The organism is Larkinella terrae, from assembly GCF_009668025.1.
Classification (GTDB): Bacteria; Bacteroidota; Bacteroidia; order Cytophagales; family Spirosomataceae; genus Larkinella; species Larkinella terrae.
Genome location: NZ_WJXZ01000014.1, coordinates 845,161 through 902,831 on the forward strand (window position 1 = coordinate 845,161; position 57,671 = coordinate 902,831).

The following is a 57,671-nucleotide window of genomic DNA, read 5'->3' on the forward strand; positions in this document are numbered from 1 at the left end:
TGGCCCGCGCTGGTCATTGCGATTGCGGTAGCCGTAGCCGGAGCCATTGTCGATGGCGCGCTGGCTCCTTCGGAAGCCGTCATTGAAGAGCGCCATGAACAGGCCGCTTTGCCAGCTCCGGGCACCGTAGTTGCTTTCCGCGCTTAAGAAACCGGAAATTCGACCAGACTAAAAAAGCCGCCGGGAATTGATTCCCGGCGGCTTTTTACGATCATTTCGGTTGATTTAATCGATAATTTTCAGCTCTACCTGAATGTTGCCCCGGGTTGCGTTGGAATAGGGGCAAACCTGATGGGCTTTCTCGGCCAGTTCCTGCGCTTTGGCGCGATCGACACCCGGAATCTGAATTTCCAGCTCCACGGCCAGGCCAAAACCACCCTCATCATTCTTGCCGATGCTCACATCCGCCGTTACGCTCGTCTGACCGGCTTCCACTTTTTGCGTGCGAATGATTAAACTCAGGGCACTATCGAAACAGGCTGCATAACCAGCGGCAAACAACGTTTCGGGGTTGAGGTAGGTGCCACTGGGGCCGCCCATTTCTTTCGGTACGCGCACTTCGATATCCAATGCGCCATCGTGTGATGTAACATGGCCGTTGCGGCCTCCGGTTGCGGTGGCTTTCGCCGTATACAATTTGTTCATTTCAGAACAACCGGCACCGAATGGAAATGGTTGCGGAAACCGGGTTATTTCGCCTTGCGGATATAGATATTGCCGTTCATATTTTTCATCATCACCTCGCGGCCACCGCCGTTGACCTTGCCCTGGACCCAATCGTCGATGCTGACTTTGTACATGCCGTCCTGGCTGCTGCGGGTTGCTTTCGGCTGGGTTTTGTCCACGTCCACGTCGAAATCACTGTAGATTTCACCCCGGTCGGATTTGAGCTTGACGTTGAACTTGGCCGTGGCCGGAAACGTGACGTCAACATTTCCGTTGAGGGTTGAAAAAGCCATTGGCGCGTCCGAATTGACACTTTTGAAATTGGCTTTCAGCTGTCCGTTGACGGTATTGGCCACCGCAGAACCGGCAATGTTGGTGAGTTGAATCGGGCCGTTGACGTTATTGACCTCAAATTCACCGGTTACATTTTCAATCGAAATCTCGCCGTGATTCACCGTGCTGACCTTGAGCGAAAATTGCTGCGGCACTTTGATCGTCAGGTTGACGGTCCGGCGCATCGAATTGGAATTCACCTTGACGTTGTTGTTTTTCTCCTCGGCACTAATGTCGAAGTCGCCCCGGGTCGAAATCTTTTTCATGCCGCTCGCCAGCTCGTCGGGTTTGCTTTCCCGTTTCTTATTGGGACTGTTGTAGTTGGAATTGAGTTCCGCAACGGCGTCGATGACGACTTCTTTTCCGGCATACCCAACCACGTGGATGGAGCCGTTGATCAGGCCGACGTGCAGCTTCCCCGGTTTGTTCGGATCGCTCAGCGGAACGGTCAGTTGTTCCTTCACCGAATCGGTTTGGGCGATCAGTGGCTGGGCTCCGGCGAGTGAAATGAGCATCAGAATGGCGGTGGCTATGTGCGTTTTTTTCATTTTTTTCAGATTGTTTTTTACTGTTAGATTCAAGATGATTGACCATTGACCGCTGACGATTGACCATGGACAATAGACGGTAGGCAGTTACGGATTGACGATGGTCAATGGTCAATGGTCAATCGTCGATGGTCAAATACCTACGATTGCTTTTTGATGTATACGTTGCCGTTGAACGTTTCGAACCGCAACGTTTGCCCGCCTTTTCCGATGCGAATGGCTGCGTCTTTGCTGAGTTTGTAAACCGTGCCGCTGTTGGTTTTTTCCTCGGTTTTGGTCACTTTGACCGGCAACACTTCGGCATCCGGGAAATCGGTGTAGAACTCACCCTGGAAACTCTTGAAGCTCAAATCGGCGGATAAATTGGCCGGGTAACTGATTTTGATGTCGCCGTTCAGGGTGTAATACTTCGATTTTTCGGGCGGGATAGACAGGTAATTGGCTTCCACGTTGCCGTTAATTGTGTGGGCGTTGGTTGCTCCCTTGATGTTGGTCAATTTGATGGCTCCGTTTACATTATTCGCATGTAAAGAACCGGTGACGTCTTTAACGGTTACATCTCCGGCGTTCACGGTCGATATATGCAAATTCATCGAATAGGGTACTTTGACCGTAAAATCAAGGTGGTATTTGTAATCGATCCGCCGGTGGTTGGTGCCGTTGTTCCGCCAGTTGTTTTGATTGGGCCGCGAGTCGTAGGGCTGGGCGATGTAGGCCATGATCGTGTCGGCGTCCTGGTCAAACTGAAGCAGAAATTCCTTCTTGCCCTGTTCCAATAACTCAGCGGTTTTGGCGGTAATGCTCCGGTCAATTTCCAGCACTACTTTCGTGCCCGAATAGCCTTCGACCTTGATAAAACCGCTGATGTTGTAGATGGCCAGCGTGCTGGCAGCAGCGTCTTTCGATAGTGTGAATTCCTTGCTGATATGGTCCTTAAATTCCTGGTTCTGAGCCGATACGGGAATGCAATAAGCTACCAGCCCCACCAGAAAGAGGGTAATGAACGGTTTCATAGTTGTTGTTTATGTTAGAGTAAAGAAGTTGGAGAAACGACGATAGACGATTGTTTTTTGACCATTGACCATTGACCATAGACCATTGACCATTGTTTTGACCATCGTCAATGGTCGATGGTCCATCACGCTACGTCAAATCCTTGATCGACTGTTCGATTTTGACCTTCACAAAATCATTGATGCCTTCCTGCCGGAGCAGTTCCCGGAACGGTTTTACCGACCGTTTTTCCTGCAATTTGACCATCACATCCGCCAGCGCCGACTGCACGAGAGGAGAGTCCTGTTTGACGATGGAATGCACCAGTCCTTCCCGCACTTTCGGGTCGGCGGCCAGTTCGGCCAGCGCTTCCAATGTTACCAGTCGGACGTTCACGTTCGAATCGTTGTTGAGCGTACTCAGGAGCGCTTCAACTACCTGTTCATCAGCGTGTTCGATGTCTTTCGTGTATTCCACCGCCCGCAGCCGCTCGGTGGCCGACTGGTTTTCGAGCAGCGACAGCAAAACCGTCTGCCGCATTTCTTTCACCTGCGTATCGAGCGCGCTGATCTGCTCTTCGTAAACCGGGGCTTTTTGGGCACTGAGCCAGTAACCACCCGCCAGACCGATCAGCACCAGCGCCAGGCTGTAAGCCACCCGAACGGCGAGTTCCGGCGTCAAAAGCCGTTTCATCCGGCGCAGGATACTTTTCCAGGAACGACGGCGCTTTTTGGCCTCTTCGATCTGAACCGATTCCAGCATCGCGTAAAACCGGGTCCGGACTTTCTCGCCGGGTTCGGGCACGGGCACGTTGCCCATCATGCCCCAGAGTTGCCGGGTGGCTTCCAGTTCGGCCTGACAATCCGGGCAATTCGTTAGATGGGCTTCCAGAATGGCCCGCTCGGTCACCGAAACCTGATTGCTCAGCAAATCGATCAATTGTCCTTTTGCGCTTTCACAGTTCATGGTTGTATGATTATGTACCCACGGACCGCTGGTCCGTGTTTTTAAAATTTTGGCGAACTAAGAATCTCAAAACACGGACCACCGGTCCGTGGGTACGTATTTATGCTTTTAAAAACACCCGTTTCAATTCAGTCATCGCCCGGTGGACGCGTACCTTTACGGCTCCTTCCGTGGTGTCCAGAATCCGGGCAATTTCTTCGTATTTCAGTTCCTGAAACCGGCTCAGAATCAAAATTTCCCGATTGTCGGGACTCATTTTCCGCAGGGCGTCGTGCAATGAAGCCAACTCCTGTTCTTTCTGCATCTGCTCGTCGGCCGTCGTTCCTCCCCCGATTCGCTCGACAAAATCCGCCACATCGTAATGATGAACCGAATGCTTGTTTTTCCGAACGTGATCGGCCAAAACGTTGCGGGCCAGGTGATACATCCACGTCCGAAACTCGCCCTCGCCGGTAAACGTGTGCCGGTATTTCAACATCCGGTAAAACACGTTCTGCACCAGGTCTTCACTCGCGTCGCTTTGCCCCGTCATGTGGTACAGAAAACCGAACAGGGCGCGGTGATACCGCTCGAAGAGCAGGCCCATCTTTTCCAGATTGCCGTCCTTCACCTGAAGCATGAGTGAGTTGTCTGTCAGCGATTTCAACCGGGTACGAGTTGCGGGTTTGTCGAATCTGGCTGTGGAAACCGAGCCGGAAAAAGAAGGTTACAGAAAAAAATAAAATTTTTTTGACGAAGCTGAAACCGGCTCAATCAGGCGGTTTTCAGTCTTTTCTCACCGACGCAGTTCAAAACCGGTCAGGCGTTGGCCGACGGAATGGCGCGCAGTTCCGACAAGGACGAAAGCACGTAATCCGGTTTTGTCTTTTCGCCACCTGATAAGGGTTGTTTACAGGTGTTAAGTTAAGCAAACCGTACGGCATCCGGGCAACGATGAAATTATTTCGTCCTGATTTTTGTAACTTGCTTACGATGATTTTCGATAACCACAATCGCCCCATTACATACCTTCGGCTGGCCGTTACCGACCGCTGCAATTTGCGGTGTTTCTACTGCATGCCGGAAGAGGGGATCAAATACCTGCCCAAGCACCAGTTGCTGACCTACGAGGAGATGGAACGCCTGGTGCGCGTGCTGGCCCGGCTGGGCGTGTCGAAAATCCGGATTACGGGCGGAGAACCCTTTGTCCGGAACGGATTGATGGATTTTCTCTGGCGACTGAAAGCCACCGAAGGTGTTGAGGAACTGCACATTACGACTAACGGCGTGTTGACCGAACCACTCGTGCCGGAACTGGTGCGCATAGGCATTGGCTCGGTGAATCTCAGCATCGATACCCTCGACCGTGAGCGGTTTCGGCAAATCACCCGGCGCGACGAGCTGCCCGCCGTGCGGGGAACGCTGGATGCGTTGCTCGAAAACCGGGTGCCGGTTAAACTGAATGCGGTGGTGATGGAAGGCAAAAATATTGAAGATCTTCCGCTGCTGGCCGAACTGACCCGCGACCATCCCGTTGAGGTGCGGTTTATCGAAGAAATGCCCTTCAATGGTGAAGGCAGTCACTACCCGGTTTTGAACTGGACGCACCGGCGCATTTTGCAGGAACTGCAAACCCTGTATCCCGGTTTGAAGAGGCAACAAGATTCGCCATTCGCTACAGCAACCACCTACCAGATTCCTGGTTATCAGGGGACTATCGGCATCATTGCGGCTTTCACGCGCACCTTCTGCGGCACCTGCAACCGCATCCGCCTGACGGCGCAGGGAACGCTTAAAACCTGCCTTTATGACAACGGTGTGCTCGATGTCCGGGCTTTACTGAGATCGGGCGCAACCGACGCCGACCTGACAGCCGCTTTTCTGAAAGCCTTCGCGCACCGCCCCAAAAACGGTTTTGAAGCTGAGCAGGAACGCGGCCCCGTTACCGAATCGATGTCGACTATTGGCGGTTGACAAAATTCGTTTCAGCCATTTTCCCTAAAACCGTTCCTGGTAACCGTAGACGGTTTTCAGATTTTCCATAGTCGAATTCAATATCATGTTCAACCATTCGGCGTCGAAAAAGTCGCGTAGCGACGCAATGTTTGTAGCCCAACAACCCCATCATTTGTTCCCGGTCGCGTAGCGATCGAACCATTCTGAGGCTTTGTTCGGTCGCTACGCGATCACATGATTTGATGAAAACCGGATGATGCTACAAACTTTGCGTCGCTACGCGACCAGGGAAGTCTTTACAAAACCATTCATCGGATTATATTACCTTTGATGTATTATGTATTACATAGTACCTGTTATTGCCTATAAATTTGGTGTATTCGATATGAATCAATGATTTAAATGATTTGCCTGATAATCGCATGAGAAAATTTTTGTCGGTGGTATTTCTGGGACTGTTTTTGGGGTTACCCGGTTTTGGTCAGACGCTGGACACCAAAAAACTGGACAGCCTGTTCGATGCGCTCAACAGCCGGAATCTCGCGTTGGGAAATATTGCCATTTCCAGCAATGGGAAGGTAGCGTATCGCCGGGCGGTGGGCTTTGCGGCACTGGAGGGCGATCAAACACGCAAAGCGACGACGGAGACCAGATACCGGATCGGTTCGGTGTCGAAGCTGTTTACGGCGGTTATGATTTTTCAGTTGATCGACGAGGGTAAATTGAGTCTGGAGCAGAAATTGGCCGCGTTTTTCCCGGAACTGCCGAATGCGTCGAAAATCACGATCGGCCAGTTGCTCAGCCACCGGAGCGGTTTGCACAATTATACGGCCGACGACACCGGTTTTCCGGACTGGATGGACAAGCCGAAGTCGCACGAAGAAATGCTCCATGTGATTGCGGCCAAAACGCCCGATTTTGAACCCGGCGCCCGGTCCGAGTACTGCAACACCAATTACCTGCTGCTGAGTTACATTCTCGAAAAAACCGGTAAAATGCCGTACGCCCGTGCGTTGGAGCAGCGGATCACGTCGAAGATTAGCTTGAAAGATACGTATTACGGACAGAAAATTTCGCCGGAAAACCACGAAAGCCGGTCTTATAAATACGCCGAAGGTAGCTGGAAAAGCCAGAAGGAAACCGACCTGAGCATTCACAGCGGGGCGGGGGCCATCGTGTCGACGCCAACCGATCTGGTGAAATTCATCGAGGCTTTGTTCGCGCATAGACTGGTAAAACCGGCGAGTCTGGAACGGATGAAAACGATGGTGGATGGCTACGGCATGGGCCTGTTCCCGTACGATTTTGGGGCCAAAACCGGGTACGGCCACAATGGTCGCATCGAGGAGTTTTACTCGGCGCTGCGGTATTTTCCCGAAACCAAACTGGCGATTGCCTACTGCACCAACGGCATTCTGTACCCGCGGACGGATATTCTGGATGCGGTTTTGAAAATCAGCTTCCGAAAACCGGATACGATTCCTTTCTCGCAACCCAACCTCCTAAAAAGCAAAGATCTGGACGCGTACCTCGGGAGTTATTCGTCGACGCAACTGCCGATCGTGGTGACTTGTACAAAAGCCGGTTCGCAGCTCGTGCTGGAAACGAAAGGCAAATCGTTTGAAGTGGTTCCGATCAACTCGAATTACTTCATGCACGCACCGACGGGGACGTTCTTTGAGTTTCATCCCGACAAGGGTGAATTGTTGATCAAGGAAACCGATAACGTCTACGAACTGCGCCGAAAGTAAGTCCGAAACCACTGTCCGGTACGGGACGCCGGTACTGTCCGCAAAGGGACAGATGTTCACCAAGCCCATTCCGAAATATTGCCTGATTTGCTGGAAACGGCTTTTTTGACGAAATGGCATCAGATTTGACCCTCTTATTCTGTTCATCGTTCAGCCCTCGTTTTTCACTCCTGTTATGCTACGGAACTACATCAAAATTGCCTGGCGGAATCTGGTCCGGAACCGGATGTTTTCGGCCATCAACATCGTCGGTCTGGCCATTGGGCTGGCCACCTGCCTGCTGATCAGCCTGTTTGTGCTCAATGAACTGAGCTACGACCGGTTTCACGAAAAAGCGAACCAAATCGTTCGGGTCGTGTTCCGGGGTACGGTTCAGGGTGGTGTAATGAACGAAGCGCACGTGATGCCGGCGGTGGCCCGGACGCTCAAGGCCGATTACCCCGAAGTGGAGGAAGCCACGCGTCTGCGCGTCGGCGGCATGCCCAGGTATGTGGTTGGAGAAAAGATGTTTAACGAAGAGAGAATGGCGTTTGTCGATTCCAATTTCTTCCGGGTTTTCAGCTTTCCGCTGCTACAGGGCGATCCGAAAACCGCTTTAACGCAGCCCAATACCGTGGTGCTGACCAAACCGACGGCGCTGAAACTGTTCGGTCGGGAGGATATCGTGGGAAAAATGATCCAGGTGAAAGGGGTCGATAAAGCCATGACCGTCACCGGCGTGATGGAAGAAATTCCAACGAACGCCCACTTCCATTTTGATGTGTTTACCTCGATGGCAAGCTTGCCGGAAGGGCAGTCCACCTCCTGGATGACGTCGGAATTTTTCACGTATCTGGTTTTGACCAAAGGCTACGATTACAAACAACTGGAAGCCAAACTGCCGCAGGTAGTCGAAAAATACATGGGGCCGCAAATTGAAAAGGCGTTCGGAATGACTTATGCGCTGTTTCGGCGGAAGGGCAACGACCTGGGATTGTTTCTGCAACCGCTGACGGACATTCACCTGCATTCGGATTCAGCGTACCAGCTGGAGCCAACCGGTAACATCCAGTATGTGTATTTATTTGGGGCCGTGGCGGTTTTTGTTCTGCTGATTGCCAGCATTAATTTCATGAACCTGTCGACCGCCGGAGCCTCGAAACGGGCGAAAGAAGTGGGCATTCGGAAAGTCATGGGCTCGATCCGGCTGGAACTGGCGGGGCAATTCCTGATCGAATCCGTTCTGCTGACGGCGGTTTCGCTGGTGGTGGCGTTGGCGCTGGTTTACCTGGCGTTACCGGTTTTTAATAGTTTGTCGGGTAAGGAATTGACTTTCAGTTTTATCGATGCTCCGTGGTTGTTACCAGGTCTGTTGTTGTTCGGGTTATTCGTCGGCATTCTGGCGGGCAGTTATCCGGCGTTTTTCCTGGCGTCGTTCAAGCCGGTGACGGTTTTGAAAGGGCGGTTTAGTGCCGGGAAAAGCGGCATCGGTTTGCGCAGCGGGCTGGTGGTTTTTCAGTTCTTTATTGCGATTCTGCTGATGGTCGGAACGACGGTTGTGTACCGTCAGCTCGATTATATTCAGCACAAAAAACTGGGTTATGACAAGGATCAGGTGCTGGTATTCGACACCTGGGCGCTGGGCCCGAAAGAGGAATTATTCCGCGATCTGCTCCTGCAGGACGCGCGCGTGCTGAACGTCAGCCGTTCGGGCTACATCCCGGCCGGTCCGAGCAACAACAACAATTTTATCGTCTATGGTGATAACAATTCGACCCAGTTGGTCAAGACGTTGCGTTACGATATCGACTACAATTACATTTCGACGCTGGGCATGAAAATGGTTGCCGGACGGAATTTTTCCAGGGAATACGGAACCGATTCGACGGGAATTATTCTCAACGAGACAGCCGCGAAACTTTTCGGATGGAACAATAAATCAGTGGGGCATACCATTACGCGTCAGGATCGGGAGGGGGTAAGTTCGACGTACCGGGTGGTCGGCGTGGTGCAGGATTTCCACTTCCGGTCGTTGCACGAAAAAATTACCCCCCTCGTCATGGTCCTGGCGAAAGCACCCGGTACGATGATCGTGAAAGTGAAAACCCGCGACATCAGCGGTTTGCTGGCGTCCGTCAAACAGCAGTGGGCGTCTTTCAAAACCGACCAGCCGTTTTCGTACTCGTTTCTGGATGAGCGGTTTATGAAAACGTACGAAGCCGAACAGAAGATCGGCACGATTCTCGGCATCTTCTCCGGCCTGACCATTTTCGTGGCCTGTCTGGGTCTGCTGGGGCTGGCGGTTTTCACTGCCGAACAACGTACCAAAGAGATTGGCGTTCGGAAAGTGCTGGGCGCGTCGATCGGGAGTATCGTGGGATTGCTTTCCCGGGAGTTTGTCAAGCTGGTTTTGATCGCCATCGTGCTGGCGTCGCCCGTGGCCTGGTACGCGATGGATAAATGGCTTCAGGCGTTTGAATACAAGATTGCGGTTGAATGGTGGATGTTCGCCCTGGCCGGTTTGCTGGCGATTGCCGTTGCCTTGCTGACGATCAGCTTCCAGTCGATCAAAGCCGCCCTGTTGAATCCCGTGAAGAGTTTGCGGGCGGAGTAGGAGATTGGAGCGTCAAGGGATGAGAAGTGAGACAGGAGACCGGTAAAAGGAAGTCTCTTGTCTCATTTTTTTACTTGATTACTTTGTAATACAAAGTTCTTTTTTAGATTTGCGTTTACTATTTTTCTGCCGAACATTCAATCATTTTTCAACCTCTTTATTATGATCAATCGCTATGGAACAAAACCGGTTATTTCGCAACAAAGCGGTGGAATTACGCTTTCTGTGTTTACTTAATGTGGCTAAAAGACCGTTCGCTACCACGCTGATGCTGGTGTGGCTGAACCAGGTGTATGCTCAGCCACTGGACAAGGCAAAACTGGATCAATTCTTTGACCGACTCGCCGGGAAAAACAAGGCGATGGGCAGTCTGGTCATTGCCAAAGAAGGCGAGGTGGTTTACAGTCGATCCATTGGCTACAGCCAGATCAACGGTGCTGAGAAAAAACCGCTGACCGCAGCGAGCCGGTTTCGGATTGGTTCGATCACCAAAATGTTCACGGCTGCGATGATTCTACAACTCGTTGAAGAAGGCAAATTGAAGCTGACCGATACGCTCGACACATTTTTCCCGCAGGTTCCGAACGCCAGCAAAATTACGATCGCGCAAATCCTCTGGCATCGCAGCGGCATTCCGAACGTCAGGCGCGAGCAGAACGCTCAGGGAAACGTCAACACGATTCCGGTAACGAAAGACGAAATGCTCGCCCTGATCGTCAAGGCGAAGCCCGAATTCGAGCCCGACACCCGGCATTCCTACAGCAACTCCGGCTACCAGCTTCTCGGCCTGATCCTGGAAAAGATAACCGGTAAATCTTATGCGGAAGTCCTCGGGGAACGAATTACTTCAAAAATCGGACTTTCGAATACGTATCTGGCGACCGGAACGATTGATCCGGGCAGGAACGAAGCGCTTACCTATATGAACTTCGGCGACGGCTGGAAACCGGTTCCCGAAACCCATCCCAGCATTCTCTTCAGCGCGGGCGCGATTGTTTCGACGCCGAGCGACCTGGCCAGATTCATTCAGGCGCTGTTCGATGGGAAGGTCGTGTCGAAGGCCAGTCTCGATCAGATGAAAACGATCAAAGATGGCGAAGGGTCGGGAATGGAGCCGTTCACGTTCGCTGGCAGGACCTTCTACGGACATACGGGCGGTGCCGACAACTACGGTGCGTGGCTGGCTTACCTGCCGGAAGAAAAACTGGCCGTCGCTTACACCACGAACGCAAAGGTTTACCCGGTGGGCAACATCGTGCGGGGCGTTGTCGACATTTATTACAACAAACCGTTCGAGATTCCGGCGCTGGAATCAGTCGCCGTCAGTCCGGATGTGCTGGACAGATACGTTGGTGTGTATTCGAACCCAGACGCACCCGTGAAGCTGACGATTACCCGCGACGGTTCGACACTTTTCTTTAAACCGCCGGGGGAGCAATCGGCGGCCCCACTCGAAGCAACGGCCGAAAATCGATTCCAGATTGAAGGTGCGGTCGTTATTGAATTCGACGCTGCGAAAAACCAGATGACGGTCAAACGGCGCGGGGGAGAACGGGTTTTTACGAAGGAAAAAAATTAACACTAATGGCCCGATCTGAAACCGGCAGAAGCAGAAACACCCGTCAGGTTTTCAAAACCTGACGGGTGTTTCTGCTTCTCGCATCTACTTTACGCGTGCTGTCCCTGGTGGGCGCCTTCGCGAATTTCCTCGATCATTTTTTTATTGAACGCCGGAATATCGTCCGGTTTTCGGCTGGTGACTAATCCCTGATCGGTGACTACTTCCTGATCGACCCAATTGGCTCCGGCATTGCGGAGGTCGGTTTGAATCGACGGGTACGACGTCAGCGTACGGCCCTGTACCACATCGGCTTCGATCAGCATGATCGGCGCGTGGCAGATGGCCGCTACCGGTTTGTGATCTTCAAAGAAATGCCGGATAAACTCGACGGCTTTTTTCTCCAGCCGTAGGTTGTCGGGATTCATGACGCCCCCCGGCAACAGCAACGCATCGTAACTGTACGCGTCGGCATCGTCCAGAATCACATCGACCGCGAACGAATCGCCCCACTCTTTTTCATTCCAACCCTTGACGGCACCACTTTTGGGCGCAATCAGGTGTGTTTCGGCACCGGCTTCCTGCAGTGCCTTCCTCGGTTCCGTCATTTCGACCTGCTCAAATCCGTCGGTCAGCAGAATCGCCACTTTCTTTCCCTTCAATCTTTGCTGATTTTCCATTTTTACGTTGAGATTTGGTTACCAATAAATAACCACGCAAACCGGAGAAGGTTATCGGAATTGAGCCAGCGGGAAATCCAAATCGGGCTAAATGGCCGTATCATTCGCTTTTCAAACTCTTTACCGGATTCAGCAAAGCGGCTTTGATGGCCTGGTAACTCACCGTCAATAAGGTAATTAGCAACGCCAGAAACACCACCACCACAAAGACGCCGATACCAATACTAATTTTGTATGTGTAGCTTTCCAGCCATTGATTCATGACGTACCAGGCGAGGGGTGAGGCAATCAAACAGGAAATAATAACGAGCTGAACAAAGTCTTTCGAAAGCAGGCCACAGACATTCGATACGCTGGCACCCAGCACTTTACGTATCCCGATTTCCTTGATCCGCTGCTCGGCCATGAAGGAGGCCAGCCCGAATAAACCCAGGCACGAAATGAAAATGGCCAGCACGCAGACAATGGCCGAAAGATTCCCGATCAATTCCTCGTAGCGGAATTTTTTGGCGTATTCGGTATCGGCAAATTGGTAATCGAACGGGTAAGCCGGGTTGTACTTCGTAAAAATGGGCCGGATTTTGTCGATCGCAACCGAAGGCGACACCGCCGGATTGATGCGTACGTTGATAAAATTGACCCAATCCTGGGCAAATAGAACCGTCATCGGGGCAACGGCATTGTACGCCGACTTTTCAATGACGATGTCGGGAATGACTCCAACGACGGTCCATTCTCGATTCGCCCACCGCAGAATCTCGCCGATCGGGTGTTTCAATCCCATGCGTTTAACGGCCGCTTCATTTAACAGCACCCCATTGACATCGGTCGAAAAATCGCGCGAAAAATCGCGTCCTTCTTTCACTTTGATGCCCATCGTTTGGGTGTACTCGTAACTCGTGGCGATGGTTGTAAAAATGACGGATTCGTCTTTGGGGGAAGCTCCCTTCCACTTCCAGCCACTGTTACTGCTCCACCATTGTGTGGGTGGCGCGTTGGTCTTGCAAAGGGACGATACGGCCCCCGTCGCCAGCAATTCGACCCGAAGCGCTTCGTAATGATCGAGCAAATCTTTGGACGAATTGACCGAAATCAGCCCTTGCCGGGTAAAACCAATCGGGCGGTTTTTGCCGTGCTGGATCTGCTGATAGATTATGATGGTTCCGATCATCAGCGCAACGGAGAATGTGAATTGCACCACCACCAGAATTTTGCGCGGCAAGGTAGCCCCTTTTCCAACCTGAATGGCCCCTTTGAGAATCTTCACGGGGTTGAAGGAGGACAGGTAAAGGGCCGGATAACTCCCCGCCAGCAAACCGGTAAATGCGGTGAAAAGCGCGATAACGCCCCAGTAAACGGGATTTCCTAATTCGATGGTCATCGTTTTCTCCGTCAGCGTATTGAAATACGGCAGCGAGATCAGCACGATGCCCAGGGCCAGCACGAGGGCCAGAACCGCAATCAGGGTTGATTCACTCAAAAACTGCCCGATCAGTTGGCTCCGCTCCGAACCAACGGCTTTCCGAACGCCCACTTCTTTCGCCCGTTTTTCGGACCGGGCCGTGCTGAGGTTCATAAAATTGATGCAGGCAATGACGAGAATAAACAGGCCGAAAACGCCGAACAAACGCACATATTTGATAAAACCGCCCGTATTTTTCCCTTCGCTAAACTCCGAATACAGCCGCCATTTGGCCATCGGATGCAGAAATAATTCGGGCTTGACGAGCTTGGTGGTTGGGTCATTGGCCAGATGGGCTAACACCACATCCTTGATTTTAGCGTTGGTCTGCGCCGGATCGATGCCGTCCTTGAGCTGTACGAAAAGGTTAAAATCGTTATTCCTCCAGTCCGTTTTTGCGTTTTTAACCCAGCCATACATCCGTTCCTGCAACTGCCAGGGCAGCAGATAATCGAATTGGAGTGTGGCATTGGCCGGTTGTTTGGCAACCACCGCCGTTACGTTTAAATCGGTTTTGTTATCCAGCCGAAGGGTTTTCCCGATCGGGTCCTGCCGGCCGAAAATGACCTGGGCGGTTTCATCCGTGAGAACAATCGAGTAAGGCTCCCTGAACGGGTTTTTAGCACCTTGCCGGATGTTCAGGGAAAACATATCAATGGCATCTTCGCCAATAAAAAGCCCTTGTTTACTGAATTTTTGGTTACCGAAGAGCAACGACCGATCGGTGCCACTCTTGTTATACATGGCTACGGCCTTGAAATCGGGAAATTTATTCCGAAGTTCGTCGCCGGTTGGAAACGGTAGCGAACTCTGGGTACCCCGGCGACCGTCGAAGGTCTGGTTCAGTTTTACCTCGTAAAGCGTTGCGTAGTTTTGGTGGTGCCGGTTGGCCGATACTTCATCATCGATCCAGATGCCAATGAGCATCGCTACGGCCATGCCCACCGCTAAGCCCAAAATGTTGATAGCCGAATACCCCTTGTGCTTCGCCAGGTTGCGAAAAGCGAGTTTTAAATAATTGCGGATCATGGTCGGGTGCAAAAATGAAGGGTTAGAAATGTCGCTACAGGAAGAATAGGAAGTTTTAAAATCAGGCACGGTTTCGCGTCGCCAAAGCCGGGGATGCAGGAGCAGCAGTATGTCAAGCAGGTATAACAATCTTGCTTTTTGGTAACCGAGATACCGACTCCGCTTCTGAAACAGTTCGTCCAGGTCGCCCAGGATCTCTTCCCGTAGGTGGGGCGCGGTGATCCTCCGCAGCAGGCGTTGCGCCCAGCGGGGCGGTTTGGGGTTAGACGATGGGTTCATGGGTCGCTTTCAGGCAGAAAACAAATCTTTCTCATTTGCATAGCAAATGGCAGACCACTTTAGAAAAATGGTCGCTGCGATCGGAAAAAGCGTGTTTTTGGAAATCAACGAAGCTTCCATTGTCCACAAACGGACAAATAACTGTCCAGCCGTGGACAGCGAAAGGTAGGGCCTGACCGGTTCGGAATATTACTCTTTCCGGAAATCCATTCCGCTGAAAACCAGCGTATCGACCTTCCCTGCGTTGTTGAGCGTAAACCGGGCCAGGGCGTTTCCGTACCAGGATTTCTGGAAGGGGCCGTAGAATGTGTCGTAGTGCCAGTGCGCCAGCGTTGCGTTCATGGCGTTGTTATTGACGTTGAAAACCAGCTTGTTATCAACAATCGAAACCTCTGCTTTTCCGTACAGCGGACTCGCGTAGGTTCCGGTGTAGTTTTTCAACGGCAGCGAGGGCGAGGTGTTGGCCACGCGGTTTTCCTGAAAGGCTTTGGCGGCTTTTTGGCCGGTTTCTTTGATGCCCGCATACAACGCCTTGATTTCCGCGTTCCAGTCCCGGTTACCACCCAACGCGAAAAAATCCAGGGCTTTGTAGAACAATACGTGCCGGGCCTCGGCATGGTCGTAATTTCCGAAAACATAAACGCCCAGTTTTTCATCGGGAAGTTGCCCCGTAATGGCCGTCAGACCCGCCAGACTCCCCGTGTGGAAGTTGATTTTGTGGCCCCGGTAATCGTGCTGGTACCAGCCCAAACCGTACGTCCGCCAGTTCGGTTTCAGAAGTTGCATCGTCGGGTATTCGTCTTCCGGGAAAAAGGTTTGCGGTTTGAAAATCTCGGCCCAGGTGGCCGGTTTCAGCAAACGCCCCCCGGCGTATTTGCTGCTGTCGAGCATACAGATCACCCACTTGCTCATGTCGTCGACGCACGACCAGACCGCCCCTGCCGAACCAATTTCGCTATCCGCGCCGTAGTCGATCACCCGGATGGTGTCGTTGACGTTGTAATGCGGTTTGGTCATGTTCGTACTCTTGCTGAGGCCGCGTTTGGGGGCGGTTTGGGTCATGCCCAGCGGATCGAAAATCCGTTCCTGCATCACCGTCGACCACGGTTTTCCGTACAGCCGTTCGATGATGCGCCCGGCCGCCGAATACATGATGTTCTGGTAAATAAACCCGGACCGCAGCGAATACGCCGGTTTGACGTACACCATCCGCCGGAACATTTCGTTGGCCGGAATTGTCATGGCGCCGGTAAAAAAGTCGGTGCCTGGAACACCCGTGTTGTGCGTCAGTAGGTCGCGGACGCGCACCTCGCGGGTCATCGCCGGATCGTAAAATTGCAGTTCGGGCAGGTATTTGTACACCGGATCGTTCCACGAAATTTTGCCTTCATCGACCAGCATGCCCATCAGCGCGACTGTCATCGCTTTGGTCGTCGAGGCACAGGCAAACTGCGTCTGCGTATCCACCGGATCATTCTTGCCGAGTTCCTTTACGCCGTATCCTTTCTTGAAAAGCACCTGATTGTCCTTGACGACCGTAATCGCCAGGCCGGGCACTTTCCATTCTTTCCGAACCTGCTCGACATACGCATCAAATTCCTGCAACTGCTTCGCGGTTGGTTTTTTCTGGGCAAAACCGGTTAGGATGATCAGGGTGAAAAGAAGTGTAAAGGTGAGTTTCATGAAGGGTTGATCGTTTTTAGTTGAGAGTTTGCCCACCCGTACCCCGGATTGCATCCGGGGTTATCCATAGTGCAGCCCTTCGGGCTTTTTACCGTTGATGAGACGAAGCACACAAGTCCGGAGGACTTGACTGTGGATATCCCCGGATGCAATCCGGGGGCGGGCGGGACCTGTCTAGTGCGTGTTAGCATCCTCAGCGTCCAGATGTGGCTACAACTGGCGGCTGGAACAGGTAATAGTCGTAAATCGTGCGGCTGAGGTGGGCGATGGTTTGTTCGCGTTCGGCCAGCGGCTGGGCCGAGGACGTAATGAAAACCGCAATGGCAATGTGCCCCGCGTCGCCCGGCAGGGTGATGATACCGACATCGTCGGTGGCGCTGGAATTTAAGGAACCGGTTTTATGGGCCACCACGGTTTCGGGCGGCAGAAAACCCTTGATGCGCGCCAGTCCGCCCCGGCAGCGTTCCATCACGGCCAGCAGCAGGTCGCGGTTTTCCGGTTTGAGGGCTTTGGCCTGGTAAATCTGCGTCAGCAGGTTCACCATCGCAGCGGGCGTTGAAGTGTCGCGGGGGTCCTGCTCGAGTTTCAGCGCGGCCGCCCGGCGAATTTCCGGCGTAGCCGCAGCCCCCAGTTTGTCGTAAAATCCAACGGTCCACTGGTCCTCAGCCGGTAGCGTAACGCCCTCCAGATCCGCAATCAACTGGATAATCGTGCGGTCGACGGACATGCCTTCGATACCCAGCGCTTTCAGCCGCGCCCGAACGGGTTCGGCCCCACCGACCAGCCGCAGCAACATGTCCGTCGCCGAGTTATCGCTAATGACCATCATCAGTTCCAGCAGGTTTTCCACCGAGAGCGAAACGCCCGGTTTGGCAAACAGCGTTTCGAGCGTGCCGCTGCCGGGGTGCAGATCCGACGGTTTCAGGTCGACCATTGTCCGCAGGGAGAGTTCGCCTTTTTCGATTTTGTTGAACAGTTCGACGGCAATCGCCACTTTCACGGTGCTGGCCATCGGAAACCGCTCCTGAAGATTCAGACTGATCTGCTTGCCGGATTCGAGGTGAACCGCGCAAACGCCAACTTTCCCTTTGGCGAGTTTGGCGATGCGTTCCAGTTCCTGATTGAGCCGCTGTTCCGCTACGTTGGGGACAGCCGGAGCAGGGGCGGAAACGGGAGCGGTTTTACTTTTTTTCGATTGACTAAAACCGGGCGTGGTGGTCAAACCGATCCACCCGAAGAGAAGGAAGGTTGTGATGAAATGTAGCGGTTTTCGCATGAATTGACAGGGAGTTGGGAATTGGATTATATCATGAATGATCTGTTCTCAAATAATATCCGGTTTTGAGCAACGATCCGGAAGCTGGCAAAGCTTGCGATTTTTCGGCTTTGCGGGCTTTTCACTACTAATATGACATAAATTCTGCATAAAAACCGCCATTCATCTACAAAAACCGCTATTTTACTATCAAAACCGCCCAGGCCATTCAGGCTGCCTGAAGAACGGAGACCGGAAAAATGTCGTGATTGTACCGGGCCCGGTCGGCGAGTGGAGCCAGAAAGAATTCGACCCGTGGTAACAAATCCAGTTCGGACTGGCGGACGCAGCGAATAAACGGCAGATCGACCACCACAAATTTCTGGGGCGGCCGCAGCGGGTTAAGTTGAAGTTCCAGAACCGATCCGTACGTATAAGCCGGAAATTCGTCGATGGCTTTTATGGTACTGATGAACCGAAATCGCTTGCGGTCGGGTGCTGCGTAAACATAAAACTGCTGATACATGGTTGGTGGTCATTTAGTTGATGAATCACGATTTTTCAGGGTTCATTCCGAAGTCAAGGTCTCTCGTTTTCACTCCAAGAACTGCTGATTATGGCGTAGTTTTTTAAATTCGATCCGCTGCGTGATCCCTTCCAGTCGCGGATCGGGCTTAAAAGGTAACTTCTCCATTTTTCGCACTTCGATGCTGGGAAAACCGAATTCAACGACGACTTTTCCTTCGATCAAATACATGCCGGCACCCCGGTAGGGATATTTTTCGAGCGATTGCGGAAAATGCGTGGTATCGAAATAATTGTTTTCCACATCCAGAAAGTAGCCGAACACCATTGGTTTGCCGGTTCTTGTCGTGATTCGTTTCGAGGTGATCAGGTAGCCCGTCAGCGTTACCATTTGCCCTTCGTGCATCGGGAGCTGGCGGGCCGCGATGCCCTGCACCGCATCCGCCAGCAGGCCAAATGGCGTCAGCAGGGGGAAGCCCAGCAGTTCCATTTCGTCGTAACTGTCTTCAATCGCTTCCTGCCACAGGGGAGGGAGCGCCAGTTGGGCCTGTTCCAGTTCAAAGAGGTCCGTCACGCCCTCGTGGTGGGCGTAATTGTTGACCAGGGCGTGGGCGTGCCACAGAAGTTCCTTTTTGGTGTAATCCCCGAGGGAGCGAAACACACCCGTGCGAATCAGGATAATTAATTGCTCCAGCCCCGCCGGAACGCGCCGGGTGAAATCTTCCAGACTGGTGAAATTCTGCTGTTTTCGTTGCACGATAAGCTCCTGAATGACATTCTTTTCCAGGGACTTGATGTGAATAAAGCCCAGCCAGATGACCTGCCCTTCAATGCGTGTCAGGTATTCACTCTGTTGAATATCAGGTGCTTCGATCTGCGCTCCCCACCGCCGGGCTTCGTTGACGTAAAACTCTGTTCCGTAAAAACCGCCAAAGTTATTGATGACCGCCACCATAAATTCCAGCGGAAAGTACGTCTTCAGAAACAGACTCTGGTAACTCTCCACGGCGAAACTGGCCGAGTGCGCCTTGCTGAAACTGTAGCCCCCGAAACTTTGAATCTGTCGCCAGACCTCCCGCGCTACGTCGTCGGGGTAGCCCATCGCTTTACAATTTTCGAAAAACCGCCCTTCGATGCTGGCAAACTGATCTTTTCCCCGGTATTTCCCGCTCATCGCCCGGCGTAATAAATCTGCTTCCGCCAACGTCAGGCCCGCAAAATGGTGCGCGACCTTGATCACGTCTTCCTGGTAAATCATGACCCCGTAGGTTTCCTTCATCAACTCCTGCATCTTCGGGTGAACTGGCACATAATTAACCGGATTGTGGTGCCGACGAATGTACTCCGACATCATGCCGCTGGACGCAACGCCCGGCCGGATCACCGACGAGGCTGCCACCAGGGTCAGGTAATCCGCACACTGGAGCTTCCAGATCAATTGGCGCATAGCGGGCGACTCGATGTAAAAACAGCCCATCGTTTCGTGACTCTGGAGTTGTCGACGGACCTTTTCGTCCCTGACAAAGTCCTGGATGCGGTGAATATCGATATGGATCTGGCGGTTTTTTCTGACCCAATCGACGGCTTCCTTGATGTGCCCTAACCCGCGCTGGCTGAGAATATCCCACTTGGCAAAACCGATGTCTTCGGCAATGTGCATATCGAACTGGCAGATGGGAAACCCTTTCGGTGGAAGTTCCAGAGCGGTGTACTGGTACAGCGGTGTTTCCGAGATCAGAATTCCGCCCGCGTGAATACCGAGGTAATTGGGGAATTTCTCCAATTCCCTGGCGTATTTGAAAATATATTTGGTGTATTCATTTGGTCGAGCCGCCTGCGGATTGGCAACCAGTTCATCAATTTCGGCCTTCGGCAATCCGAACACCTTTCCCAGTTCCCGGTAGGCGGCCCGATCCTGAAACGTGACATAATTGGCCACCAGACAGACATGGTGACGCCCGTACATTTTGAAAATATAATCGATAATCTCGTCGCGCTCGTCCCACGAAAAGTCGATGTCGAAATCGGGGGGTGAGGTGCGTCCGGGATTGATAAACCGCTCGAAGTACAGATCCAGCGCAATGGGGTCCACATCGGTAATTTTCATGCAGTAGGCAACGATGGAATTGGCCCCCGACCCGCGCCCGACGTGGTGATACCCCCTGGAATGGGCATACCGGATAATGTCCCAGGTGATCAGAAAGTAGGAAGAAAAACTCAGATCCTCAATGATTTTTAGCTCTCCATCAACCCGCCGACGCGCTTCCGCATGGTCGCTTCCGTAACGATCACGGAGCCCTTCATCCGCCAGTTTTCGCAGCAGGTTTAGATCGTCCTGCTTGCTGGGGGTGTAGAATTTCCGGTTTTTGGGCGTCGAAAAATCGAACTCAAACGTACAATTCGCGAGCAGGTTTTGGGTGTTGCGAATCACTTCCGGCCAATCCCGAAAAACCGCTTCCAGGTCCGCTGGCGACCGAAAGTATTCGTTCTCTAAAATGGTTTCGTGATCGGCCAGTTTGGAAAGCAGGCAGTTGTGATCAATCGCCCGCAGCAACCGATGCAGGCTAAATCCAGCCTTCTCTACATAGGTCATGGGTTGCAGAAGAACCGTCTGCTGCGGTTCCCATTTGCGGCCGTGGCGCCAGCGATTGCTGCTCGGTGCGGCCGGAACGCCCACGAATTCATGCGATCCGAGGTCCGTCAAGTGATTCCCGTTTTCGAGGGGGTAGATCACATACACCTGCTGAAAGTCAGGCGCGCGCAGCGGAAAATCCGTTTTCGCCAGTAAATGGTCCGACAAAAACCGGTTGATTTCCGCGAAACCGTCCAGATTCCGGGCAATGCAGACGTAGGCCAGTTGATGCCGGTTGCGAAATTCAACACCCGCCACCGGTCGAATCCCCGCAGCCCGACAAAGCTGCACGAACTTGAAGATACCCGAAACCGTGTTGATGTCCGTCAGGGCCAGCGTCTGAATACCCAGCTCAACCGCCTTTTTTACCAGTTTTTCGGGAGAAAGCGTGCCGTACCGGAGGGAAAAATAGCTGTGGACGTTGAGGTACATGGTGCCTGTCGCCGGTTAAGCCGCCCAAAGCAGGGACGAAGGTGGCAGATCCAGTACCAGGTGCGGATGTTCAAAGAAATTGCCCACCTGCCTGACCGCCTGAGCCAGTTCCCGATCCAGCCGTAAATAAGGCGGCAATCCCATGCTATTCAGCAAAAAAAGGCTGTAACCGCTTTGCTCCGGGTGATTCTGGATGATCCAGTGATGCCCATCGCATTCGACAATGTCGTAATCGAACAGCAGGGTGCCTTCCCGGTCGTGTTGCCCCACGGACAGCATCAGCCGCCAGGGTTCGGTCGTCTCGTACAGGCGGATATCGGTCGGATTAGCCAGATTGACCAACGCCAGAACGTCTTCGAGCAGAATGGTTTGAAAGTGGTTCGTGCGCGTCATCTGCGACGAGAGGTAGTACATGTGCCGGTTTTGCGTATCCCAGACCCGGCAGTTTAGAGCGAATGACATCGTTGTAAAGGTTTTAATCAGATTCCTAGTTTGAAATTGCTGGCCCGCCCAATCTTCTGTTCCCCGTGCCGGTCGCGGATTCGGTCGGTTTTCTGGTAAAGTGCCGGAAGCCGGGAGGAAACCACGTCGCCCGCAGCATCGAAGAGCGCCAGTTGCTCGGTTCCCCGCACCAGTTTTCCCAGACTAACGCCCACCAGCCGGATCAGCAACCGCCGGTTGTAGAGCGCATCAAAGGCTTTCAGCGCAGCCAGAGTCAGTTGATGATCCGAAGACGTGACCGGAATGGTTACCTGACGGGAGTACGTCTGGAAATCCGAATAGCGAATCTTGACCGTCACTTTCCCGGCGCAGAAACCGCTTTTTCGCAGGTCATACGCCAGCATTTCAACCATGCGCGCCAGGGTTTCCTGCAGCATTTTGACATCCATCGTATCGACCTGGAAGGTCATTTCCTTCGACATCGACTTCTGTTTGTGCGATGGCAAAACCGGGGTAGGGTCGATGCCGTTGGCGCGGTCCCAGAGAAACAGACCGGTTTTTCCGAACGTCTTCTCCAGCAGTCGCCGGGGAATCTGGGCCAGGGTACCCAGCTTCGTCACGCCCATGCAGCGCAGCGTGTGCGCCATTTTTTCGCCCACACCGGGCAATTTGCTCACATTGAGTTGCCACAGAAAGGGCTGAACCTCCGGAGCGCGGACGTACAGGGCACCGTTGGGTTTGTTTTCGTTGGCCGCCATCTTGGAAACCGTCTTGGTGTTGGACAATCCCCAGCTGACCGACAGGCCCGTTTCGCGAACAATTGCTTCCTTCGTTTCCTTCGCCCACTGCAAACAGCCCACGAACTTCTCCATGCCGGTCATATCGACGTAGAACTCATCGATGCTGGCTTTTTCCAAAACCGGGGCGCGCTCGGTGAGGATTTCCGTGACCAGGTTCGAATACTGATTGTAGGATTCATAATCTCCCTTGATGACGGTGGCTTCGGGGCACAACCGGCGGGCGAGCCGCATGGGCATGGCCGCGCGGACCCCAAACCGCCGGGCTTCGTAGCTGGCAGCCGCCACCACCCCCCGATCACTGCTGCCCCCGACCAGAAGGGGCCGACCCCGCAGCTGGGGCTGGCGCAGCACCTCGACGGAGGTAAAGAACGAGTCCAGATCGGTGTGCAGGATCTGGCGATCAAAAGCACTCGGGTTCTGATTCATGACAGGTAAATAGAGCAAGCATAATAAAGCTTGTTTTACAAGCGCAATAAGGCTTATAAAACTGACATTGCAAACAAAAGGTTACTATTTTTTTGTGTGATAGTAACATAGAGCACTTTTTGCCATGCTTGTCCGGTTTACATTTGTAAATTTTCAGGTCCAAAATGCTGGTAATACTTACATTTTGTGTATCTTTGATTGTAATTAGCGGATTTATGTATCTATCTGATAATCTGAAAGTTCTGCGGAAATACTTCCAGCTGAAGCAGGACGAAGTGGCTTCGGAAGTTGGCGTTAGTCGGCAAATGGTCGGCTTTTACGAAAGCGGGACCTATGTTCCCCCCATCGAGACGTTGAACCTGTTGGCTACGTTTCTGCGGGTTTCGTTGGATACGCTGGTGAATCAACCGCTGGCAAAGCTTTCGCCCAAACAGCTCGAGCAACTCATGGCGGCTCCGAATCCGGTGTATCGCGGTAGTTCGCTCCAGGTGCGGGAGGTGCTACATTCAGTGAAGGATGATAAAGAATTGATCGAGGTGGTTCCCATTCCGGCATCGATGGGCTACGCGCAGGGTGGGTACGCCGATCATGATTTCATGGCGGAACTGGAAAAGTTTCATTTGCCCCTGCCCGACATCAGCCCGGACCGGCTTTACCGGCTTTTCTCCACCGAAGGCGATTCAATGTACCCGGCCGTCACGGAAGGCTCTCACATTCTGGGCGAATACGTGGAGGACTGGTATTCGATCAAAAGCGGAACGAACTGCATTTTTGTGCTGCAGACGGAAGGCATTGTCTTCAAAAAAGCCGTCAACGAACTGGCCACGAAGCAGCGGTTTGAGCTGCATTCGCTGAATACGTTTTACCAGCCTTACTACGTTTCGATTGAGGACATCAAAGAAATCTGGAAATTCAAAAAGCTGCTGACCGACGTGCTGCCGGAGCCCGAAACCTCGATGACGAAATTGCTATCCGAAATGCAGCATTTGAAAAAAGGGCAGGATCAGATTCTGCAGCGCTTAGCGTAAATAAACTCAACAACACGATGGACATTACTAAATTAACTGCCGCCCTGCAACCGGAGGAGATCGAATGGCGGGTGCAAAAGAAAATAGCTGCTGAAGGCAGCAAACCGGCCCGGCTGATTGTGGTTCCGTACATCACCAACCGCTCGGTCATGGAGCGATTTGATGCGCAGTTCGGCTGGCAAAACTGGAGCAACGACCTCCGGGAAGTGGAGGGCGGTTTTCTGTGCACCGTAACGGTGACCCTGCCCGACGGCCGAACGATCAGCAAAACCGATGGTGCCAGCCGGACCGAAGTAGAGCCCATCAAAGGCGGGATTTCGGATGCGATGAAACGGGCTGCGGTGCAGTTTGGCTTAGGGCGCGGGCTTTACAATTTTCCCAAAGTATTTGTGGAAGTCGACAGCAAGTTTATTCCGGAATGGGCCATTCGCCTGCTGGACGCCCTGGTGGATTCCATCAACAGCGGCAAACCGCAACGGGATGTCATTGTCCTGAAAGAAGACCATATTCGCCAGTTAAATCCGCCACAACCGATTCGGAGAGCGGCTTGACAGTTTACTAAATCGATTCAATACAGAAAACCGGTTTGTATTGGCAGGCCGGGTTTCCTTTTACTCAATACCTCACTTCATCCTGATGATCATTATTTCTGGCGCACACCTGGCCGCCATGATCCCGAATAGCCAATACACAATCGTGGCTAATTCATTAATGAGCGGCAACGAAGCACTGCTGTTTTGTCAGAAACTGAATGTTTCCTGGCCGGTCGCCGAACTGCTTTCGGACGCCGATATTCGGGATCAGGTGTTCTGCTCCTTACGAATTGCCATTCCGGAAAACGCGCCGAGTGTGTAAAATCAACTGAAAAGGGAGCACGTAAAGCTCCCTTTTTTAGATCAGAACCGATCAGGATGATGCGGTTTTCTCGTCCAGCAAAACCGGTTCCAGCGCGGCCAGCGCCTGGCTCAGATCCGCAATTAAATCTTCAACGTTCTCAATACCAGCCGAATACCGAATCAGACTTTCGGGAATGCCGAGCTGGGCGCGCTGTTCGGTTGTGAGTTCGACGTGGCTGGTGGTGCGCGGTGGTCCGGCCAGCGTACTGACCGACCCCAGACTGGCGGCCAGATGGACAAACCGGAGCTTCGTTAGAAACGTTTTGACGTCCTCGTAATCGCCGTTCAGCGAAAAACTCAGGACGCCACCAAAACCGCTCATTTGCACGGCTGCAATGTCGTGGCCGGGGTGCGTTTCGAGCCCGGGGTAAAACACGTCGCCGATTTTGGGATGCGCCTTCAAAAACCGGGCAATTTTCAGCGCCGACGCATTTTGCCGCTCGATCCGGAGTTCCAGGGTTTTCATGCCGCGCGCAATCAGGTAAGCCGGGTCGGCCTGCAGACTGGCGCCGTTGATTTCCCGAAACCGGAATACTTTTTCGACCAGCTCTTTTTTTCCGCACAGCAAACCGCCCATCGCGTCGGAATGCCCGCCAAGAAATTTGGTCGCGCTGTGCAGCACCAGATCGGCACCGAGTTTCAGCGGATTCTGGTTGATCGGCGTCGCAAAGGTATTATCGACCACGACCACCGCGCCAACCTGATGAGCTTTCGCCGATAACCGCTTGATATCGACCACTTTCAGCGTTGGGTTGGTCGGCGTTTCCAGGTATACCAGCTCGCAGCCTTTCATAATTTCGGCTTCCATCGCTTCGTGGTTACCGGTTTCGCAAAGGGTAACCTGAATCTGGTAGGAGGGAAGGAAATCCAGAAACAACCGGCTGGTTCCGCCGTACGTATCCTTGATCGACACCACGCGTTTGCCTGGTCCGAGCAGCGCAAACAGGGTGTTGCTGATCGCGCCCATGCCCGTTGCAAACGAAGTCGCGGCTTCGGCACTTTCGAGAATACGGATTTTTTCCTCGAGGACATGGACCGTTGGGTTGGTGTTCCGGCTGTAGATATGACCGGCGGTTTTTCCGGTCGCGACATCGTACCATTCATCGAGATCATGGTACGAAAACGCCACGCTTTTTACGACCGGCGAGGTGACCGCGCCCTGGTCGAAGGAATCGGTCTCACCCGCCCAAACCGATGCCGTTCCTTTATTTTGTTCAGAGAAATCCATTAATAATTACGTAAGTGACAGAATAATCTACGTTCAATAGCAAAAATTGCAAAATTTTGAATAAATGTTCAACTTGCCATGCGAATACTTATTATGATCAATTTTAACTTATGAGAAACTATGAAACAAAAACTACGGATTTATTTGAGCATGATTTGGCTGTTCTGGTCATCTCTGGCGATGGCGCAGCAGATCGAAGTGAGTGGCCGGGTTACTTCTGAAGGCGATGGGGGAGCTTTGCCGGGCGTCAACGTTTCGGTGAAAGGCACCACCACCGGAACCCTGACGGATGCCGACGGTCGTTACAATCTGCGGGTTACACCGGGTAATACCGTGATGGTTTTCAGTTACATCGGTTTTGAAACCCAAGAAGTCACGGTCGAAAACCGCAGGAGCATCGATATCACGTTGAAGCAGGACACCAAAATGCTGAATGAAGTGGTGGTGACGGCGCTCGGCATCAGTCGTGAAAAGAAAGCGCTGGGCTATGCATCGCAGAGCGTCAATTCGGACGAACTGGTGCAAAACCGGCAGACGAACATGGTCAACGCCTTGCAGGGCAAAGTGGCCGGGGTGACCATTTCCAGCACCGGCGGGGCACCCGGTCAGGGCGCACGCATTCTGATTCGGGGCATTAACTCCATCGATGCGACCCGCGACAACCAGCCGCTGTTTGTGGTCGACGGTGTTTTGTTCGACAACAGCACCTCGACGGGAACCACCAATTCGGGAGCCGAATTCCGGGGCATGTCGAACCGGGCGGCCGACATCAATCCCGATGACATCGAAACGGTTAACATTCTGAAAGGCGGGGCCGCAACGGCGTTGTACGGTTTGCGGGGTGCCAACGGCGTCGTGGTCATCACAACCAAATCCGGAAAAACCGGGGCGCTGCGGGGGAATTTCAGCAGCACATTCGGGATCGACAATGTCAATAAGTTTCCGGAAGTGCAGGATAAGTATACAATTGGTTATTCGGGCGTTTACAACCCGCAGGACTTTTTTCCTTCCTGGGGACCAACCGTCGCGGAAGCCATCAAAATCGATCCGACGCACCCGCAGAAATTGTACAATCACTTTAAAGACGCTTACAATACCGGGAAACAATTCCAGAACAATCTCTCGTTTTCGGGCGGCAACGAAAAGATCAATTTCCTGTCGTCGATTGGCCATCTGAAGCAGGAAGGCGTTATTCCGTTCACGAACTTCGAAAAACTGTCGGTGCGGTTAAATACCAATGTCAAGTTCAGCGAGCAGTTTACGACCAACGCTAATTTGAACTTTATCAATTCGGGCGGGGATCGCTACAACGCCGATCGTTACAACGAAAGCCTGAGTTACTGGTCGCCCCGCTACGACGTTCGGGATTACCTGAACGCCGACGGTTCCTACAAAGCATATAGCCCCGATAACGGCAACCCGATTTACGGGGCGATGACCAACAAACTGCGCGACAACGTAAACCGGCTGGTGGGCGGTCTGAATTTCGTGTACACACCCCTGAAGTGGCTGTCGTTTAACTACCGCGTAGGACTGGACACCTACTCGGAAGACCGTAAGCGGACCGCGCCCGGACCAACGGGTACGGCGGGAGAGCTGACCTTTGAAGATAATGAACTGGGTTTTGTGTACCAGTATCACACCAATTTCAGAGCCATCACTTCAACCTTTGCGGCCAGTGCGAATACTAAATTTGGCGAAAGCCTGAACGCAACCCTGCGGCTGGGGCACGACCTGTACGACCGCCGAATCCGGAGTTTTGGCGCGGAAGGCAACGAACTGACGGTTTACAATTACTTCGATTTGCGAAATGCCAAGACGATTACGCCCTCGCAGTCGGCGGAGGATTACCGCCTGATGGGTGTTTTCGGCGAATTGACCTTCGATTACAAGGACTTTCTGTTTCTGACGCTGACGGGCCGGAACGACGTGACGTCCTCGCTGCTGGCACCGAATAACTCGTTTTTCTATCCGTCGGCGAGCCTTGGCTACGTTTTCTCGAATCAGCTAAAACTGCCGACCTTCATCACGATGGGAAAATTGCGGGCGTCGTACGCCAAAATCGGGAAAGATGCGGCTCCGTATTCGACGGTTTCCGGCTACGCATCCTACCTGAATCTACCCTCCGGATCGACCGGTTTTACCCGCGGAGCGTTGCTTGGCGACCCGAATCTGCGGCCCGAATTTACGGATACCTACGAAGGCGGTCTGGAAATGAGTTTCCTGAACAACCGGCTGGGCGTGGATCTGACCTACTACCATTCGATCAGCAAAGACCAGATTATTCAGGTCGATGTGACCTCCTCGACGGGCTACGTGAAAGCCGCCATCAACTCGGGTTCGATGCGGAACAAAGGCATTGAACTGATTCTGCGCGGAACGCCCGTTCGGAAGGGAAAACTGAGCTGGGATGTTAACCTGAACTTTTCGGCCAACCGCAACAAAATTCTCAGTCTGCGGAACGGTTTGACGGAAATCAACTACGCTTCGCAGTTCGGTTATTCAAGTTCGACGGTGACGATGAAGCTGATTCCGGGGTATGCCTACGGGAATCTTTACGGCCGGACGTACAAAAGGTATTACGCCAATGCCGCCGACGAAAACCCGACGATTCTGGACAAGGACCGCCCCGTCGTGATTGGTGCCAACGGTTTCCCCGTGGTCAGTACGGCGCAGAAACTGATTGCCAACTCACAGCCCAAATGGATCGGTGGGATTACGAATACGGTGCGCTACGGCAATTTTTCGCTGGCAGTTTTGTTTGACGCCCGCGTGGGTCAGTATCGCTACAACCAGTTGGACAACTTTTTTGCCGCCTTCGGAATTGCCAAGTACACCGAAGACCGCAACGATACCAAGGTGTTTGACGGCGTTTTGGCCGACGGAACCCGGAACACCAAACCGGTGTGGCTGGGGCAGGGCAAAGGGCCGGATGGCGTCGATTACACCAACGGTTTTTACCGGAATGTCTACCGGGGCGTGTCTGAAAACTTCATCGAAGATGCTTCCTGGGTACGGCTTCGGTCCGCGAGTCTGTCGTATAACTTACCGTCATCCATTCTTAAAAACACGTTCATTAAGAGTGTGCGTTTAAGTGCAACGGGTAACAATCTGGCCTTGTGGACCGGTTATTCCGGCTACGATCCCGAAACCAGCTCCACGAGCAGCGGCAGCAATGTCGATGGCTTCACCGGTTTTACGTATCCGGCGCTGCGCAGCCTGTTGTTTACCCTGAACGTTGGTTTTTAAAACACTTTATTTCCTGACAACCATGAAATTCAATCATAAATCGATATTTCCGCTGCTGACCCTGCTGCTGATTGGGCTGGGGGGATGCAAGGATTATTTTGAACTGAACGATAATCCGAACCTGATTGCGAATCCGCCCCTGGCGTCGCTGCTCTCGACCACGACCCAGAAAACCGCTCTGAACTCGCAGCGGGTCGCCAACACCACGTCTTACTTTGTACAGTACCTCGCCAACCCGGGGACCGCCGGATCGACGGATACGTACCAGGTGACGGATTACACCGGGACCTGGGACGCAGTTTATTTCGGAATGGCCGACCTTTACGACCTGAAAAAGAAGGCGCAGGAGCAGGGCGCATCCGAATACGTTGGGGTAGCCGATGTGATGCTGTCGTATCACCTGACGCTGATTGCCGATGTGTTTGGGGCGGCTCCGTTCTCCGATGCGTTCACCGGAACCACGCTGACGCCGAAGTACGATACGGGCGAAACGCTGTACACGACGGCTTTAAATCTGCTGAATGAGGCCATTACGGAGCTGGCAAAAACCGATTCGAAAGTGAAGCTGGCCGCTGCGAATGATCTGATTCACAAGGGCAATACGGCCGCGTGGACTAAAACCGCCCACGCGCTGAAAGCCCGGATGCTGAACAAAGTGTCGAAGCAGGCAACCTACAAACCGGCCGATGTACTCGACGCGGTTTCGAAATCGTATACGGCCAACGCGGACGATGCGCAGATGTCGTCGTTTCTGTTGCGGAATCCGTGGGCGCAGGTGGCCCGCGACAATGCGGCTCTGCTGCTCGATGGCTGGCTTTCCAGCCAGTTTGTCAATCATTTGAACGGGGTGACCTACGGCGTTTTTGATCCGCGCATTGAAAAAATCACGGACAAAACCGTCAACAACGATTACAAAGGCACCCGGAACGGGCAGGGAAATGTGGGCGGTAACAACACCACGAAAGACGAAAATTACATTTCGCTGAACTCTCCGCTGACCGGTGACGCGTCGCCCCTGCTGATTGCAACGTTCTCGGAAATGAAATTTGTCGAAGCCGAAGCCGCTTTCCGGGCGGGTGACAAAGCCCGTGCGTATGCCGCTTATCTGGCCGGAATTACCGCCAACATGGACAAATACGGCGTGGCAGCGGCCGCCCGGGATGCCTATCTGGCGAATCCGACGGTCGGTGTAGGTTCGGCGGCTCTGACGATCGACTTGATTTTCAAGGAGAAATACGTTGCCACGTACCTGAATCCGGAAGCCTGGAACGACGCCCGGCGGTACGACTACAAATACAAAGGCTTTACGCTCCCGTTGAATGCCGCGCTGCCGACCTTCATCCGCCGGGCAGCTTATCCAAACGGCGAAAATGCGAAAAACGGCGTCAACGTCCCGGCCGAAGTGCCCCTGTCGACACCGCTCTGGTGGGATAAATAAGGTTACGGTTTATAGTTTACGGTATTCGGTTTACGCCGGGACTGACGCGTTCGATATTCGATATGAATTGAACGCGTCAGCTACCGAAACGTCGGCCCGGCGAAAACTGAAAACCGTAAACTATAAACTTTCCCCTAACGCCAATAAAACCGGCACCCGGTCGTTATTAACCAAACGTTGGTTGAAATTCAACTGACAAACCGTAACTAGAGTACACATCTGTATCGACTTACCCTGGTCTTTCAGTTCCACTCCTCTTCTTTTTATCTGCCAAAATGCTATCGGGAAACGGTCCCGGATGCATGTTTTTTATCTTTATCTTTTACTTTTAAGGGATTAGTTGGTCTTCTTTTTGCACCGAATCCATCCGGGAGATGGCCCTTAGCGGTTTTTTTATGGTAAATCAATTGAAATTTAACACCACGAATCGGTCGCAGTTTTTCGCCACCGTCCGGCAGCGCGTCAACGCTCATTTTAAGGAAAGAAATCTTTCGCCCCACGCCAACGGCGCGATGTGGGCCAAAGCGGCTTTTTTCATGACCGGCTACCTGACCCTCTACGGCCTGATTCTGTCGAATCAGTTCGGCACCTGGACAATGCTGGCCATGGCGCTGGTGCTGGGGGCTTTTGCGGCTTTTATCGGTTTCAATGTTTCCCATGATGCCATCCACGGCGCGTTCTCGTCGCGCAGTTGGGTCAACCGCCTGGTGGCTTCCAGTTTTTACCTGATCGGAGCCAATCCGTATGTCTGGAAAATCACGCACAATGTGGTGCATCACACCTATACCAATATTCCCGGCCACGACGAAGACATTGAAATTGCGCCCGGTTTGATCCGCGTCGATGTCGATGAACCCCTGCGCCCCTGGCAGCGGTTTCAGCAGTGGTACGCGTTTCCGCTGTATTCGCTGGCGTCGCTGTCGTGGATTTTTCGCAAGGATTTCCTCAAGTTTTTCAAGAAAACCATCGGTCGGTGCGACAATTCGAACCATCCCCGGAAAGAATACATCACCCTTTTTGCCACTAAAATTGGCTATTACATTTTCTTCATCGTCGTGCCATTATTGGTGCTGGATCTGTCCTGGTGGCAGTTTGCGATCGGTTTTGTGCTGATGCACATGGTGGAAGGACTGGTGTTGGGACTGGTGTTTCAACTGGCGCACGTCGTGGAGGGAACGACTTTTCCGGTTCCGACCGAAGGCGTTGGCATTCAGGAAGCCTGGGCCGTTCACCAGATGCAGACCACGGCGAATTTTGCCCCCAACTCGGCGCTGGCGGCCTTTCTCTGTGGAGGACTGAATCGCCAGATCGAACACCACCTGTTTCCGAAAGTCTGCCACATTCACTATCCGGTTATTACGGCCATTGTCCGACAAACCGCCCGGGAATTTGATCTGCCGTACATCGAAAATCCGAGTTTTTCGTCCGCGTTGTCTTCGCATTACCGGCTCCTGAAAAAATTGGGAAGAGAACCGGTGCCGGTTTGTGCTCCCAAATCGGCAGGCGTTCCGGTTTGATACTGCATTATCTGTGCCCAGTGCTCACGGACTAAAGTCCGTGGGTGCGGAACCTAAATTCGTTCCGACGTTTTATCACACAAAGGAAGTCGCTTTCTTTGCGGACAAATTTTCGGATTCTCACTGTTAGGTTCACATGTTACACCGGGTTGTTATTACTGGATTAGGTGCATTTACTCCCATTGGTACGAATATTTCGACGTTCTGGCGTCAGGTGGTGGAGGGCAAACCGGCCTTCGCGCCCATAAACCGCTTCGATGCTTCCCAGTTTCGGACGCAATTCGCGGCTGAAATCTCTAATTTTGATCCTTCGCAGTATTTAAACCGCGCCGATATCAAGCGGACCGACCGGTTTACCCAATACGCCCTCATTGCGGCCGACCAGGCCATCAGGGACTCCGGTTTTGAACTGGATAAAATGGATCCCTTCGATGTCGGCGTCATTTGGGGATCGGGGCAGGGTGGAACTGAAACCCTTGAAGATCAGACGAAAGAGTTTGTACTGGGCGACGGTCATCCCCGGTTTAGTCCGTTCATGATTCCGAAAGTGCTCATCAACCTGGCTTCCGGCCTGATCTCGATCCGCAGCGGTTTTATGGGCATCAACTACACGGCGGTTTCGGCCTGCGCGAGCTCCAATTCCGCCCTGATGGACGCCTTCAATTACATCCGGCTTGGGAAGGCAAAAATCATTGTCAGTGGTGGTTCCGACGCACCCATTACGCCTTCGTCGTTCGGCGGGTATTGTTCCATGAAAGCCATGTCGACGCAGAACGGTAATCCCGCAACGGCTTCGCGGCCGTTCGACGTCGATCGTGACGGTTTTGTGATGGGCGAAGGCGCGGGTGCCATCGTGCTCGAAGAATACGAACACGCCGTTCAGCGCGGAGCCACGATCTATGGCGAAATGATCGGCGCGGCCATGACCGCCGACGCCTACCACATAACCGCTACGCATCCGGACGGCGTTGGTGCGACCAAAGCCATGCAACTGGCGCTGAACGAAGCCCGCATCAACATCGAAGACCTGGATTACCTGAACGCGCACGCGACGTCAACGCCGGTGGGCGATCTGTCGGAAATGAACGCCGTGGCCCGCCTGACCGGTAACAGGAAAACCAGGCTGCAGATCAGCGCAACCAAGTCGATCACCGGCCACCTGATGGGGGCGGCCGGAGCCATTGAAGCCATCGTTTGCCTGCTGGCCCTGCGCGACAACGTCATCCCGCCGACCATCAATACGACCGTCCGCGATCCGGCGATTCCCGAAACGCTGAACCTCGTTCTGAACGAAGCCGTGCGCACGAACGTCAAAACCGCCATGAGCAACACTTTCGGGTTCGGCGGACACAACGGCATTGTGGTGTTTCAGAAAGTATAAGATAAAAACCGCCCGGTTCCCGGTTTTATGATTCATCCAGAATGTCGTTCGCCAGGGCGTTGACGGTTTCCCAGGAAAACGGCAGCCACTGCCCGGTGTTGTCGTCGTAAACTTCGGTAGCGGCTTCGCAGGGGAACAGTTTGTAGTCGAATTTGGGATAGTTACTGACCAGATAACCCGGATAGTAGTAGAGTTTTTTCTGGAGCCGGGCGTGGTTGATTTTTTGCATCATCAGGTATTTGCCCAGGCTGTATTTGCGGTATTCCGGGTCGTAAAAATTCATGATACCGGCAATGGTTTCGGCACCGTTGTCGAAAACCCCGACTGCGATCAGCCGGTTCTGTTCCCGGATTTCCACCGAATACGTATCGAACAGGTTGTAGGTGGCGCCGTTGAGCAGCCAGGATTCCACGGATTCCGGCGCTTCGAAATCGACGGCGTTGCGGTAAACCGCGAAAAGGGCCCGGATTTCCTGCGTCAGAACAAAAGGTTTGATGATCGTCGTGAATTTTTCGTTGCGCCGGAGCAGCGCGCGTTGCTTGCTTTGGTAGGCGACGTTTTTAAGGTCGATTCGCAGCCAGTGTACGGGGAAAATGGTATTGTCGTGAACCAGGTATCGGCAGGTGAAGACATCCTGGTGCATCCGAAAATAGCCCAGGCTCAGGTAAAAATCCAACTCACTTTCTTTCATCGGTGGGCGTATCGTTAGACTGCGCTTGCAAATGATTCAGCTTAATGGGCAGACAATTAGGTGGTTACAGCAAGCCATCGTCCTTGAAAACCTTGTAAATCGCCATTGCGTGGCCGTGACCGAGATCAAAATCTTCCTTGAGCCAGGCCACGATTGCACCGGCTTTTACCCCCGGTTTGAGTAATCCTTTCGCCGTGGCGAGTTGTTTGAAATCGTCCGGTTTTTTGCCCGTTTTCTTCTCGATATTGTCAATATAAGCCTGAAACGACATCTTCTTCGGGAATTTGAGTCCAACAGAATAGGTAAAAATAGAAAAATTGGGGCGAATTTCCACGAAAAAACCACCGACAACTCCGGTTCGCGGAGTTGTCGGTGGCGACGGAAGCGGGAAGGATTTAATTTTCACGTTCGACAGTAGCCTGTGCATTGCCGTCGAAGGTGTTGGCGGTGGCGGCATCGGGGTTGATGGTAGAGCCGTAGCCCACCCAGATTCCGTATCCTCCGCTGCCGCTGATGCGCGTATTCCGGATGGACAGGGTGGCATTGTGGCCGTAAAGCGCCACATTTGCCCGTTTGCCCGAGATGATCACTTTGCTGCCGGCGTTGCTGATTTCGGCGTTTTCGATGCTGTTCCGGTCACTCACCGAATGGCTCAGAATGCCCTGCCAGTAGGCCGTTGCGTTGGCAGCTCCGGTAAGAGTAATCTTCTGATTCGCAGTGCCTTTTGCCAGTAAATACGCTTCTTCGTTGACGATAATGGAGGCATCGCGGGACATTTCGATGGTGACACCCGGATTGAGTTTCCAGCCCGTACGGACTGCCACGGTATTCAAAAACCGGTAAGGCGTTTTATCCGCAAAACCGCCCCAGACGATCTCGGCATTTTGCGTGGCCGTGTTGCCGATGTAATCCCCGTTGATCTCGACGACATTCCGGCCGTTGCTGCCCGTAAAAACGGAAGCCGCATCCAGTTTTGCCACGTTTTCGGTCGAAAGCAGGATGCCCGCTTCGGCATTGTTGCGGAAGGTATTCGTTGAGAAAGCCCGCAAAATGGCCGTTTCCTGGACGAACAAACCGTAGCCGTCGTTCTGGGCGAACAGCGTGTTTTTCAGCGCCATCTGGCTTTCCTTGAACATCGCCATGCCCATTTTTTTGTTATTCAGCATCGGACGGCTGCCCGCATGAAGGATTTCGACTTCTTCCAGCGCATTGATGTTGCTTTCCGAATACAGCATAATCCCCGTCCAGTAGCCTTTGGTTTGGCCAACACCGATGAAACGAATCTTTTTATCGGCGGTTCCTTTGGCGATCAGGCTGCCGCCTTCGTCGTTAATGTCGAACCGGACATCCCGCTCAAACGCAATCACCACGCCCGGCTGAATCGTCAGTTCGTGCTTAACGGCAATGCTTTTCGGTACGATGTAGTCGGGCAGATTTGGATTAAGAATGCGGTCTTCCAGGACGGTTTTCACCGTAATATCGCGGTCGATGGTCAGCGGTTGGGCCGTTGAAGCCAGCACCAGCACGTTGTCGAAGCTCGTGGCTGCGCCGTTGGAAACCGTCAGTCGCAGTTCATATTCTCCCACTTCGTCGGGTGTAAACGTGGGTCGGGCGGTTTCGGGCAAAGCCAGCGTCACAACGCTTTTGGCCGGTTTTCGGAGAATGGTCCATTGGTAGGTGAGCGGTTTTCCCGGCCCGTCTTTCGAGGCCGTGCCGTCCAGCGTAACGAGTTGCCCGACCTGAACAGGTTGGTCCGGCCCGGCATTGGCCAGCAGGGGTTCGGTGGGTTCGGGCAACGGTTTTTTACAACCGGTGATCAGCAGCGTGGCCGCCAGAAAATAGATCATCCGTTTTCCTGGAAAAGCGTTTCCCGAAAACCGCATCAGGTGATGCATAAACAAGGTAGTGAGCCAATTCGATGCTTGTTTGAAAGAATTCATCAGCGTGGTTGTTTACAGATTGTTCTTTGTTGTTTTTTTGCAAAGGTCGGCCCGAATAGCCGGTATCGGCCTACGCAAACCGGATTAGCACCTACCCGAAACGGATTTTTGGCGAATGGGCGGTTTTCCAGTTCAGGCAGGCGGTTTACCAATTGACGCCCCTGTTCTTCCAATTGAGCCGGTTTATCATTCTCCCAATCGGAACGAGCGTCTATTTTTGTTTCACAAAGCCGGACTTCTTCGGCAAAAAAGGTTGGTCTCTGAAAAACCAATCGCTTTCCCAAAAACAAGACGCAGGTTATGGCGACAATGGTGTTAAATGCGACGGATTTGTTTGATTTTGAAGTAATTAATAGTCCGAACAAACCGCGTCCTTTCCCGCTGGCGGGGGCATCCATAAAGAGCACCGATGCCTTGTACCACCCCAAAGCCGGATCGATTCAGCTGAAGCACGCCGGTTTTACGCACATGCAGCTGATCGACATGCGGTGGGACATTGCCAGCGACATCGAATTGCACGATACCGTGCCTTCCAACAGCATTTCCATCAATTTCATGCTCCAAGGAACCGTCGATTCCCGGTTTCGGGGGCTGAGCCACGACCTGAACATGCGCGCCGGAACGCACAACCTGATTCATACACCCGAGTCGGGGCACACCAACCAGATGACGGGCAGGCAATCGATGGCGTCGTTGCTGATTGGGCTGGACCGAGACTTTTTTGCGGCTTCCATCGGACAGGATGATGCGTGGAGTGAGCAGATTCTGACGGAGTTACACCACGACCGTCCGTTTTCCGGGGTGAAGGGTGTGCAGACCATCACGCCCCAGATGCAGCACCTGATCGACGATATTCGGAACCCGAAAGCCACAGGGCCGATGCGCAATCTGCTGATTCAGTCGCGGGTGCTGGAACTGGTGGCGCTAGAAATCGAGCAATTCCAAAAACCGGTGGCCGGTTCCGAAACCGTTCCTCCGCACGAAGCCGAAAAACTGCATCAGTTGAAGGCTTATCTGGAAGCTACTTTTCTGGAAGAACACACGCTGGCGCAACTGAGCCGGTATTGCCTGCTGAATGAATTCAAGGTAAAAAAAGGCTTCAAGGAACTCTTCGATACCACGGTTTTTAATTACCTCCGAAAACTGCGGATGGAATACGCCGGTAAACTGCTCCGCAACTGTTCGTACACCGTCGACGAGGTGGCCGCGACGCTGGGCTACGAGCATTCCCAGCATTTTTCGATTGCCTACAAAAAATACACGGGTCTGACACCCAGCCATTATCAGCAGGGCAAGAAAAGTGTCGTGATGGCGTAGGAATTTAATCCGTATCTCCAGTAAATTAGGGACTTTACCAGAGATACGACCATGAACCGCAGGGAAATACTAAAAGGATTGACGGTTTTGCCCCTGACCGGAGCCGCTCCGCAGGCGGTTTTGGCGACTGCCGCCAGTGCGCCAGCCAAACACCGGGATGTTTTTCAGGAATTAGGCATTCGCACGTTTATCAATGCCGCCGGAACGCTGACCTACATGTCGGGCTGCATCATGCGTGAGGAAGTGGTCGAGATCATCGACCGGACTGCCGGGCATTTTGCCATGATCGACGAGGTGCAGGACAAGGTGGGCGAACGCATAGCGCAACTGGTTCATTCCGAAGCGGCTATGGTGACGTCCGGCGCTTTTTCGGCCATGACGCTGGGGCTGGCGGGCGTGCTGACGGGGCTGGACGTCCGGAAGGTGGAGCAACTGCCGCACCTGGAAGGCACCGGCATGAAATCGGAAGTGATCTGCCAGAAAACTCACAACGAACGCTACAACCACGCTTTTCTGAACACCGGCTGCCGGGTTGTGGAGGTGGAAACGATTGACGATGTTGAAAAAGCCATCAACGAAAAAACCGCCCTGCTGCATTTCCTGAACATTGTTGCCAATCAGGGCCAGATCAAACACGAAGAATGGGTGGCGCTGGGTAAAAAACACAACATCCCGACTTCCATTGATATTGCCGCCGACGTGCCGCCGGTTTCCAACCTCTGGAAATTCAACGAAATGGGCTTCGATCTGGTGTTTATTTCGGGCGGAAAAGCCATTCGCGGCCCGCAGAGCGCCGGTATTCTGATGGGTAAAAAAGACCTGATTGCGGCCGCGCGATTGAATTCACCACCCCGGGGCTTTACCGTGGCGCGGGGGCACAAAGTGAACAAGGAAGAAATTCTCGGCATGTACGTCGCGCTGGAAAAATACCTGGCGAATGACCACGACAAGGAATGGAAAGAGTGGGAAAACCGCATTGCCCACATCCAGAACGCGGTGAGCGGTTTAAAGGGAATTACTACCAAAATTACGATTCCCGAACTGGGCAATGTGACGCCGGTTTTGACTATTAAGTGGGACGAAACCTTGGTGAAACTGACCGGCCGGGAACTGCGTGACCGCTTGCGGAATGGCCAGCCGTCGATCGAAGCCGGTTTTGCCGGTTTGCCGCTGTACCATTACCAGGCCGGTTCGGATTCGGTCGATCCGGCGGTGGCCGAAACGCTGAAAGGCGAAAACCTGGTGCGGATAACGGCCTGGATGCTGCAACCGGGCGAAGAAAAAATCGTGGCCCGGCGGGTTCGGGAAGAGCTTCTGACGGCTTCGGTATAAAAATGATCAATCATTCTGAAGATTTTATTACGGGCTCAATGGATTTATCCGAATGCCTGAACCTCGCCGATTTTGAAGAGCGGGCGGTTGAGCGAATGTCAAAAATGGCGTACGAATACGTGGCAAGTGGCGCGGCTGATGAACTGACCATCCGGTGGAACCGGCAGGCATTCGACGCGATCAAGCTCAATCCGACGGTTCTCAACGGCATTGGCCAACCCGATACCCGCCTGTCGCTTTTCGGCCAGGAATTGTCCCACCCCATTCTGATTGCGCCCACGGCTTATCATAAACTGATGCACCCCGAGGGCGAACTGGCGACGGCACGGGGCGCCGGGGCGGCAGCGGCCGTTTACGTAGTGAGTTCGTTTACAACTACTCCGCTTGCCGAAATTACCCGCGAAGCTACCCAACCGCTCTGGTTTCAACTGTACGTCCGGGATGATCGGGAGTTGACCAAAAGCCTGATTCAGGAAGCGGAAGACCGGGGCTTTCGCGCCCTGTGCATCACCGTCGATACGGCCGTTCCGGGTGTGCGAAACCGGCAGGAAAAAGGCGGTTTCCGGCTGCCCGACGACGTGATTACCCACCACATGCCCGGCCCGCTGGACGAGAAAAAACCGCTTACCTGGAAAGACATCGAGTGGATCAATTCGTTTGCGAGAACACCGGTTTTGCTGAAAGGAATTTTGAATGCCAGCGATGCCGAAAAGGCCATCCAGTCCGGCGCATCCGGCATTATCGTCTCCAACCACGGCGGGCGGAATCTGGATACGGTTCCGGCCACAATTGACGCCCTGCCGCGCGTAGCCGATCAGGTGAACCAGCGCGTACCGGTTTTGATGGATGGCGGCATCCGGCGCGGAACGGATGTCCTGAAAGCGATTGCGCTGGGTGCCAGTGCCGTTCTGGTCGGAAAACCGGTTTGCTTCGGGCTGGCGTGCGCTGGCGCCGAGGGCGTGACGAAGGTTGTCGAAATCCTGCGAACCGAACTGGAAATTGCGATGATTTTAACGGGAAGAGCCACCATTTCCGGTATCGATCACTCCGTTATCTGGAAATAGGGGCGAATGACCGAAACAACGGATAAAATGGCCCCGACGACGGTATAGACTAGCCAAAAACCGCTTTAGAAACGTATGAAGAAAATCGTCTTTTTCGGCCTTTTTTGTCTGATCAGTCTCGTGACGTTCGGGCAGGCTGCCGATTATTATCTGTACGTCGGTACTTATACCCGCAAAACCAGCGAAGGAATTTACGTCTTTCGGTTCAACACCAAAACGGGGGATTTCGCGCCCGTGGGCGTTGCCAAAGGGTCAAATCCGTCCTTTCTGTCGATTTCGGCCGATCGGCGGTTTTTGTACTCGGTCGGCGGCAGCACCGGCGATACAGCCCGGGCGTTCGCCATCGATAAAGCGTCTCACCAGCTCACGTTGCTCAATGCGCAGCCGACCGGCGGAAAAGGCGGTACGCATCTGGAAGTGGACAAAACCGGTAAATGGGTGATTGTGGGCAACTACACCAGCGGAAACCTGAGCGTTTTGCCCGTTGCGGCCGATGGGTCGCTGGGGAAATTGAAGGAGGTGATTCAGCACGAAGGGAAGAGCATCGACCCGGAGCGGCAGACGAAACCGTATGTCCATTCCATCAATATTGCGCCCAACAACAAAGACGTTTTCGTTCCCGATCTGGGCACCGACAAGATCATGACGTATTCGCTGAATGCGCAAACCGGGCAGCTGACGCCGGGAAATCCGCCGTTCACCACCGAAACGCCCGGTGCTGGTCCCCGGCATTTTACGTACCACCCCAACGGCAAATTCGCGTACGTCATTCACGAAATGGGAGGAACCATCACCGGCTTTACCTATAAAAACGGCGCCCTGATGCCTTTTCAAACCATCAGCACCCTGCCAGACGATTACGCTGGTCGGAAATGGTGCGCCGATATTCACATCTCACCCGACGGGAAGTTCCTGTACGGTTCCAACCGTGCCCACGAAAGCCTGGCGATTTACAGCATCAACCCTAAAACCGGGCAATTGACGCTGGTAGGCTATCAGAATGTGCTGGGGAAAACACCCCGGAATTTCGCCATCGATCCGACGGGAACTTTCGTGCTGGTTGCCAATCAGGATACCGACAACATCACCATTTTCAAACGGGACGCAACAACGGGAAAACTGACGCCGACAGGCAAAGAAATTACGGTTTCAATGCCGGTTTGTCTGAAGTTTATTCCTTGAAAATTAGTTTGTTAAGTCTGGATTTCACCGCTGTCAGGGTCTTTGACCGCTGACAGGGTGTCGACGGCCCTGTCAGCGGTCGGAGACCCTGACAGCGGCAATCGCCCAAGCCCCGTAAATCATGCAAAAACCGCTCTTTTGGCTCCTGCTGCTTCTGGTAAAAACCGCCTGCGCCCAGCGCCCGGATTTCCTGCAAAAAGACAGCATCCGGTCGTCGCTGGATAATTATACACAGGTTTTTTATTACGACAAATCCACCGCTTCGACTCCGCAGCCGCTGGTGGTGGAGCTGCATTCGTGGAGCAATTCGGCTGATTCGCAGAAAGACATGCTGGCGACGGAGGCTAATGCGAAAAAATGGAATTACATTTTTCCGAATTTCAGGGGCGTCAACAACCACCCGAAAGCGTGCTGCAGTGAATTTGTGATTGCGGATATCGACGAAGCCATCGACTGGGCACTGAAAAATCTGCCGGTGGATCCCCAACGCATTTACGTCATTGGCACCAGCGGGGGCGGTTATGCGACGCTGGCAATGTACATGAAATCCCGACACGCAATTCAGACGTTTTCGGCCTGGGCGTCCATTTCCGACCTGGCGGCCTGGTACGGCGAGTCGGTGGAACGGAAGAATAAGTACGCAGCCGAAATCGTTCAGTGCACCGGAGCAACCAGCGGTTTTGATGCGCAGAAAGCCCGGGAACGTTCACCGCTGTTCTGGAAAACGCCCGTTAAAAAGCGCAAAAACAGCCAGTTACAAATCTACGCGGGCATCCACGACGGGTATACGGGCTCAGTTCCGATTTCGCATTCCATTCATTTTTACAACAAAGTCCTGGCCGACACGGGCGAGAAGGATAAAAACCGCTACGTATCGGAAAATGACGCGGATGTAATGCTCAAAACGCAAACGTTTCCTGCTGCCAGGACGCCCCAGACTATCGCGGATCGCGCGATTTTGTACCAAAAATCCTCAAAAAATAACCGCCTGACTATTTTTGAAGGCACGCACGAGATTTTGAAAACCGCTGCGCTGGAACAGATACCCGTTCGCTGACGGTAGATAAACAGGAGGAACCGTACAACTTCGAATCTTCAAACAGGTTGGTATTAATGAGTGGAATAATTATCAGGAAAATGGCTTCAGTTCGTTTGATAGGATGGCTTTCTTATTACTTAGGCGTGTTGAAGAATGAAAGCCGGATCAATACCAAATTTAGTGTATAACCGCTTTGCTACTTCAAGGTTAATACGGCGTTTGCCCCGTATGATTTCCGACAAACGAGTTTCCGGAATTTCCAACAATTGGGCCATCTCGCGTTGTTTAAGCCGCTTTTCATACATTTTAAACTCAATCATTTCCACTAAAGATTGGGGCATCTTAATGGGCATCAGCGGAATGGCATCTTCGTAGTTTTCCGCTAGTTGAGATAATTGAGCTAATTCATCGGCTTCTTCTGAGGTCAGGCCTGAGAAACCCTTACCGGCTGTCGCTTTCTGCAAAAAAACTTCGATTCGGGCCATTAACTCCCGGTATTCCTTTTCGTTTTCAGGTGCATTCATAAGGCTGAGTTTTAGATCGTTAAACAGTCAATTTTGTCGTATTCGGAATGAGTGCCGACAAAACGAATAAACAAGGTTCGTTTATCGAAAAAGATCATCGCAACAATGCGGTAGCGGTTGCCACGTATATTAAACACAAACCGATCATTTCCAACATAGTCCACCGAATTGAAAGTCTGTTTTATATCCATAAAACTACGCCAGTCGGCTTCTTTTGTTAGGCTATACCATTCGTTCAGGGCTGAAATTGAATCTGTTTGCTGCTGGCCAAATTCGTTCAGGATTGTCTTGCTGATAATGACCATTTCTTTCTTAGGTGGATAGTATAAAAGTACAGCAAATAAATTACAAAATGAAGTATAAAATTACATAATGTGTAATTTTATCGCCTAATTAACGAAAGCTGGATACGCGATTTATCGAAGGGTTAACGGCTGATTCACTTTTTCGTCAAGCTCTATAACCAAAGAATCTTCTGAAAAAAGCCCGCCGAAAGCCGTTTTATCCAACGGTTTATAGGCGGTTTGCCCTCCTGCCAGCGGCTGATTTCGGCCACTCGGCGACTATTTTTTTTCCCCTTGCCCACAACCGCCCACTTTTGCATCGGCTTAAACAAAACGCCAGCGGGGACGCCGAAAACCGGTCAGAGTAGGCAGAGTAGTCAACCAGTTTAAACACAAAATCCAATGAAAAATCAAATCTCAAAAATCACCCTGAAAACGGATAAAATCATCGCATTATCGAAAAATCAGGCTCAGAACGTAGCTGGTGGCATGAAGCCGACGGCGCTGGGCTGTTCCACGAAGGGATATTGCCCGGCCGGAATCTAATCAAAGTACAAAAATGAAAACCGCTGAAAATCCCCGGTTGAGTAGGCGGTTTTCCCAAAACCGCCACCACCAGGCGGGTGTAAATTCAAAATCATGACAACAAATCAGAAGGCATACCTGGCGCTGGGCGTCGTCTGTCTCGTTTGGGGAACAACCTATCTGGGCATGCGCATTGGCGTGCAGACGTTTCCGCCCCTATTATTCTCCGGGATTCGGCATACGGTTGCGGGATTGTCGCTTTTTATCTTCCTGCTGACGACCCGGAAATTGGCAAAAATCAGCTGGCGGGACTTTTCCCGGCAAGCCATTCCGGGCGTATTGATGATCGGTCTCGGCAACGGGCTGGTGGGCTGGAGTGAGCGGTATATTCCCAGCGGACTGGCCGCGCTGATCGTTTCGATCATGCCGGTTTACGTGGTTGCCATCAATTATTTTTCCGGAATCGACACCCGACTGCTGAACAGAAACCGGTTGGTGGGATTGCTGCTGGGCTGCCTCGGCATCGGACTTATTTTCCGCGATAATGTTCAGGATCTGGCCAATCCCGATTATTTTAAGGGGGTTCTGGTGTCGTTTGGAGCGTGTTTGTCGTGGGCTTCGGGGAGCATTTACGTAAAGCAAAAACCGACCGCTACCAACGCGCTGATCAACTCGGCAATCCAGTTGACCAGCGGAGGGCTGGTGCTGTTACTCGGCGGTTTTCTGTTTGACAATCTCCAGGAAATCGATACGGTTTCTGCCCAAAGTATTTATGCGCTGATTTACCTGATTCTTTTCGGCTCGCTACTGGCCTACATGTGTTTTCTGTACGCGCTGAAACGATTGCACGTGGAACTGGTCTCGATTTACGCCTACATCAATCCGTTCATTGCGCTGATTTTGGGCTCCCTCGTCCTCGGCGAATCCATCACCTGGATCACCGGACTGGCGCTCCTGACAACCCTGTCGGGCGTCTGGTACCTGAGCAAAAGCTATTCGGCAACCCCCAGAATGGCGGTTAAATGAAAGGATAAATGAATCATAAATGTAAACTATTGAACGCCAAATGTAAAAGTAACGGTTTTGCACTCCGACTTCACTTTACATTTGGCGTTCAACAGTTTACATTTGAAATTACTTCTGCCTAATCCTATTCGTTCAATGCCTGTATGCAGGACAGAACCACTTCCTGTGCAGCCGTTTGCTGTGCCATTTTCTCACGGTTTAGTTGCTGGTAACTGACTAACCAGCTCAGCCGTCGATTGCTGATGAAAAACCGGCCGGGGAGAACTACCGACCGATTTACCGCCGGATCGTCAATTTTGAGGTTTGATCAACCGATTTTGACCGAAGTCATCGTGAGCGAACCCGCAACGGCGCGGTCGTTAAAGAACGAAACCGGGTCCTTGCTGCCTTTCAAACCCAGACTATACAGCAGGGGCAGGTAATGTTCAGGGGTCGGAATGGCCAGCAACGCTTCTTTGCCGAGCGTTGTATAATTGATCATCGGCTGAAAGTCGCCCGCGCTGATGAGGTTTTTGAAGGTGTCGTTGAGGGAGTTCGCCCATTCGTAACCGTAGTTCGGTACGTCCATTTTATCCCAGGCCACCATCCGCAGGTTGTGAACCATGTTTCCGCTGCCGATGATCAAAACGCCTTTTCGCCGGAGCGCGTACAGTTCTTTGGCCAGATCAAAATGGTATTGCGGCCCCTTGGTGTAGTCGATGCTCAGCTGCAAAACCGGAATTTTCGCGTCCGGATACATGTGCCGCACGATCGTCCAGGTGCCGTGATCCAGGCCCCAGTCGTGATCCAGTTCGACCTGCGCGGAGTGGAGCAGCGAAACCGTTTCTTTGGCTAAAACCGGGTTGCCGGGTGCCGGATACTGCACATCGAACAGCGCCTGCGGAAAACCGCCGAAGTCGTGGATGGTTTTCGGAAAATTCATGGCGGTAATTTTGGTGCCCCGGGTAAACCAGTGGGCCGAAACCACCAGAACCGCCGACGGTGTCGGTATCTCCTTTGCCATCGTTTTCCAGCGACGGCTAAACTCATTATCCTGAATGCCGTTCATCGGCGAGCCGTGGCCGACGAACAAAACCGGCATCAGTGTGCCCTGTTCTTCCAGACCATCGGTAAATTTCCTGAATTCGGGTAAGCTATTCATACTCAGTATTCCTGTTAAAATTGTCTTGACAAATTGATTTCGTTTCATGCCAGTAACTTTTACTACGCCAGCGGTTTGCTCAGCGACCGAATCGGGTTGAAACCGGCGGTTTGGAAGAGGGAAAAAACCGTATTCAAGGCCGCCGGGTGGACTCCGGCGATCAACACATCCGCCGGGTTTTCATCGCTGAAGGAGTTGATCACATTAACGACTTTCGAGTTTGGTAACTCGTTCTGCCAGTCATCCCCGGTGGTTTGATTTAAAAAATCGGAAAAGCGAATGACGATTTTTCCGGTTGCCACGTCCCGGATGCGGTCGGCCAGCTCGTTGACGGGCTGATCCGATTCGCCCACCAGAATCATGTCGGCTTCCCAGGTCGCGTTTACCGGACAATCGATTACCTCCATATCGGCGGTTGGCGTATTGCGGAGGATTCGGTTAAAAAGCGCCTGAGCTTTAGCGGGTTCGCGGTCAAACAACAACAGCCGAAAAGGCCCGCTGGCCAGTTGGGTGACCAGTTCTTTTTCCGGACTTCCGATTCCGAGTAAAACAATTGTCGGTTTCATGGTGAACGTTACGATTGTTGAGTGGTTAATTACACCACAAAAGTACGCGCACCGGCCGGGCGAAAACGATGGCTTAAGACAAGAAAAACCGTTGTACCAGATCAATGAAATTTACTCTTCGGACGGTTTTCGGCCGCGAATTCGGCTCAGGAAAGCGGGCGTGATGCCCAGGTAGGAAGCAATCATGTGCTGCGGAACCCGCTGAGCAATATCGGGATACCGCTGGACAAACTCCCGGTATTTTTCTTCCGCCGACTGGCTCAGCGAATTGACCAGACGGCGGTGCGTAGCGACGTAATTATTCTGCAAAATAAGCCGCAGGTACCGTTCCATTTTGGTCACTACCTGCACCATCCGTTCGTTCGACGCCTGATCGAGCAGCAGCAGTTCCGCATCTTCCAGGGCTTCAATGTTGTACCGCGATGGCTCGCCGGTCAGGTAGCTGTACAGATCCGACGCCCACCAGCCTTCCGGCGCAAACTGCACGATGTGTTCCACGCCTTTTTCATCGACGGTATAAACGCGTAGCAGTCCTTTGTCGACAAACGCGATGTATTTGTCGACGTCGCCCTCCTGCAACAAAAATTGTTTCCGGCGCAGTTTTTTGGGAATAAAGAGGGTTTTCAGAAATGCAAACTCGTCGTCAGTCAGCTCGACCAGGTGGGAAATATGACGGAAAAGACGGTCGTACATGGTGCAATGCCGGGAATGATCCGCATCAAAAGTATTAATTATTTGGGCATTACGGTTTTTGTTTCAGATTGGACAGATCGGGTGGGAGCGGAATGACATCGGTTTCACCGGCAAGGATCGGGAAGTTCTGGTTTCGCCAATCCTGTTTGGCCTGTTCAATCCGTTCGAGACTGGTCGCCACAAAATTCCAGTAAATATGCCGCCCTTCAGGAAACGGCTCACCGCCAAATACATAAACCGTGCTGTTGGCGTGAATCACGAATTCGCACAGCTGGCTGTTTTTGGCCACCAGAATGCGTTTGGGTTCGTAGGTGAAACCTTCGCTTTCGATGCTGCCTTCCAGAATATACAGACCAGCTTCGCCGACTAATTCGTCGCCAATCCGGATGGTTTGCGTTGTTGGGCTTTTGATTTCCAGAAAGAAAAGCGGACTATAAACCGGCACGGGCGACTGGCGACCGAAAGCCGCGCCCGCAATCAGTTTGTAGGCAACGCCGTCGGTTTCCCAGGCCGGGATTTCGTCGGCCGCAGCGTGGTAAAAGGTTGGCTCCATCTCCGCCAGATCCTGCGGCAGGGCTACCCAGATTTGCAAACCGTGCAGCGTTTTGTCCGAATGGCGCAGGTGGAGCGGGGTTCGCTCGGAGTGAACGATGCCTTTTCCCGCCGTCATCCAGTTGACCTGCCCGGGTGTAATTTCAACTTCCGTGCCGAGCGTGTCTTTGTGGAGAATGGCGCCGTCGAAGAGATACGTTAGTGTCGAAAGGCCAATGTGCGGATGCGGACCAATGTCGATGTTTTCGTGATCGCTCAGCTTGGCGGGCCCCATGTGGTCGATGAAAATGAATGGACCTACCATTCGTTTGTCGCGAAACGGCAGCAACCGGCCCACCAGAAAATGGCCGATGTCGGCCGGGCGTTCTTCGATAATGATGTTGATGTTCGACATGAAAAGGCGATTCGTACAATGCAGGAGCAAATTACGAAAAGTTGGGCAAGCTCTCAGGGTGTCTGGCTTCGCTGCGTCGAAGTTGTGCGGACTTACATTCGCCGTTCGTGGTGAATCGCGATGCTGTAACCGCTGTAATTTCCGGCGATGCCGTTGCCCGCATCCGCCGGTTTGAAACTGACGACAATCTTGTCCTTATAAAAAATCTGCCGTTCCGTAAACTCCGCTCCCGCGACGGTTTCGGCCGGTTTAAATCCCATTGCGATCAATTCTTGCCGTAAAACCGCCTGTGTCGCTTTCGAGGGTTGCTGAAAGTTCAGCAGGCCCAACTGGCCGTTGCAAATATACTGGATCAAGGTAACTGTCTGATTAAACGGGCTCACATACAGAAACGGCTGATATTCATAAATAACGGCCGGATTTGCCACGCTTTCGGAGCGGTTTTTTAACATAAAGCCTTTGCGGAACAGGCAGGAGTCAAACTGGGCGGTTTTCAGGCAGGTGATGTCGATGAGCTCCCGCATGGTGATGCGCTGGGCAAAAACCGGTCGGCTGAAGGCAAACAATCCAAGCAAGAGGCAGAAAAAACGTTTCATGTCGGCAAATATTTTTTGTTATACAAGCAAATGATTTGCCAAAAAAGTACCCGGAGATGTATTGGCATAAACTAATTAACCGTCGAAAAAAGCTTTATTAGCCCACTGCTTTAGCAGTGGGTAAAGCGGAACGATAACCGAATTAAACAACCGTTTTAACGGTTTCGCATCTGGAAAAACCGTTAAAACGGTTCCGTACCATCACAGCATTTACCGCCCCCGGTTTTAACCGGGGGCTAATAAATGGTTCTCTTGCCTGTTATTTAATTTATTTCAATTTGTCCGTCGGGACGTAATTAATGCACTTTTGAAAACCGGGCGCCGAAGAGGAAAATGACAGTATAACAAATGATGGGCAGGTAATAGGCCGCTGCCACGTCGTAATCGGCCACGGCACCCATCGCAAACGGGAAAAACGCGCCCCCGCAGACTCCCATCGAAATAAACGAAGCCCCTTGTTGCGTATGGGGTCCCAGATTTTTAAGACCCAAGCTAAAAATGGTCGGGAACATGATGCTGAAAAAGAAATTGAGCATCAGCAGGGCGATGAAGGACGGCCAGCCCCAGCTTTGGGCCACAATCAGACACATGACAATATTGCAGGCGGCAAAAATGGCGAGCAGCGAGTTCGGCGCAATAAACCGCATCAGGAATGTACCCACAAACCGTCCGGCCAACATCAAGGCCATGAACAATACCATGTAATTCCCGGCAGTTGCGTCGGAGAAGCCCATTTTTTCGTGGCCGTAATTGATGAAAAAGGCCCAGGTACCGCCTTGTGCGGCCACATTGAAAAACTGCGCAATAACCGCCCAAACGAAATGCCGGTGTTGAAAAAGACTTTTCTCCGGTTCGAGATCGACGTTCGCAGCATCCGGATCACCAGCAACTGCTGCGTGTGGATCATTGAGTGCAGGAACTTTGACAAACGAAAACAACACCGCAATTCCCGCGATGACACTGCCGATCGCGATGTACAGCATTTTGACCGAAGTCAGATCGGTACTTCCTTCCGTGTTGTTCCGTAACAAAAAATAGGAGCCGATCGCCGGACCCATGATCGCGCCTAATGCGTTGAATGCCTGCGCAAAATTGATCCGCTGATCGCTGGTCCGCTGGTCGCCCAACGATGCTACAAACGGGTGTGCCACGGTTTCAAGCGTTGAAAGACCGCATCCTAAAATGAATAACGCCAGCCCGAAATACGGAAAAGACGCGGCACTGGCCGCGGGTACAAACAAAAAAGAACCGGTAGCAAAAAGTCCCAATCCCAGCAAAACCCCGGCTTTGTACCCAAACCGCTTCATGAACAAACCGGCAGGAATTCCCATCACGAAGTAGGCGCCGAAAATGGCAAACTGAACGAAAGCCGACTGGGTTTTGGTCAGACTTAAAACATGCTGAAAGTGTTTGTTGAGAACGTCGCCCATCGTAATGGCGATTCCCCAGAACATAAACAACGAAGTGACGAAGACCAGAGTGACGAGGTATTTGTTTTCAGTGAAAGCCGCTGGCTTTGGGTTACTTACACTTGACTGCATGGGTAAGGAGTTGGTTTAAGCGACGTACTCTTTTAAGTAATCAATACAATTGCTGGACAATGTAACGCTTAATTTTAACTTGGTAAATTACTACATCAAAAAAGCCAGCCCGATTGGAGCTGGCTTTTTGTTTCGGTAAAACCGTTGATGGCTTATTTTTCGTGCTTGAAAACCTTCACCATGTAGACATTTTCCTGGATTTTTTTGATCTGGTCCTTGCGGGCGAGTTTGGCGAGACCGTTTTTGCGGCTCATCCGAATCGAGTTGTTTTTGAGCGAATCGGTCGGAATGGCGGAAATGGCCCGGAACAAATAATCGGTTTTGATCGCGAACGTGGCGCCTTCCGACGAGGTCTGCTTGCCGCTTATGATCCCGATTACGTTGCCTTTTTCGTCGAGCAGCGGCCCGCCGGAGTTCCCCGGGTTCACGCTGATGGCAACCTGATAAGCCGTGGAATCGCCCCGGTAACCGGTTTGTGAACTCAGATACCCTTCGCCGTAGACCACTTCTTCGCGCGGGAAACCCAGTGTAAAGACGCGCTCGCCAAGGTCGGAGGGAGCCGCTTCAAAACCGTAGGGCAGGGCGGCTTTTACCCGGAAAGAACTGTCTTCGTGAATCTGCAAAATCGCCAGATCGTATTTGTTATCGGCGTAAACAACTTTGGCTTTGTAAATATCCCCCCGCGTACTTTGAATATACACCGAGTCGGCATCCTGAATGATGTGCGTGTTGGTAACCAGATAACCGTCCGGCGACAACAGAAATCCGGAACCGGCCACCTGACCGGGGTTGATCTGCAAAGCGCGTTCGCGGGCGTTCAAATCTTGCAAAATCGCATTCTGCGACCGCCGGATGGCCTGCAAATCCCGGCGCATCATGCTGTATTGCTCCTGCTGTTTGTGGCTCGACTGGTACTGACGAATCAGCATCAGCGTTCCGAAAGTCGTGATGAGAGCCACCGAAGCCGCCACCGCCAGAATCGGACGGTAGGTCTGCCACAATTGCCGGATGGTGCCGCCGTTGCGGTGCAGTTTCCGGACTTTCGAAAGTTGATTGACCTCTTCGCGGACACAGTCCATATCCAGATTGGCGTGAATCCGGTTCAGTCGGCTCCGAAAATCCGTCCGTTGGCCGTAGTTTTTCATGGCCTTGACCAGTTGCTGCTGTTCGAGCGCGCGTTGCGCCAAAACCGGGTCCGACCGGCGGAGCGCTTCAAATTCCAGCCGCTCGGTTTCGGTCAGCTCGTTGCGGAGCCATCTGTCGATCCAGTCGGTGAATTTCTGGTTGTCAATCATATTACTCTTCTTTAAAGACGGAAAAAAACAACCGTTTCAGCCGCATCAGGCACTTGTACTTCTGCGTTTTGGCGTTATCGGCGTTGGTATAGCCAAACTTTTCGGTAATATCCTGCATCGACAGGTGGTGGATGTAAAAGTCCTCCAGCAGCGTCCGGCAGGGTTCTCCCAGGCGGTCGAGTGAATCGGCCATCAGATCGAACTGGCGGTCGCGGGCTTCGTGGTCGGTCAGGTCATCGTCAACATCCGCCCGCTCGTCGGTGTCCCAGAGGGAATTCCCGTTCCGGTTTCGCGTCGACAACTGCTTGAGCCAGAGCCGACGGCTTACCGAATAGAGGTAGGTTTTTAACTGACAATGCAACTCCAGCGAATCCCGGCTTACTTTCTCGTACAGGACGATCAACGTTTCCTGATAAATATCTTTGGCATCATCTTCGGTGCCGCTGTTATTCAGAATCAGGTTCATCACCATCGGAAAATACCGTTTATACAGCTCTTCCAGCACCGCGTCTGAACCGTTGGCTAATCCCGCAAGCAATTGGTCGTCAGATAAATGCGAACGGTTGGATTCTGTCATTGGTTCCTTGCATACTTAATACGATTCCGGGTCAAATGTAACCCAAAAATAAATTTTAATTTTTTTAAAAAAACTTGGGTTACCTAATGGCCTTTACCCGTATTAAGGGCTGAGATTTATTAACACTTAAACTGACTACTCTCATGAAACGTATTGTAAAATCTGTATTGTTCGTTGCAACGATGGTTTCTTTGGCAGCTGCTTGCCAGTCTAAAAAAGCTGAAGATACAACTTCAACGACCGATTCAACTGCAATGTCTTCAGACTCTTCTATGATGTCTGACACGACGATGGCAACGGATAGCGCTGCTGCTGATTCAGCAAAATAAGCATTACGCTACTATAACGTACGAAAGCCGCTCAGCAATGGGCGGCTTTTCTGTTTTTATGCCCTTCTGCTTCCGAAAAACCACCTGATCTATCTAAAAACGTCCTTGTTCCGGATTTCTAAGCAGCGTCAAATGGTTATGCTTATCTAGACTAGTAAAAAATAATACCTCATATTTGTTGTTTATTTAGAAATAGTCTAATTAATTTGTGCCTACCAAATGACCGAAGCGCCATGGCGAAGAAATTCTGTTTAATTATTTTATTACTGATTACCCGAGTCTCAGCGTATGCGCAGGACGTTTCGAAAACCGATCGCATCGTTTCACTGAATGGTACTGTAACCGAAATTCTTTGCGACCTGGGGCTGCAAAACCAGATTGTGGGCGTCGATATAACCAGTACGTATCCGGCGGCTATGGATAAAATGCCCAAAGTCGGCCACAACCGCAACATCGGTGCCGAAGCGGTGCTGGCTCTGCGCCCGACGGTTATTTTGGCCGCGAAAGCCAACGGCAGCATGGATATTAAACCGGAAGTACTGCAGCAATTCAAAAGTGCCGGGGTGAAAACGCTGATTTTTGATCAGGAAGCGAGCGTGGCCGGAACCAAAGCGCTGATCCATGAAGTCGCCAAAGCCGTGGGCGCAACCGCCAAAGCGACGGCGCTAACCCGCAAGCTGGACGCCGATCTGGCTAAAGTGAAAAAACCGGCCAAAGCCCAGAAAGTCCTCTTCATTTACGCCCGGGGCACCGGCACCATGATGGTCTCGGGCCGGAATACGCCAATCGAAAAGATTGTTCAACTGGCCGGTGCGCAGAATGCTTTCAACGATTTTGACAATTATAAACCGCTGACTCCCGAAGCGCTGGTCGTCGGCAATCCGGATGTTATCCTGCTGTTTACGAGCGGTTTGGAAAGCCTGGGCGGCATCGAAGGTTTGCTGAAAGTGCAGGGAATTGCCCAAACCAACGCGGGCAAAAACCGCCGGGTGATTGAAATGGATGGCCAACTGCTGACCGGTTTCAGCCCGCGTCTGGGCCTGGCCGTGCAGGAATTGAGCCGAAAACTGAACCCCGAATTATCCCTGAAAAACTAACGACTCCGACCGATTCTATGCAAGCTGACCTGCCAAATACGCTGACTGTTGCCCCGTCGAAACGGTCTGCCCCAACCGGGTTACCCCGCGCTAAAGGCTGGTGGCTGAACGGGTTGCTGATCGTGCTGCTGGTGGTCGTGATGATCTGGTCGGTGGGCATCGGCGCCGTATCGATTCCGATTCCGGACGTGCTGGCGATTCTGTTTAATAAAATGGGCTGGAACATTGGCGTCGTCGAACCGCAGCAGGAAACTGTGTTGACCGTGATTCGCCTGCCGCGAATTCTGCTGGGCGTGCTGGTGGGGGGCGTACTCGGCATTTCGGGGGCGGCCATTCAGGGCTTATTCCGCAACCCGCTGGCCGATCCGGGCCTGATCGGTATTTCGTCGGGAGCCTCCGTCATGGCGGTTTTGATGATCGTCCTGCAACTGAAGATTTTTCAGGATCTGTCGTCGCTCTCCGGTTTATACGCGCTGTCGCTGGCGGCTTTTGCCGGTGCGGTTTGTACAACATTGCTGGTCTATACACTGGCACGTAAGAACGGCCGAACGGTTGTTTCAACGATGTTACTGGTCGGAATAGCCATCAACGTATTGTGCGAATCGTTGCGCGGTTTGATGATGTACCTGGCCGATGAAGCGCAGTTGCGGGCCATTTCCTACTGGAGTCTGGGCAGTTTGGGCGGGGCGAGTTGGGAAGTACTGCAGGTTGCCGCGCCATTTTTACTGATCCCGATCCTGTTGATGCCCCGGTTGAGCAAACCCATGAATGCGTTCGCACTGGGCGAAAGTCAGGCGGGCCATTTGGGCGTCGATGTCTCGAAACTGAAACGGAATGTCATTATTCTGGCGACCTTAGGCGTCGGCGTTGCGGTGGCGGTTTCGGGCGTGATCGGTTTTATCGGGCTGGTCATTCCGCACCTGATTCGTCAGATTTCGGGGGCCAACCACCGGACGGTTTTACCGGCTTCCGCCCTGTTGGGAGCCATTGTCCTGACGTTGTCGGACCTGGTAGCCCGGACCATCGTAGCCCCGGCCGAATTACCGATCGGGATCATCACCGGCATGATCGGCGCGCCCACTTTCCTGTTCATGCTGGTACGGGGCGCGGGCGGTCGGGCCTAAATAGTTTAGACGGTTTACGGTTTTTGGTTTACAGTTGCCTGACGCAAACACGTACCGAAAACGATAAACCGAAAACCAAAAACAAATTTCATGCTGGAAGCGCAACATATCACGCATCAGATCAACCGGAAAACGCTGCTGGACGACGTATCGTTGGTGGTGCGGCCGGGCGAATTGGTGGCCGTGGTCGGGGCCAATGGCGCCGGGAAATCGACGCTGCTGAAAACGATCAGCCGGGAATTGACGCCCACCCAGGGGGAGGTGTTGATCGACAAAAAACCGCTCAACCGGTTTTCGTCCCTGGAGCTGGCCCGGCGACGGGCGGTTTTGGCACAACAGAACCCGCTGGTGTTCGAGTTCAGCGTATACGAATTGGTGATGATGGGGCGGTATCCGCATTTTGAAGGTCACCCGCGTTCCGAAGATCTGGCGATTGTCGATTTTGCGCTGGAGCGAACCGGCATTGCTCATCTGGCCGGACGGACCGTTCCGACGCTTTCAGGCGGGGAGCAGCAGCGGGTTCACCTCGCCAAAATTCTGGCCCAGTTGATGGAAATCGAGGAAATCGATCAGGCCGAAGCGCCCATCCGCCAGACCAAATACCTGCTGCTCGACGAACCGACTACGGGCCTCGATTTCTATTATCAGCATAGTTTGCTGGAAGTGGCCAGCGAACTCACCAAGCGCGGCTACGGCGTTGTCGCGATTTTGCACGACCTCAATCTGGTGATGCAATACGCCGATAAAGTGCTGTTACTCAAGGAAGGGAAAGCCCTGACGTTTGGCAAACCGGCCTCGGTACTGACAACGGAATCCATTTTTAACGCATTCAATTTATCCGTTCATATTATTCACCAACCGGAACTGGACAGTCCGCTGATTGTCCATACCCGGCAAACCGTTCCTCTCCCGACTCAAATTAGCTAACGAAACAACATGACAACGACCGTTCTTGATCTGAAAAAACAATATGCGGCATTCAAAGCCGAAAACCCGAAAGTGCGCATTCGCGACGCAGCTCAACAATTGGGCATTAGCGAAGCCGAACTGGTTGCCACGGGCGTCGGCGAAACGGCTACGCAACTGGAAGGCGATTTTCGGGAATTATTGAAAGAAGTGCCGACGCTGGGGTACGTCATGGCGCTCACCCGCAACGAAAGCGTGGTGCACGAACGCAAAGGCGAATACCTGAACGTGTCATTCAACGGCCACGTTGGGCTGGTGCTGGGCGAAGACATCGATCTGCGGTTGTTTCTGGCTACCTGGAAATTCGGTTTTGCCGTACACGAAAACGATCGCAAGAGCCTGCAGTTTTTTGCCAGCGATGGCGAGGCCGTTCATAAAATTTACCTGACGGAGAAGAGTAACGAAGCCGCCTACGACGCCCTCGTTGCGAAATATCGGTCGGCCGACCAGTCCGGTAATCTGGAGATTGAACCCAAACCGGAAGCCGTTGTGCCAACGCCGGATTCTGAAATCGACGTGGTGGCTTTCCAGGAAGCCTGGCTAAACCTGAAAGACACGCACGAGTTTTTTGGCATGCTGCGGAAAAATAAGGTATCCCGGCTGCAGGCCATGCAGTTTGCGCCCGAAGGTTACGCCCTGCCGATCACGATGGATGCGGTGAAAAATGTCTTTACCGAAGTTTCCAAAACCGGTCTGCCAATCATGATTTTTGTCGGAAACCGGGGATGTATCCAAATCCATACGGGCGAAGTGCGGAAGCTGGTGGCGATGGGGCCGTGGTTCAACGTGCTCGATCCGCAGTTTAACCTCCACCTGCGTGAAGACCACGTGGCGTCGGCCTGGGTGGTGAAGAAGCCAACCACTGATGGGATCGTCACGAGTCTGGAATTATACGATGCGGAAGGCAACCAGATTGCGTTGGTTTTTGGAAAACGCAAACCCGGAATTCCCGAAAAAACCGAGTGGCGTGAGGTCGTTGCGCAAACGGCTTTGGCTAACCCTGTCAGCGGTCAAAGACCCTGACAGCGGTGGTCTCCAGATCAACGAAAATGATACGCTGAAAAGCTCACCGCTGTCAGGGTCTTTGACCGCTGACAGGGTGGTCTCTAGATCAACGAAAATGATGCCCTGAAAAGCTCACCGCTGTCAGGGTCTTTGACCGCTGACAGGGTGGTCTCTAGATCAACGAAAATGATGCCCTGAAAAGCTCACCGCTGTCAGGGTCTTCGACCGCTGACAGGGTGGTCTCCAGATCAACGAAAATGATACGCTGAAAAGCTCACCGCTGTCAGGGTCTTCGACCGCTGACAGGGTGGAGAACGCCGAACTTGTGAACGTACTGGTCTTTCGAACGAACATCAATTTGTGCAAACTGCGGGGAGTCTGCCGGTGGAGCGTCGACATGGAAGACCGGGATTGTGTTTGATTACAAAGAAGCTAAATAAAACCGTGAACAAAATTTCTGTACTACTCTTTAGTCTCGTAGTTGGTGCTTCATTGTTCTGCCAACCGCTCCAGGCTCAATCGCTTAAGGTTAACACCGTCAGCGACTTACCTGCCGATCCGGCCAGCAACGACCCCCAATCGGGCCGACCGATGGGATCGACCAACCGGTTTACATTTTTCAACTTTAAGGACGGCAAGCAGGTCCCGAACAGCGATTCGGCAACCAACATATGGGACATTGGCATTCGGGCGACCACGATCATCGTCAACGGTGGAACCGGGCGGTCGGGACAGGGGGGCGCTTACATCCACACCGGAACGCTCGAAAGCCTGAGTGCAGTGCCGGAAACGGCAACCTTTGCCGGTGACGAAAACGCCAACAAACTGGCCATTCCGACCGGTTCGGGCAACGGCTGGTACACCTACGGCGGAGGGGTCATTTCCCCGACAAACGACAAAGTGCTGGTCATTCGGACGGGCGACGGAAAATACGCCAAAGTACAGATTCTGAGCTACTACAAAGGTGGGCCCGATGGGCCGGGGAGCGAAAGCCGGTTTTATACCTTCCGGTACGTGTATCAGCCCGACGGCAGCAAAAAACTGAATTAACCGATTCCTATCCACCCGTTTTATCGGATTACGAACAACTTGCCATGATCAACCGCGACACCTGTTTTATTACGCTGGCCCAGACTGAATTCGGCGA

53 protein-coding genes (2 of these 53 only partly in view) are annotated in these 57,671 nt (G+C 52.6%); 26 read left to right on the plus strand and 27 right to left on the minus strand.

The annotated features are described in order from the left end of the window. On the plus strand, positions 1–147 hold the 3' end of the coding sequence (locus GJJ30_RS25190; RefSeq protein WP_154177936.1) for a phage holin family protein. 270 nt of this gene lie to the left of the window's left edge; only the last 147 of its 417 coding nucleotides appear in the window; its start codon lies off the left edge, out of view; it ends in the stop codon at positions 145–147. Between the two features lie 78 nt (positions 148–225). Here the strand turns inward: GJJ30_RS25190 and GJJ30_RS25195 are convergent, their stop codons facing one another. The 5 genes from GJJ30_RS25195 to GJJ30_RS25215 form a co-directional block, all read right to left on the minus strand. Further along, on the minus strand, positions 226–645 hold the full coding sequence (locus GJJ30_RS25195) for an organic hydroperoxide resistance protein (RefSeq protein WP_154177937.1): 420 nt from the start codon (positions 643–645) through the stop codon (positions 226–228). A gap of 44 nt (positions 646–689) precedes the next feature. Beyond that, the gene (locus GJJ30_RS25200) at positions 690–1,547 is read right to left on the minus strand and encodes a DUF4097 family beta strand repeat-containing protein (RefSeq protein ID WP_154177938.1); all 858 of its coding nucleotides are present in this window, start codon (positions 1,545–1,547) and stop codon (positions 690–692) included. A 140-nt stretch (positions 1,548–1,687) separates the two neighbouring features. Beyond that, positions 1,688–2,560, minus strand: a complete 873-nt coding sequence (locus GJJ30_RS25205; RefSeq protein WP_154177939.1) for a DUF4097 family beta strand repeat-containing protein — start codon at positions 2,558–2,560, stop codon at positions 1,688–1,690. A gap of 130 nt (positions 2,561–2,690) precedes the next feature. Beyond that, on the minus strand, positions 2,691–3,506 hold the full coding sequence (locus GJJ30_RS25210; RefSeq protein ID WP_154177940.1) for a HEAT repeat domain-containing protein: 816 nt from the start codon (positions 3,504–3,506) through the stop codon (positions 2,691–2,693). Between the two features lie 100 nt (positions 3,507–3,606). Continuing rightward, positions 3,607–4,125: an RNA polymerase sigma factor gene (locus tag GJJ30_RS25215; protein ID WP_154178735.1), complete on the minus strand. Its 519-nt coding sequence runs from the start codon at positions 4,123–4,125 to the stop codon at positions 3,607–3,609. Positions 4,126–4,478: 353 nt separating this feature from the next. On the opposite strand from GJJ30_RS25215, the gene moaA reads away from it, so the two are divergent. The 4 genes from moaA to GJJ30_RS25235 all read left to right on the plus strand — a co-directional run bounded on the left by moaA (position 4,479) and on the right by GJJ30_RS25235 (position 11,364). Next, complete coding sequence (gene moaA / locus GJJ30_RS25220; RefSeq protein ID WP_154177941.1) at positions 4,479–5,459, plus strand: GTP 3',8-cyclase MoaA; 981 nt, start codon at positions 4,479–4,481, stop codon at positions 5,457–5,459. Positions 5,460–5,863: 404 nt separating this feature from the next. Then, positions 5,864–7,192, plus strand: coding sequence for a serine hydrolase domain-containing protein (locus tag GJJ30_RS25225; protein WP_154177942.1), 1,329 nt, complete (start codon positions 5,864–5,866; stop codon positions 7,190–7,192). Between the two features lie 175 nt (positions 7,193–7,367). Beyond that, positions 7,368–9,785: an ABC transporter permease gene (locus GJJ30_RS25230; RefSeq protein ID WP_154177943.1), complete on the plus strand. Its 2,418-nt coding sequence runs from the start codon at positions 7,368–7,370 to the stop codon at positions 9,783–9,785. Between the two features lie 175 nt (positions 9,786–9,960). Continuing rightward, positions 9,961–11,364, plus strand: coding sequence for a serine hydrolase domain-containing protein (locus GJJ30_RS25235; RefSeq protein ID WP_154177944.1), 1,404 nt, complete (start codon positions 9,961–9,963; stop codon positions 11,362–11,364). A gap of 89 nt (positions 11,365–11,453) precedes the next feature. Here GJJ30_RS25235 and GJJ30_RS25240 read toward each other — a convergent pair whose 3' ends face one another. The 8 genes from GJJ30_RS25240 to dinB all read right to left on the minus strand — a co-directional run bounded on the left by GJJ30_RS25240 (position 11,454) and on the right by dinB (position 22,987). Continuing rightward, positions 11,454–12,023, minus strand: coding sequence for a type 1 glutamine amidotransferase domain-containing protein (locus GJJ30_RS25240; RefSeq protein WP_154177945.1), 570 nt, complete (start codon positions 12,021–12,023; stop codon positions 11,454–11,456). Positions 12,024–12,123: 100 nt separating this feature from the next. Next, entirely contained in the window at positions 12,124–14,793 is a 2,670-nt protein-coding gene (locus tag GJJ30_RS25245; protein ID WP_229313411.1) for an ABC transporter permease, read from the minus strand. Between the two features lie 189 nt (positions 14,794–14,982). Next, on the minus strand, positions 14,983–16,476 hold the full coding sequence (locus GJJ30_RS25250) for a serine hydrolase (protein ID WP_154177946.1): 1,494 nt from the start codon (positions 16,474–16,476) through the stop codon (positions 14,983–14,985). A 193-nt stretch (positions 16,477–16,669) separates the two neighbouring features. Further along, positions 16,670–17,752: a class A beta-lactamase gene (gene bla / locus GJJ30_RS25255; protein ID WP_154177947.1), complete on the minus strand. Its 1,083-nt coding sequence runs from the start codon at positions 17,750–17,752 to the stop codon at positions 16,670–16,672. A 208-nt stretch (positions 17,753–17,960) separates the two neighbouring features. Then, a complete protein-coding gene (locus GJJ30_RS25260) occupies positions 17,961–18,257 on the minus strand; it encodes a hypothetical protein (protein WP_154177948.1) in 297 nt (98 codons plus the stop codon). A 69-nt stretch (positions 18,258–18,326) separates the two neighbouring features. Continuing rightward, on the minus strand, positions 18,327–21,320 hold the full coding sequence (locus tag GJJ30_RS25265; RefSeq protein WP_154177949.1) for a DNA polymerase III subunit alpha: 2,994 nt from the start codon (positions 21,318–21,320) through the stop codon (positions 18,327–18,329). Positions 21,321–21,335: 15 nt separating this feature from the next. Continuing rightward, positions 21,336–21,782 (minus strand): YopX family protein, encoded by a 447-nt coding sequence (locus GJJ30_RS25270; protein ID WP_154177950.1) that lies wholly within the window; start codon positions 21,780–21,782, stop codon positions 21,336–21,338. Between the two features lie 17 nt (positions 21,783–21,799). Beyond that, complete coding sequence (dinB, locus tag GJJ30_RS25275; RefSeq protein WP_154177951.1) at positions 21,800–22,987, minus strand: DNA polymerase IV; 1,188 nt, start codon at positions 22,985–22,987, stop codon at positions 21,800–21,802. Positions 22,988–23,202: 215 nt separating this feature from the next. Between dinB and GJJ30_RS25280 the strand changes: the two genes are divergently transcribed. The 3 genes from GJJ30_RS25280 (at position 23,203) to GJJ30_RS25290 (ending at position 24,870) form a co-directional block, all read left to right on the plus strand. After that, the gene (locus GJJ30_RS25280; RefSeq protein ID WP_170299273.1) at positions 23,203–24,015 is read left to right on the plus strand and encodes an XRE family transcriptional regulator; all 813 of its coding nucleotides are present in this window, start codon (positions 23,203–23,205) and stop codon (positions 24,013–24,015) included. A gap of 17 nt (positions 24,016–24,032) precedes the next feature. Beyond that, on the plus strand, positions 24,033–24,566 hold the full coding sequence (locus GJJ30_RS25285) for a Rad52/Rad22 family DNA repair protein (protein WP_154177953.1): 534 nt from the start codon (positions 24,033–24,035) through the stop codon (positions 24,564–24,566). Positions 24,567–24,651: 85 nt separating this feature from the next. Further along, complete coding sequence (locus GJJ30_RS25290; RefSeq protein ID WP_154177954.1) at positions 24,652–24,870, plus strand: hypothetical protein; 219 nt, start codon at positions 24,652–24,654, stop codon at positions 24,868–24,870. Positions 24,871–24,921: 51 nt separating this feature from the next. Here the strand turns inward: GJJ30_RS25290 and GJJ30_RS25295 are convergent, their stop codons facing one another. After that, the gene (locus tag GJJ30_RS25295; protein WP_154177955.1) at positions 24,922–26,139 is read right to left on the minus strand and encodes a cystathionine gamma-synthase family protein; all 1,218 of its coding nucleotides are present in this window, start codon (positions 26,137–26,139) and stop codon (positions 24,922–24,924) included. Positions 26,140–26,259: 120 nt separating this feature from the next. On the opposite strand from GJJ30_RS25295, the gene GJJ30_RS25300 reads away from it, so the two are divergent. The 4 genes from GJJ30_RS25300 to fabF all read left to right on the plus strand — a co-directional run bounded on the left by GJJ30_RS25300 (position 26,260) and on the right by fabF (position 33,724). After that, positions 26,260–29,388 (plus strand): SusC/RagA family TonB-linked outer membrane protein, encoded by a 3,129-nt coding sequence (locus tag GJJ30_RS25300; protein WP_154177956.1) that lies wholly within the window; start codon positions 26,260–26,262, stop codon positions 29,386–29,388. Positions 29,389–29,410: 22 nt separating this feature from the next. Continuing rightward, on the plus strand, positions 29,411–30,826 hold the full coding sequence (locus GJJ30_RS25305; RefSeq protein ID WP_154177957.1) for a SusD/RagB family nutrient-binding outer membrane lipoprotein: 1,416 nt from the start codon (positions 29,411–29,413) through the stop codon (positions 30,824–30,826). A gap of 395 nt (positions 30,827–31,221) precedes the next feature. Next, positions 31,222–32,343, plus strand: coding sequence for a fatty acid desaturase family protein (locus GJJ30_RS25310; protein ID WP_154177958.1), 1,122 nt, complete (start codon positions 31,222–31,224; stop codon positions 32,341–32,343). A 136-nt stretch (positions 32,344–32,479) separates the two neighbouring features. After that, positions 32,480–33,724 carry a beta-ketoacyl-ACP synthase II gene (gene fabF, locus GJJ30_RS25315; RefSeq protein ID WP_154177959.1) on the plus strand — a complete coding sequence of 415 codons (1,245 nt, stop codon included), beginning with the start codon at positions 32,480–32,482 and terminating at the stop codon, positions 33,722–33,724. A gap of 25 nt (positions 33,725–33,749) precedes the next feature. On the opposite strand, the gene GJJ30_RS25320 is transcribed toward fabF, so the two are convergent. The 3 genes from GJJ30_RS25320 to GJJ30_RS25330 form a co-directional block, all read right to left on the minus strand. Beyond that, positions 33,750–34,415: an arginine-tRNA-protein transferase gene (locus tag GJJ30_RS25320; RefSeq protein WP_154177960.1), complete on the minus strand. Its 666-nt coding sequence runs from the start codon at positions 34,413–34,415 to the stop codon at positions 33,750–33,752. 64 nt (positions 34,416–34,479) lie between these two features. Next, on the minus strand, positions 34,480–34,821 hold the full coding sequence (locus tag GJJ30_RS32610; protein ID WP_310588383.1) for a DUF4287 domain-containing protein: 342 nt from the start codon (positions 34,819–34,821) through the stop codon (positions 34,480–34,482). Continuing rightward, complete coding sequence (locus tag GJJ30_RS25330; protein ID WP_154177961.1) at positions 34,811–36,355, minus strand: PKD domain-containing protein; 1,545 nt, start codon at positions 36,353–36,355, stop codon at positions 34,811–34,813. The genes GJJ30_RS32610 and GJJ30_RS25330 overlap by 11 nt, the downstream gene beginning before the upstream one ends. Before the next feature lie 300 nt (positions 36,356–36,655). Here GJJ30_RS25330 and GJJ30_RS25335 point away from each other — a divergent pair, with 300 nt between their 5' ends. From GJJ30_RS25335 to GJJ30_RS25355, 5 genes are all read left to right on the plus strand, one after another. After that, positions 36,656–37,672, plus strand: a complete 1,017-nt coding sequence (locus GJJ30_RS25335) for a helix-turn-helix transcriptional regulator (RefSeq protein ID WP_154177962.1) — start codon at positions 36,656–36,658, stop codon at positions 37,670–37,672. Positions 37,673–37,723: 51 nt separating this feature from the next. After that, entirely contained in the window at positions 37,724–39,004 is a 1,281-nt protein-coding gene (locus GJJ30_RS25340; protein ID WP_154177963.1) for an aminotransferase class V-fold PLP-dependent enzyme, read from the plus strand. A 38-nt stretch (positions 39,005–39,042) separates the two neighbouring features. Next, positions 39,043–40,068: an alpha-hydroxy acid oxidase gene (locus GJJ30_RS25345; RefSeq protein ID WP_154178738.1), complete on the plus strand. Its 1,026-nt coding sequence runs from the start codon at positions 39,043–39,045 to the stop codon at positions 40,066–40,068. A 75-nt stretch (positions 40,069–40,143) separates the two neighbouring features. Next, positions 40,144–41,250 carry a lactonase family protein gene (locus GJJ30_RS25350; protein ID WP_154177964.1) on the plus strand — a complete coding sequence of 369 codons (1,107 nt, stop codon included), beginning with the start codon at positions 40,144–40,146 and terminating at the stop codon, positions 41,248–41,250. 121 nt (positions 41,251–41,371) lie between these two features. Next, entirely contained in the window at positions 41,372–42,307 is a 936-nt protein-coding gene (locus GJJ30_RS25355; protein ID WP_154177965.1) for an alpha/beta hydrolase family protein, read from the plus strand. A gap of 119 nt (positions 42,308–42,426) precedes the next feature. Here the strand turns inward: GJJ30_RS25355 and GJJ30_RS25360 are convergent, their stop codons facing one another. Beyond that, positions 42,427–42,813, minus strand: a complete 387-nt coding sequence (locus GJJ30_RS25360) for a helix-turn-helix domain-containing protein (protein ID WP_154177966.1) — start codon at positions 42,811–42,813, stop codon at positions 42,427–42,429. Between the two features lie 11 nt (positions 42,814–42,824). Beyond that, a complete protein-coding gene (locus GJJ30_RS25365; protein WP_154177967.1) occupies positions 42,825–43,118 on the minus strand; it encodes a type II toxin-antitoxin system HigB family toxin in 294 nt (97 codons plus the stop codon). 381 nt (positions 43,119–43,499) lie between these two features. Here GJJ30_RS25365 and GJJ30_RS25370 point away from each other — a divergent pair, with 381 nt between their 5' ends. After that, on the plus strand, positions 43,500–43,643 hold the full coding sequence (locus GJJ30_RS25370; RefSeq protein WP_154177968.1) for a class I lanthipeptide: 144 nt from the start codon (positions 43,500–43,502) through the stop codon (positions 43,641–43,643). A gap of 93 nt (positions 43,644–43,736) precedes the next feature. After that, positions 43,737–44,648, plus strand: a complete 912-nt coding sequence (locus tag GJJ30_RS25375; RefSeq protein ID WP_154177969.1) for an EamA family transporter — start codon at positions 43,737–43,739, stop codon at positions 44,646–44,648. A 307-nt stretch (positions 44,649–44,955) separates the two neighbouring features. Here the strand turns inward: GJJ30_RS25375 and ygiD are convergent, their stop codons facing one another. The 8 genes from ygiD to GJJ30_RS25415 all read right to left on the minus strand — a co-directional run bounded on the left by ygiD (position 44,956) and on the right by GJJ30_RS25415 (position 52,003). Continuing rightward, positions 44,956–45,789: a 4,5-DOPA-extradiol-dioxygenase gene (gene ygiD / locus GJJ30_RS25380; RefSeq protein ID WP_205880615.1), complete on the minus strand. Its 834-nt coding sequence runs from the start codon at positions 45,787–45,789 to the stop codon at positions 44,956–44,958. A gap of 62 nt (positions 45,790–45,851) precedes the next feature. After that, entirely contained in the window at positions 45,852–46,355 is a 504-nt protein-coding gene (locus tag GJJ30_RS25385) for an NAD(P)-binding domain-containing protein (RefSeq protein WP_154177971.1), read from the minus strand. Between the two features lie 111 nt (positions 46,356–46,466). Then, positions 46,467–47,048: a Crp/Fnr family transcriptional regulator gene (locus GJJ30_RS25390; protein ID WP_154177972.1), complete on the minus strand. Its 582-nt coding sequence runs from the start codon at positions 47,046–47,048 to the stop codon at positions 46,467–46,469. Between the two features lie 49 nt (positions 47,049–47,097). Further along, a complete protein-coding gene (locus GJJ30_RS25395; RefSeq protein WP_154177973.1) occupies positions 47,098–47,994 on the minus strand; it encodes a pirin family protein in 897 nt (298 codons plus the stop codon). Between the two features lie 92 nt (positions 47,995–48,086). Continuing rightward, a complete protein-coding gene (locus GJJ30_RS25400; protein ID WP_154177974.1) occupies positions 48,087–48,590 on the minus strand; it encodes a hypothetical protein in 504 nt (167 codons plus the stop codon). A 296-nt stretch (positions 48,591–48,886) separates the two neighbouring features. Further along, a complete protein-coding gene (fucP, locus tag GJJ30_RS25405; protein ID WP_154177975.1) occupies positions 48,887–50,131 on the minus strand; it encodes an L-fucose:H+ symporter permease in 1,245 nt (414 codons plus the stop codon). 152 nt (positions 50,132–50,283) lie between these two features. After that, on the minus strand, positions 50,284–51,426 hold the full coding sequence (locus GJJ30_RS25410) for a S1C family serine protease (RefSeq protein ID WP_154177976.1): 1,143 nt from the start codon (positions 51,424–51,426) through the stop codon (positions 50,284–50,286). 1 nt (position 51,427) lies between these two features. Then, entirely contained in the window at positions 51,428–52,003 is a 576-nt protein-coding gene (locus GJJ30_RS25415) for an RNA polymerase sigma factor (protein WP_154177977.1), read from the minus strand. 143 nt (positions 52,004–52,146) lie between these two features. Between GJJ30_RS25415 and GJJ30_RS25420 the strand changes: the two genes are divergently transcribed. The 7 genes from GJJ30_RS25420 to GJJ30_RS25450 all read left to right on the plus strand — a co-directional run. After that, positions 52,147–52,332, plus strand: coding sequence for a hypothetical protein (locus GJJ30_RS25420; protein ID WP_154177978.1), 186 nt, complete (start codon positions 52,147–52,149; stop codon positions 52,330–52,332). A 233-nt stretch (positions 52,333–52,565) separates the two neighbouring features. Next, positions 52,566–53,429: a heme/hemin ABC transporter substrate-binding protein gene (locus GJJ30_RS25425; RefSeq protein ID WP_154177979.1), complete on the plus strand. Its 864-nt coding sequence runs from the start codon at positions 52,566–52,568 to the stop codon at positions 53,427–53,429. A 17-nt stretch (positions 53,430–53,446) separates the two neighbouring features. Further along, complete coding sequence (locus GJJ30_RS25430) at positions 53,447–54,553, plus strand: FecCD family ABC transporter permease (RefSeq protein ID WP_154177980.1); 1,107 nt, start codon at positions 53,447–53,449, stop codon at positions 54,551–54,553. Between the two features lie 90 nt (positions 54,554–54,643). Next, complete coding sequence (locus tag GJJ30_RS25435; RefSeq protein WP_154177981.1) at positions 54,644–55,480, plus strand: heme ABC transporter ATP-binding protein; 837 nt, start codon at positions 54,644–54,646, stop codon at positions 55,478–55,480. Between the two features lie 9 nt (positions 55,481–55,489). Continuing rightward, positions 55,490–56,542 (plus strand): hemin-degrading factor, encoded by a 1,053-nt coding sequence (locus GJJ30_RS25440; protein ID WP_154177982.1) that lies wholly within the window; start codon positions 55,490–55,492, stop codon positions 56,540–56,542. Between the two features lie 426 nt (positions 56,543–56,968). After that, entirely contained in the window at positions 56,969–57,574 is a 606-nt protein-coding gene (locus tag GJJ30_RS25445) for an HmuY family protein (protein WP_310588384.1), read from the plus strand. A gap of 44 nt (positions 57,575–57,618) precedes the next feature. Next, positions 57,619–57,671, plus strand: the 5' portion of a protein-coding gene (locus GJJ30_RS25450) for a DUF6686 family protein (protein WP_154177983.1). It continues 304 nt past the right edge of the window; only the first 53 of its 357 coding nucleotides appear in the window; the start codon lies at positions 57,619–57,621; its stop codon lies beyond the right edge, outside the window.

What these genes read in the sequence shown, in the direction of transcription:
- GJJ30_RS25375 (WP_154177969.1), top strand. Translation starts at nt 43,737, where the DNA reads ATGACAACAAATCAGAAGGCATACCTGGCGCTGGGCGTCGTCTGTCTC.
- GJJ30_RS25295 (WP_154177955.1), bottom strand. Translation starts at nt 26,139, where the DNA reads ATGGATTTCTCTGAACAAAATAAAGGAACGGCATCGGTTTGGGCGGGT.
- GJJ30_RS25245 (WP_229313411.1), bottom strand. Translation starts at nt 14,793, where the DNA reads ATGAACCCATCGTCTAACCCCAAACCGCCCCGCTGGGCGCAACGCCTG.
- GJJ30_RS25240 (WP_154177945.1), bottom strand. Translation starts at nt 12,023, where the DNA reads ATGGAAAATCAGCAAAGATTGAAGGGAAAGAAAGTGGCGATTCTGCTG.
- GJJ30_RS25340 (WP_154177963.1), top strand. Translation starts at nt 37,724, where the DNA reads ATGAACCGCAGGGAAATACTAAAAGGATTGACGGTTTTGCCCCTGACC.
- GJJ30_RS25365 (WP_154177967.1), bottom strand. Translation starts at nt 43,118, where the DNA reads ATGGTCATTATCAGCAAGACAATCCTGAACGAATTTGGCCAGCAGCAA.
- GJJ30_RS25430 (WP_154177980.1), top strand. Translation starts at nt 53,447, where the DNA reads ATGCAAGCTGACCTGCCAAATACGCTGACTGTTGCCCCGTCGAAACGG.
- GJJ30_RS25330 (WP_154177961.1), bottom strand. Translation starts at nt 36,355, where the DNA reads ATGAATTCTTTCAAACAAGCATCGAATTGGCTCACTACCTTGTTTATG.
- dinB (WP_154177951.1), bottom strand. Translation starts at nt 22,987, where the DNA reads ATGAATCAGAACCCGAGTGCTTTTGATCGCCAGATCCTGCACACCGAT.
- GJJ30_RS25210 (WP_154177940.1), bottom strand. Translation starts at nt 3,506, where the DNA reads ATGAACTGTGAAAGCGCAAAAGGACAATTGATCGATTTGCTGAGCAAT.
- GJJ30_RS25195 (WP_154177937.1), bottom strand. Translation starts at nt 645, where the DNA reads ATGAACAAATTGTATACGGCGAAAGCCACCGCAACCGGAGGCCGCAAC.
- GJJ30_RS25415 (WP_154177977.1), bottom strand. Translation starts at nt 52,003, where the DNA reads ATGACAGAATCCAACCGTTCGCATTTATCTGACGACCAATTGCTTGCG.
- GJJ30_RS25355 (WP_154177965.1), top strand. Translation starts at nt 41,372, where the DNA reads ATGCAAAAACCGCTCTTTTGGCTCCTGCTGCTTCTGGTAAAAACCGCC.
- GJJ30_RS25280 (WP_170299273.1), top strand. Translation starts at nt 23,203, where the DNA reads ATGTATCTATCTGATAATCTGAAAGTTCTGCGGAAATACTTCCAGCTG.
- GJJ30_RS25320 (WP_154177960.1), bottom strand. Translation starts at nt 34,415, where the DNA reads ATGAAAGAAAGTGAGTTGGATTTTTACCTGAGCCTGGGCTATTTTCGG.
- GJJ30_RS25205 (WP_154177939.1), bottom strand. Translation starts at nt 2,560, where the DNA reads ATGAAACCGTTCATTACCCTCTTTCTGGTGGGGCTGGTAGCTTATTGC.
- GJJ30_RS25285 (WP_154177953.1), top strand. Translation starts at nt 24,033, where the DNA reads ATGGACATTACTAAATTAACTGCCGCCCTGCAACCGGAGGAGATCGAA.
- GJJ30_RS25300 (WP_154177956.1), top strand. Translation starts at nt 26,260, where the DNA reads ATGAAACAAAAACTACGGATTTATTTGAGCATGATTTGGCTGTTCTGG.
- moaA (WP_154177941.1), top strand. Translation starts at nt 4,479, where the DNA reads ATGATTTTCGATAACCACAATCGCCCCATTACATACCTTCGGCTGGCC.
- GJJ30_RS25260 (WP_154177948.1), bottom strand. Translation starts at nt 18,257, where the DNA reads ATGTATCAGCAGTTTTATGTTTACGCAGCACCCGACCGCAAGCGATTT.
- GJJ30_RS25230 (WP_154177943.1), top strand. Translation starts at nt 7,368, where the DNA reads ATGCTACGGAACTACATCAAAATTGCCTGGCGGAATCTGGTCCGGAAC.
- GJJ30_RS25305 (WP_154177957.1), top strand. Translation starts at nt 29,411, where the DNA reads ATGAAATTCAATCATAAATCGATATTTCCGCTGCTGACCCTGCTGCTG.
- GJJ30_RS25390 (WP_154177972.1), bottom strand. Translation starts at nt 47,048, where the DNA reads ATGTACGACCGTCTTTTCCGTCATATTTCCCACCTGGTCGAGCTGACT.
- GJJ30_RS25350 (WP_154177964.1), top strand. Translation starts at nt 40,144, where the DNA reads ATGAAGAAAATCGTCTTTTTCGGCCTTTTTTGTCTGATCAGTCTCGTG.
- GJJ30_RS25270 (WP_154177950.1), bottom strand. Translation starts at nt 21,782, where the DNA reads ATGTCATTCGCTCTAAACTGCCGGGTCTGGGATACGCAAAACCGGCAC.
- GJJ30_RS25235 (WP_154177944.1), top strand. Translation starts at nt 9,961, where the DNA reads ATGGAACAAAACCGGTTATTTCGCAACAAAGCGGTGGAATTACGCTTT.
- fucP (WP_154177975.1), bottom strand. Translation starts at nt 50,131, where the DNA reads ATGCAGTCAAGTGTAAGTAACCCAAAGCCAGCGGCTTTCACTGAAAAC.
- GJJ30_RS25370 (WP_154177968.1), top strand. Translation starts at nt 43,500, where the DNA reads ATGAAAAATCAAATCTCAAAAATCACCCTGAAAACGGATAAAATCATC.
- bla (WP_154177947.1), bottom strand. Translation starts at nt 17,752, where the DNA reads ATGCGAAAACCGCTACATTTCATCACAACCTTCCTTCTCTTCGGGTGG.
- GJJ30_RS25420 (WP_154177978.1), top strand. Translation starts at nt 52,147, where the DNA reads ATGAAACGTATTGTAAAATCTGTATTGTTCGTTGCAACGATGGTTTCT.
- fabF (WP_154177959.1), top strand. Translation starts at nt 32,480, where the DNA reads ATGTTACACCGGGTTGTTATTACTGGATTAGGTGCATTTACTCCCATT.
- GJJ30_RS25435 (WP_154177981.1), top strand. Translation starts at nt 54,644, where the DNA reads ATGCTGGAAGCGCAACATATCACGCATCAGATCAACCGGAAAACGCTG.
- GJJ30_RS25440 (WP_154177982.1), top strand. Translation starts at nt 55,490, where the DNA reads ATGACAACGACCGTTCTTGATCTGAAAAAACAATATGCGGCATTCAAA.
- GJJ30_RS25250 (WP_154177946.1), bottom strand. Translation starts at nt 16,476, where the DNA reads ATGAAACTCACCTTTACACTTCTTTTCACCCTGATCATCCTAACCGGT.
- GJJ30_RS25215 (WP_154178735.1), bottom strand. Translation starts at nt 4,125, where the DNA reads ATGCTTCAGGTGAAGGACGGCAATCTGGAAAAGATGGGCCTGCTCTTC.
- GJJ30_RS25410 (WP_154177976.1), bottom strand. Translation starts at nt 51,426, where the DNA reads ATGATTGACAACCAGAAATTCACCGACTGGATCGACAGATGGCTCCGC.
- GJJ30_RS25225 (WP_154177942.1), top strand. Translation starts at nt 5,864, where the DNA reads ATGAGAAAATTTTTGTCGGTGGTATTTCTGGGACTGTTTTTGGGGTTA.
- GJJ30_RS25400 (WP_154177974.1), bottom strand. Translation starts at nt 48,590, where the DNA reads ATGAAACGTTTTTTCTGCCTCTTGCTTGGATTGTTTGCCTTCAGCCGA.
- GJJ30_RS25425 (WP_154177979.1), top strand. Translation starts at nt 52,566, where the DNA reads ATGGCGAAGAAATTCTGTTTAATTATTTTATTACTGATTACCCGAGTC.
- GJJ30_RS25345 (WP_154178738.1), top strand. Translation starts at nt 39,043, where the DNA reads ATGGATTTATCCGAATGCCTGAACCTCGCCGATTTTGAAGAGCGGGCG.
- GJJ30_RS25290 (WP_154177954.1), top strand. Translation starts at nt 24,652, where the DNA reads ATGATCATTATTTCTGGCGCACACCTGGCCGCCATGATCCCGAATAGC.
- GJJ30_RS25200 (WP_154177938.1), bottom strand. Translation starts at nt 1,547, where the DNA reads ATGAAAAAAACGCACATAGCCACCGCCATTCTGATGCTCATTTCACTC.
- GJJ30_RS25335 (WP_154177962.1), top strand. Translation starts at nt 36,656, where the DNA reads ATGGCGACAATGGTGTTAAATGCGACGGATTTGTTTGATTTTGAAGTA.
- ygiD (WP_205880615.1), bottom strand. Translation starts at nt 45,789, where the DNA reads ATGAATAGCTTACCCGAATTCAGGAAATTTACCGATGGTCTGGAAGAA.
- GJJ30_RS25310 (WP_154177958.1), top strand. Translation starts at nt 31,222, where the DNA reads ATGGTAAATCAATTGAAATTTAACACCACGAATCGGTCGCAGTTTTTC.
- GJJ30_RS25265 (WP_154177949.1), bottom strand. Translation starts at nt 21,320, where the DNA reads ATGTACCTCAACGTCCACAGCTATTTTTCCCTCCGGTACGGCACGCTT.
- GJJ30_RS25395 (WP_154177973.1), bottom strand. Translation starts at nt 47,994, where the DNA reads ATGTCGAACATCAACATCATTATCGAAGAACGCCCGGCCGACATCGGC.
- GJJ30_RS25385 (WP_154177971.1), bottom strand. Translation starts at nt 46,355, where the DNA reads ATGAAACCGACAATTGTTTTACTCGGAATCGGAAGTCCGGAAAAAGAA.
- GJJ30_RS25360 (WP_154177966.1), bottom strand. Translation starts at nt 42,813, where the DNA reads ATGAATGCACCTGAAAACGAAAAGGAATACCGGGAGTTAATGGCCCGA.